We start from the raw sequence: 45,815 nt of genomic DNA, 5'->3' as shown, positions 1-45,815 counted from the left end.
ACTCTTCTTACATACGAGGATTTCTTGCGTACGCTCTTACTTTGACAATGACTACAACGGGCTAATCGGTTATAGCTTACATCTAATATTAATGGTTGATATCCGCTCACTTTTACTATGGAAAATCCAGGTAAATTTAGGATAAGATTGTACTTCGGCACTTTAATCTCCTTTTGATCGCTAAATCAAGGACTTAGTTTATACTAACTCGATTAAAGTGCCCCCTTAATTGGTGTAGAGCCTATTTATTTTCGTTTGGATTTGTTAATTCAGCTAGTTTTGGAATGAGTTCTGAGACCTCAACATTTAGCGCAAAAGCAATTTGTATTAAATTTTGAATTGAAATATTTTGCTCGCCACGCTCAACTCGCCCCATGTAGGTACGTCCCATACCAGCAGCATCCGCAATACCCTCTTGCGAATAACCTTTAGATATTCGTAGCTCTCTGATTTTAGAGCCAATTTTTATTAAATTAGGGTGCTTATCTTTCATTTAGAAAGTTAAAACGATCGCGCCCTATAAGTTCCACACCTAATAGGTGGCATTAATTATAACTTTACTGTATAATTGTTAACCTAATTAAGAACAAGGCAAAAAATAACAATCGAAAATGAATTTCTTATAAAAATCATGCCTTTAAAAACTAAGGAATATTATGAAGAAGTTACATTTTTTAATTTTTTGTCTTATTAGTTTTTCTATACCAGCAATTGCTAAAAAAACCTCAGAGGGACAGACTATTTTAAGCTGTCCTAAAGAAATACAGTGTATGATTAATGGAAAAGTTAATACATGTTATGTATCTGATGATCCATATAAAGTTTGGGCTACGGGATTGCTCACAAATTACGGTCGAATAGTCAAAGGAATCTATAAATTTAAAAAAAGTTTCTCACCATTTTATGAACATGGTCATATGGTAAAATTAGATAGCATCAAAAGTATGAGCACAGATATATATGACACATGCCAATACAGTAACACTGATACTCAAGGAGTAGAACGCTTAATAGGATTAAGTCCGGGATATAATTATCATTTTGAGCCATTTTTAAATACTCTTAATCAATGGAGTATTTTCGGTACTTATAATGATGGTGATGATAGCTATGAAAGTGACTGTTTGTCCGATAATCCTCTGCTATGCCCCTTAGTTGAAAATCCAGAAATTGGTTATTTATCAGAAAAAAACAAATATGGTTATTTTAAAATTTACCATAATGAAAATAATCCAAATTATTGGAGCTCACTAGTAACATACAACCAATTGTTATCAACCTGTGGTGCGACAACCAAATGCAAAATTGATGTTGCAACAAGTACAGAACAATGTGGTGGTTCATGTATGGATAAGATAAATATTGGAACTGTAACTGTTGATATATCTAAGCCTGATTTTGTAAAAATAGTTAATGTCAATACATTATCTTCATCTGATTGTACTCTCAAGAAAAAAGAACCATTTAATACTATTTATTGTGAACCCAAGAAAAAATAAATAACCAAGCTGTAATGTTGTATGTATCAAAAACTGAAATCTAGGGTCTGAGGAGCTATTAGTTACTATCACCAAATAATAGCTTCTCAATTACAGAAAAACTGGGGGAATTGTCATTTTTTGAGGTGCCATATACTTTTGGCACAAGTTTCGATGCCAACCATTTACGAGTGTCAATTCGCAGCCGCGAACGTGCTATTAACTCATTATTACAAATAACATTTCCTTGCTCATTTTTTATTCTATCTCGTGATGTATCATCAGCAATTTCTAATATTTCATCAATGAGGGTTTCAATCTGACACCGTTTAGCTTGCGCGTATTGGTCGGAAAATTCAGGATAATTTTTTAACCATGTAAAGATAGTATCTTTATTTGGCCAATGAGGATTTTCTTCACATAGCTTTTTTATTCCCTTACTAGAAGAAGCAACTGTATCGCAAATTTCTCTAGTTAGCTCCAGAGTATAAAATGATGGTCTCCCCTTCTGTTTACTTGTTTGATTTATTATTTTCGCGCTCATAGTTTTTCTCCAAAAAATAAAAAACCCGAAATCAGTACTGACATAACCGACAGAACTATGCGTGTCAGTTTTGTCGGTTCGATGTGTAATGGTCTTCTCTATTTTTAACTACAATTTCGCACTTAATTATTCCAATGATAAACAATTTTAGGTCGTCCATTGGTATCTGCTGAACTTATCGTTTCTATATGAAGATAACTGTAATCAAGTAGCCAAGTTAAAGATTCATTAACTACATCAACAGAATCCAGCCCTGACCAACCTTTTCGCTGTATGTCACGTATAGAAAATGGATTGGGTAACTTAGCCTTACGATCCAGAATCAATTTTGCTCCATCAAGACTGAAGTTGGTTGCAATGCTGTACAGTCTATTAGCATGGCTAAGTAAATATTTTGTCCAGTTTAAGGCTCGAATAGTTGCTGTAATTCCAACAATATCACGCCCTCCATCAATGATTTCAAAAAGCAATGCTAATCCAGCAATAGTTTGAGGCATTTTAAGCATATGGCTTTCAAGGGCTGGGTGAATCTCAGATCTGCGCGCAGCATCTTGAATTTCTTTCATCCAAGTAATGAATAATTGTTGTGCTTCATTGGTAAATCGGAAAAGGCACGGTTCGCCATCAATAGAGTTAAAATTGAGGTTGTATAGAGTTTGAAAAACGGCGTTATATTTTGCCTTTGCCTGTTGGTTTGGTGCGCGGTCGATCCATTCCCAACTACCTATATCATCTGGCCATACAGCTAGTTGAAAGCGTTGAATCAAGCCATCATCGGCCGTTCCCCTCATCGCATCACGAACAAGCGTTGCTATTTTACTCGGTTGAATTCCCCCAATAATTGAGAGAGTACAATTTTGTATTACAATTGTGCCTCGACCAATGCGGTCATATGAGTAGTACCCATTACCATCAAAACACTCAAGGTAAAACGCACGGTCGGTTTGATATTCTTCCTTATTTAATTTAGCTAGCCAGCCTGACAGTTCATCACGAACGAGTATCAAACCGTTTGGATTTTCTTTTAATAATTCACCTAATTTTTCTATTGTGGCATCGTTGACCACCAATCGTTTACGAAATGGCAAAATAACGTCTTCTGATATTTTCAACGCTTCTCGGGCTGCCTCTCTATCATCTCTTTTTAATGCAGTCTTCGCTTTGGTTTTTGCCGCAGCTTTTTCCAATTCGATTAATTGACATTCTTCTTCATAGGCTTTCATATCCTCTTCAAACTGTTTAGCAGCATCAATATCAAACTGCCTTAATGGGCGAAGAGCCTCTTTCATACTTGGACTCTTCATAGCAGAAGGACGACCGATTATTGCTCCCTACTGATTAGGCGTTACAGCCCAGTCATCAAGTTGTTTAGGACATATCAATGCTTTCCTGCCTAAAAGCCCTGACAGGCCAACAATCGCTGCCACTGCTACAAAATCTGGCAAGCTTTGCTGGCGATTTGCCACATCGTAAATATAATCTCTAATAGCGTCAGGGAGCATTTGAGCTTGGAATGGTAAAACAGATGGCCTTGCCTCTGGTAATGGCTTAGGTGGAATATTAACCGATTTCTGTTTTGCTGATGTTTTATTGTATTCATCTATTGTTCTGCCATCGGGTGCTGTCGTTACTTGCGCAGCTTTAATAAGGGCATCTTTTTGTGATAACCCTTCCCTAATACACATTAAATCAAAAGCATCATGCCAATAGCCATTGTTGAATTGATCGCTATGATGACTAAAAAACTTATTATCCCTAACTGTTATACCAGCAATACCAGAAGAAGAATCTGGCGACAGCCATTTTTCATGTGTGCTAGTAACAAGCTTTTGCTTATAGCCATATTGACTCAAAAGCTCTGTTAGTCGGTATTGCTCATTAAAAGCCTGTATCGGTGAAGTTTTGCCTCCTGTCCATTGCTGATTTCGTAATTGATTATGGCTGGTTGGCGGCAAGTTTTTTGGTTCAATAACTTGAATAGGAAAACCATCAAGATGCTCAAAATACAAAGGTGGCGCATAACAATCCATTGGTTTTCTTGGATAATACCAGCCCTGAGCAAACACATTATTTTCTTTGGCATAAGCTAATAAATGCCCGCTAATATTTTGATTTAGCAATAAAATCAATTGTTCAACGGTAGGTGCTAATTGCGCTCTGCTGTAGGATTTTCCAGTTGCAAGAATAATTCTGTATCGATTTCCCTTCCCGCCCGCATAATGAGAGTGTGAACCATAAAGGACATGCCCTATTTCCATGCTTTTTAATGTGTTATGAACGACTAATGGATCTGGAGCACCCTCAAATTCACAACCTTGCGCATCAATGTGTTTATCGCAATCAAGTATTATCAAATTAGCCAAGCTATGTGTGTTAGCGTCATTGCGTGGCATACATTTAGCATTTTCTGTATTCAGTGTTGTTCTTAAAAAATGGCTGCCGTCCTTATGTCCATTAGGTAATTGTTTAAGCTGCTCCAGAAATTCCTTCCCACCAATATTTTGAAATTGATCGGTAACAGCAATACCTGCCTGCGTTGACGCGACTTTAGTATTTTCTAAAATTGAGATAAAATTCTTCATGTTAAATCCTTAATAAACGGGGGCGCTCACCCCCTATAAATCCCGGTTTCATTGATTAACGCTTTCTTCTTGGTCGAGCAGAGCGTTAATCTCTGTTGAAACTTCACCTAACTTAAATGGCAATTCGCACCAAAAACTCCATAAAACTGGAAACTCAGCCAATCGAGTTAAAAAGCGAAGAAATTCATCAACCAGTTTTTCCTGCCGTTCACGTTCAACCGCCGCACGCATCTCATCTCTTTGTTGCGCTCTAAGGATGGGATCTTTATAGCGAGCAATTTCTTTACGCGATATAAAGTAATCACATGTTCCATCTGGGTTCTTCCTGCTTTGTACAGGTATAAATCGCTGATTACGCAGGTATGACGCATATGAATGCAATGAGTCATTGGTATCAGCAATGCCCATGTCACCCAGTTTCTTCCTATGAAGAACACCACCATTTAATAAAGCTTGTAGGCATTTTGTGGCTTTTGTTTTTGTATCATTCGTCATGATTTGTCTCCGGTACATTTTCATTAATCCATTGTTGTATGCTTGAGGCATTCCAAACCAAAACAGAGCTATGTAGTTTTGATGGCTTAGGGAATTTCCCTTTGTTCCACCAGCGTCTCAGCGTTAGGCGACTTCGGCCTGTAATCTGTTCAAGCTCATTGATGTAAATCAATTGCCGTTCTTGGGGATTAGTCATTACATCCCCCCGGTTGGCAGTTGGCTTCAATCCGACAATGGGCAAGGTAATTATCCAAATCGGATTTGAGGTATATGAATCTGCGCTTACTAATTCGATAGCAAGGCAAGGGGATTAGGGTACGGTTATGCCACTCCCATAGCATTTTAGGATTAACACCAAGATAGGCTGCGGCTTCATTTGTATCGAATCGTTTGTCCATTGTTTACCTCCGTTTGATCGTTTAAATCGGACAGAGGTAGAATAATGGCGCTCAAAACCTTTGTGTGATGGATTCCAAATGGAATCCACTAAGTGGTGAATCTTCTTGTGGTTTAAAGTATTTCTAAAAGCGTTTTTTATCTAAGGGCAATTCATAGCGGTATGCTAAAAACAGTTTTTTAAAAGTGTGCCTAAAAGTGTCATATGTTAGAGATATTTCCTCACCGTATTCATCAATAAACTTTATGTAAGCCTCGACTTTTTTTGCAACTACCGTTATACACTCTATTATTTCGCAACCATTAGCTTTCAAGGAATTTGATAGATCTTGAAAGCATGTCCATCCCAATGCTCTTTTTTCACTATCATTAAGGATTTTATTTTTATCCGGCAAATGCTTGGGCAATATGGTTTGAACCACTGCAACATTAACAGCAGTATCAATGTATTTTTTTGGTAAGTCCTCTGGTAATGTGGCCTGTTGATGTTGTGGGCTAGTTGTAGCATCAAGATATTTCTCTTCAATCCATAATCGGGCTTGCTCTGGTAGTAAACTGACAGACAATAGTTTAAAGGTCTGATCCCTACGCATATCTACATCATCGGTATATTTAAATTTATTTTCAGGACGATGTATTTCCTCATCCAATATATTCCACATTTCACTGTGAATACTGAGCACTTCCGAGCCAATAGTTAAATCTGAAAAATTTACTTTAATTCTTGCCTCGTATCCCTTTAAACATATCGCAATAACAAATGCCAAGTTATATGAGTTGATTGTCTCTAGCTTTATTAACTTATCAAGATCAATACGTAAGGGTTTTTCAACACATATATCTCGCAGCAATTGCATTATCTGCTCAGTTCTCACTACTTTGTTGTGTTGAATATTCCAAGGCATCATTGGTAATTGCATCTCTTCCCATATTTTTCTTTGTTCCGCAGATATTGATGAGGGCGTAGCCGGTAGCCCAATTGGAATATAGTTTTCTTCTGTATCTGCTTTCTTAGCACCAGATGCGGTAATTACACCAATGAGAGTCGTATTAAAATTGTCCTGTTCTGTGTCAAAATTCATTATGTAGGTTGGAATCGCTTTACTATTGTAGTCATAAGTTATTTCCCAAGTAACGCCCATAAATTGGTGGATCGCTGTTAACCTCACGTCATAAGGCAAAGATTTAAACTCATCTTTTTCAGCATGCTCTGCTGCGTCTCTTTCAATTTTTTTTAAGAAGCAGTTGTGAAGTACATCAACTCGTTTTCTTAGCAATGGGTCTGTCCAAGGAATTGCAACATATTGATAAGGTTTTTCTAAAATAGCGATCATCCATGCTAAATCTCTTATGCTAAGAGACTGCAGTTTTATTATTTCAGGAATATTCATTGTGCGCTGATCAGGTGCGCATTGTTGTAAGCAAGAACCTATTTTCTTGTGGTAATCTGTTTGGGATTCGTTGATTATAGTCATTACTACTCCATCAAAGTAATATCATCATAGAGGTGTGCCAAGCAAAGGGATGATGATGCCCTTGTTCTCCCCGTCGGGATAGCTTGGCCTGGAGAATTATACAGGAAGAATTTAAGATAACATCATGGTTTTCCCTTCTTTTTGCCAGTGCTTTTTTTAATTGATTCTATTTGCTTAAATTCTTTTTCAGCTTCAATAAAATCTTCTTCAACTTGGGTTGGTTTACTAAGTATTTTCTGGCGAAACTTCTCATATTCCGCGTGTACTTTTTTTAATGCTGCTTCATGGCTCACCTTACCCGCATGTGTAAGTAGTTCACGATCAGAGATTTTAAGAAAATCATCCAGCTTTTTAATCCAATCCTTCATTGTCATAGGTTTATGGCTCAAAGCTTGCATTTCTGCGAATTCTAAATACATCGTTACAATACGATTTAAAATATCCAGCTCTTGTTCGGTGAGGTAATTTTTTGCAATTTCTACTTCGTTTTTACGGATGGTTACACCTACCCAATTAGTCATGCCCATATTAGGTTTATCAGCATCAGCACGTTGATGAATGATTTCTGCCGCTGTGTGGCCATGTGCTGCCCAGTGCATTTTATTTTGTATGACTTTAAAAAATGATTTGGAGGTTTCGGCATTGCTGTCGTAATCAATGCTGGTCGCATAAATATCTAACACTTTGCGCCAGAATACTTTTTCAGACGAGCGTATGTCACGAATACGGGCAAGTAATTCATCAAAGTAATTACCTCCACCAGCGTTTTTCAGGCGTTCGTCATCCATAGTAAAGCCTTTAATGATATACTCTCGCAAACGTTGCGTTGCCCATATGCGAAATTGCGTGCCACGTAACGATTTCACTCGATAACCTACAGAAATAATGACGTCAAGATTGTAATAATTGGTGGGTTTAGTAGAAAATTCGGAATTTCCGAATTTTCTCATTACATCACTTTCTATTAGCTCGCCTTCAGAAAATATATTTTTAATATGCTCATTAATTGTCGATTTTGACTTATTAAAAAGCTCAGACATTTGCTCTTGAGTAAGCCATACACTTTCATCTTGCATTCTGGTTTCAATGCGAATAGTACCGTCAGTTGTTTGATAGAGTAAAAATTGCGTGTCGGCTGGTTGGATTGGTTGATTCATTTTCACCCTTATTATAATTTTTATTTTGTTGTTCAAAGGGTAGGGGCAATTTGCCCCCACCCTTTAATCATTCATTCTGTGACAATTTGTCACATATTAAGTTTTCGCACCTAAGAACACTTGCTTAATGTAATTGGTATTACATTGTCTTGTAATAAACTCTCAAGATATTCACTCCATCTGGTTAAAGCTTCTTTTCGTTGAGGCAACATTTCATTTCTATTATAAGTTGCCATGATTTTAGGCATTTTATGTCCTAGACATTTTTCAATAACTACGGGGTCAACATGAAGGGATTCGCCAAGCTGAGTACAAAAGCTCCGCCTTAAATCATGCGCAGTCCAATGAGGAATGCCTATTCTTTCCTGAATCCGATTGATAGCTCTTGATAAAGCTTTAGGACTAAGAGGTTCAACTTGATTAGCTGAAAGTATAAAGTCCGATTGTGAAGCTGATTTAAGAGCTTTAAACATTGCTTTTACTGGTTCAGTTAAATGAACACGCATGATTTCATTCTGTTTGGTATGTTCTTTGGGAATCGTCCAGAGGCTATTTTCAAAATCAATTTCTGACCAAGTTGCTATTCTAAGCTCACCAGATCTTATGCCTGTATGTAGGATGATCTTAATAGCTAATTTAGTTTGAAGAGACATGCGATTTTTACTGTTATTTAAAAATAGCAGTAACTCTCTTATCTCATTTATTGTTAGATAACGATCTCGTGGCTTTTCAATACCACCTATATCACGAGCTTGTAATAATACAGCAGGATTTTCTGCCATAGCTCCACGTCGCACACCATAGCTAAATGCTTGTTTAAGTGCTGCTAGAACTTTATTAGCATGTATTGGCGCACCTCGTTTTACTATTTTATCCAAGGCTTTTGTGACTATAGCAGGGGAGAGCTTGGTTAATTCGATATCCCCTAATAAAGGAATAATATCAGCATCGATAAGCTGTTTAATTTGTTGGGGTTGTTTACGTACTTTTTCAATATAACCTTTGTACCATGAAAGTACGAGCTTACTTACAGTATTCCTTTGTGTCTCTTTTTGATTGGCAATAATTTCCTTGGGATTTTTACCATCACGTCTTAATTGGCTTAATTCAATAAACTCTTTTTTAGCATTAGCCAAGCTCATTGCTGGATAATGCCCAAGAGTTATTTTGTCAGTTTTGTCAGCTATCTTATAACGGTAAATCCAACTTTTAATTCCATTGGGGGTGACACGAATACCAAAGCCACCACCTTCATACTCTTCATATCGTGTGGCACGTGGCTTCATTCCCTTAATGTATGTATCAGTAAAATTACCCATTAAAGCCTCTTTAATTTTCAGGTTACACTTTGGGGTACACTTAAAATTGTTCTCAGATGAGATCACTTGTGATCAGTTGAATGTGATGATATGGTTAAAACATAGATATATCAAGGAATAAAGGATTTTTTTGATCTAGGTTGAAATTACTTGATATAGTAAGTAGAAAGCATGGGGTGCTAGGGGTCGCAGGTTCAAATCCTGCCGTCCCGACCAATAAAACCCCTTTGAAATCAGTATGTTGCATCTCTTTAGTTAAACCCCTTAAAAATAAAAAATTCTGGGCTCTTTCCCATTTAAGGGGGCAGCCAAAATAGGAACAATTTATGGAGCCTAATCGTACTTTAAGCGATGAAATCATCCAACATCTCATAATACAAGAGCGTCGTCTTTTAGATAGAAATGAATCTCCTGAAATTTTGCAGAACCTCATTGATAGTGAGTTTCTAGAGATTGGCAGCAGTTCAAATTGCTATAACAAAGCTGATGTGGTTCAATGGAAGATCAATCTATACGTTCTGGGACCGATTTTTTAGCAAGGTTACTTGCAAATCATTTGGTTCTATTAACCTACACAAGCCACATACAAAACGCTCCTAGTGCACCTATCAAAAAAGCATTGCGCAGTTCTATTTGGCGCAAACAAGACGATATCTGGCAGATGGTTTTTCATCAAGGTACGCCAATAGCTGATAAATAGAGCGAGGATTAAACATGTTACCGAAAAATGCCTCTTTGTGCCATGTGGCTCTCGCTGTGCATAAGATGGATGAGTGCGAAGAATTTTATAACATGCTGGGTATGAAAACGGAATTTAAAACACAAGATTACGTTTATTTATCAGGGTATGGTGATAATATCTCTTTACATCGCGTTGAGGACTCGTTTTCAGGCGCTCAACGTCTAGAACATATTGGATTTGCGTTAGACTCCATCTCATCCGTCAATGTGCTTTATGCAAAAAATGAAATCTACAAAAATTACGGTTTCTTTATCCACCAAAAACTTTTGGAATGGGTGCTCATTTATTTAGTGTCAGCGATCCAGATGGAATCGAGGTAGAATTTACCTATCATCCACTGATGTGGGAAAGACATGACGACTAAAATTGTAACCGAGATAACTATTTATGAATCAATTTAACGCTAAAATTAAAACAAGCTATGACAACATCGCCGATACGTGGTTTGAGAAAAGAGAGTGGTATATAGAACAACCTTCAGTCGATGAGCTCATTGCACATTTGCATCCTGGTGCAACGATTCTTGATGTTGGTTGTGGTTCTGGCAAGCCCATTGCAGCGTATCTCATTGAAAAAGGCTTTGATGTTTATGGCGTTGATATTTCACCCAAACTTCTGAAATATGCCGAGCGAATTATTCCAAAAGATAAACTCTTTTTAGCGGACATTTGCAATTTTAAAACAGATACTCATTTTGATGCGATTGTTTGCTGGTTTGCACTTTTTCATATTCATGCCAGCAAGCATCTCGAGATGTTGAAAAGATTTCATTCATTTCTTAAACCCAAAGGCATTCTTCTTATAACGTTTGCAGACACCAGTCATGCTGTTGATATGACTCATACCGTCATTGATGAGTACACTATTGAATCAGATATGTTTGGTGAGCGGTTTTATCATAGCGGACATCCTACAAATATTAATTGTGACTTAGTCAAACAGGCCGAATTTGAAATCCTTATGGATAAAATTGATCAACCTGGTAATCAAGTGATTTTGGCAAAAAAGAAATAGGATAGAGACCATGTTAACGATAAGAAAAGCCGAACGCAGTGATTTTCATGGTTGGTCTCTGTTGTATAAAGAATACTTGGACTTTTACAAAACCATGCTCACCGTTGAGCAACTGATAATACTCTGGAACTGGTTTTTTGATGATGAAAAGAAAATGTATTGCTCTATTGCTTTTTCAAAGGACACCCCTGTTGGCTTAGTTCATTTTCGCGAATTTTTAAGGCCTATTAAAGCATCTGTTGGCATTTTTATAGATGATTTATTTGTTGAATCAACCCATCGAGGACAAGGTATTGCACAAAAGCTAATAAAATCCGTTGAAGAATTTGCGCTACAGAAAAATATTCCAGTTGTGCGGTGGATTACGGCCAATGACAATCATGAGGCTATGAAAGTTTATGACAAATTGGCTGTCAAAACAAAGTGGATTACTTACGATATGACTGCTTTATAGTGCCGTTTCTACTCATGAAGGCATGAAATATTTTTTGGAAAATAATGATGTGGAATGAAATACTCAAAAAACTTGATACAAAGCACACGCCCATTATTGCAGCACAAAAATGGGCGCAGTAAGTTCAGAACATTCAATTAGTTAAATGAATTCGCTGCGCTCATGGGTTCCTGGATTTCACGTTGTTTCATCCAGGCTACAATTATAAGTTCAGGCTATCAAATGTAGTCTGGATGGAATCTGGGAGGCTATGAGCGCAGCGAATTCTATTGCTAAAAATTGCTTGCTTGTCTCTGCCCTTTTAGCATTACATTCAAGGTGTTTCCATAGTGGAAATTTTTCCTTCATTTAATCGTTATTGCCGCAAATGTTCTGTTGGGAAAAGTGATTATTTGTCGAACAGTTTCCAAAATGGAGATAGTTGCTTGGATCAGTTGTTTCCATTTTGGAACTAACTGATATCTATCACTATATTTTTTGCTATCAGCTGCCGCTAATTTCAGTTGGTTATATTTTGTAACCAACTCATTTCCTGGTTTCTTTAAGTGGTTCTCGATTGGATTATTACTACATTATTCTGTTGCATATTTTCAATAAGCTCTGACCAGGCATTTAAAGTCTCTTTTCGTTGGGGCAGCATTTCGCCTCGGCTTACAGCGTAATTAAATGCTTGTTTTAGCGTGCTTAAGACTTTGTTGGCATGAACGGGGGGAGCCACGGCCTACAATTTTATCCAGGGCTTGGGTGATTCCCCTCGTTTTTAAGTGTTCCAATTTCTTATTGCCCAATAGGGGAATGATATCCACTTTGATGTGTTGCCAGATTTGCAGTGGTTGAGCGCGGTGTTTTTCAATGTAATTGGTGTACCAATGGAGTATCAGGTTTTTTACGGTGCTTTGGTCTTTCTGTTTTTGTTCTGCAATATGCTCTTTGGGATTTACTTCACCATGGCGTATGTCGCTTAAATCGATAAAACGTTTCTTGGCTTCCGATAAACTCATAGCAGGGTAGTGGCCTATGGTTATGAAATGCCTTTGGCCGTTGATTTTATAACGGTATAGAAATGTTTTTAGCCCTTTGGGGGTGATTCATGAATATTGACGAATGCAGGGAAAAATATGAAAAGGAAGCGAAGTATTGATAAATTTTTATACTATAATAATCAGATAAGTGCCTTAAGGATATCATTTTAAATGTCACAATAGGGGTATATATGAGTAAGAAAGCAAAGTTAAATAAAAACAAATTAAAACGAATAGCTGGCGGTATGGAACCTGGATCAGGTCTGACTCCGCGTGAACAATTTTGGAAAGATAACTCTATATTTAATAAGGATTTGAATTGCAGGGAGATACCATCTCACTTGATGAAACAATACAATGAATTACCTGGGAAATGATAATTTTTAAAGTTCCAATGGAAAATAAACTCGAACGATTAAGCTTGAGTCAGTTATATGCTAATTTTAGTCGGTTATTTTGTAAGCGACTGACTATTTTCTTTAAGCGGGGTTCAAGTCCTTCTGTCCAGACCATAAAAATTCCATTTTAAATCAGTAAGTTGAAAGTTCGTATTTAAACCCCTTAAAAATGGCTCTTTATTATATTAAGGCTACACTTTGATTTAAGATTTATCTTTCATCATTACATAAGCAGGGTGATAGGTAGTACTTTCGCTAATGGCTTGACTTAGTTTGGATGCAACGCAATTTTCTACTTTAAAGCCGATCTTCTCCAAATTTTTTTTTGATAAAAGAAGCATGGTAAGACCAGTAGCAATAACAGCGCCCTGAGCATGAATCATTCTGAAGAAATCTTGAGCATTTTGATGGGCTATTTGATAGGATACAACCTGAATGTTTAAGGGCCCACCTGAGGAAATGACAAGATCAGAATTCCCCACCACTTCATTAATATTGACGCCTATTTTACGAAGTGCTTTTTCTAATAGATCATATTGCTCAGACGTTATATCCTGTGTGGTAGCAATAAAATCTTGCAGCGTTCCTGCAAAAACTACCGCCTTTTCTCCCAGAGATGAGGCCGCTTCTCTGCATTGAGGCACATCAGGCTCAATCAAGATATATTTTAATTCAATATTGGCGCGCCTTGCTTCTTCTATTAACTTAAGAGCGACTCTCCCTTTTCCGCCACCAACATCCACTAAAATGAGATCGTCTCCAGTTCTGCAATGTTTATGAAGGTATTTATTGAATGTGTTCACCGTAATGCTATCAATTCCCTTAGGATCACTATATTGAGCCGTGTATTTACTTTCATTCCAATCCTTTGCCCAAAATGACTTATCATGAGGCCTCGCGCTTAAACGATAAAAGCGTTTTACTTTCTCTTCTACACATTCTAAGGGAAGATTTTTTTTAAGTTTGTCTAGGAGATGGTCAATTTCAGGCATTTTTTTAGAGATAAAATGCATTTTTTTGATTTGGTTGTTTTCGGAATACTCTATAGTAGTAATTGCAAATTGTTGATTTTTTATGAACTTAGTATGAGATTCTTTAATACTGAGGATTTGACGACCCTGGTTATCTCTTAATTGATATTGGCTGATATCCAATGTAATCGTGTGTTCTGCAATTTTATTTTCTCCAATCAATCCTTTAAATTTTTTAAAATTATCTGCATCCATTAGCATTACAAATTTCTCAGTATTAAGCGCATAGTCAATGGCCTGTTCTCTCATCTCAGGAGAAAGAAGAACAGGATTTGAGATAACTACTTCATTATTGAAAGTTAAGCAACCTAGATTATTTATCAACTCTATTAATTCTGATCGTTTCATGACATTGTCTTTGAACTAAGTACTTATGAGTAATTATAGGATATGGAGTTAAAGACAAGGCACCACTCGTTTTCCATCTTGAAGTTTCTAATTTTTAGTGCTCGAATGTAGTAGATTTGATCCTTATCGATCTTCAAAAAAGGGGAAATAATATATGTGTTATGCAGAACGAGGAGAGTGCGACTCTGGGGTATCATCAGATGCGGCTGCTTGAGGAGACAAATCCAATTTCGTCGTGAGATCTTTTTGTGTGCCAAAAACGCCAATCGAAGCGATACCAGCTGCTTTGGTTTCTTCTTCAAGCATCTTTTTGCCGTAGCTAGAAGCTGGAGAGCATGGGCGACTTGGGGCAAATATTCCAATTCCACTGGTACCGCACGCTGGAGAAAGATGGATTAGCTGCTGTAAAATATGTCTGACTCTATTGATTTTTTGTATTGAATAAGGCGGATGTATGCATTCAATAGCATGCGCAATCTCTATTTTATATGGTGTAGTTGCTGTGATGTGCGAATCTTGCTCGAGAGTAGTATATAAAAGTTCTAACGTTGATCTGGCTGCTTTCATTTTGGTTTTTGAATTATGAATCATTTATCTTATTTCGCTATGCGAAAGACGCCGAAGTGTAGCAAACACCAATTTAATTGACCACAATGTTGCCGACAATGAAGACCAACACCTATAGATCTTTCATGAGTCGACTAGGTTTTATACTTAAATGTAGCGGAGAGGAGTCTGCCATAGTTACTTTTTGCAGTGCTGTTGAAGAGAGGCATAAAGTATTCTGAATCATTAAGCCCAAGATTGTCTTCAACCAGTAATGGTTGTGAAGGTCCAGCAGGGGTTCTCAATAGTTGTGGATGATTTTTATACTATACTTTCAATATTGCAAAATGGTTGAATGGACAATTATCACGATGAGAACACAAGAAGCTGCTGCTTTGTTAAACCGCTTTTCTCCAGCTCATGCCAGTATACATGGTCGTCAATACGCTTCCCGCATTGATGCCTTAATGCCTAAACTAACCGATTTTTTTAAAGCCAATAAGGAACTGGTACCATCAGAATATCATCGGGAACTTGATGCTCTTACCGCCCAAGATATAGAGAATTGGCAGCGTGTGGCGATGCTGCGTGCTTCTGGCAGAAATACTGCGACAGGGTTCGTAGACAAAGGCAGTGGTTTTGGCTATAAAGAAGGGGGTAAAGCCAATTGTAAAGCATATCTGGAACAAATGGCGGTTTCCTCCCCTGCTTCGGCAGAAAGACTAGCTAATGCGATTGTAGAGGCAGATAGTGGGAAGCCTAAAAGTTTATTAGGCTGGGTTTTACAACATGCCACTACTCCTGAAACAATGCGCGATCAAAAAAATAAAGATGTGAACATTGGAGATTTACCTGCTTGGAAACAAGCAAAAAGTTCGCCAGTAGCAGGATGGGAAATTAGAGGATTAGCTGCTCCTGATGGAAGATATGCTATTGGAGGAGGAAAATCTGTGGGCTGGAGAGACCCTAAGAATGCGCAAATAATACGAATGCCAGATAGTACTTATGTGCAACAGGTTGAACAGCATTTACAAAGAGGTGAGGTGCCACTAGCTTCTGAGCAAAGTACAATGCTTGATATTTACCTGCGATCTGCTGATGAGATACAAAAGAATCATGTGGCTGATTTAGTATCTATTTATGCAGTGAAGCAGGTCATGCAGAATCTTGCAGTACCAGTTGAAATTCAGATGGTCGACAATAATCGAGCTGATACTCTTGGTCATGATCGCCATGCGATGCGCGTCCAGTTCGCTTCACAAAAAGAAGCAGAAGCGTTTGCTAAAAAGTTGTTTGAGGAACACGGGATTCACAGTCACACGTTTGGTCCGGGTGTAATGAAAACCCCCCAAAATGGGTGCATTTTTTTAACTAAAGATGATTTAGAAAAAATTACTCAGGCCTCTAAAATTTCATATCAACCTGGTTCAGGTGCGCTGGCTTACATGGCTAAAGCAGAAGGGTTTGAAAGAGGTAAAAGGGTAGATAGAGATATGGATAGAAGAGATAAGGATGACGAAGCTTCTTCTCTAATTGTGCGATGAGAAGCGTTTCTTTCAATTCCTAACTATCTAAGCCCCTTAAGAGGTTTGCCCCCATTATTGGATAGACTATGAAACTATTGTTTCGCAAATCTCTTATAATTTTTTTAATTATCCTAACTTTGGTATTGAGTGTCTGTTTCTTTTTCTATTATCGATACCTATCTCAATTTGATTACGATGTTATTAATCTTGAAAATCGTTCGGGTATCCATCTCGTTATGGGGCAACCAGCAATAAAGGTATTCTATGCTACTAATCGCTTGGCAAAAGTTGGGGAGGGCTCTGATCAATCAGCTAGTCAGCTAAGTTATGGAAGTACCTTCGTGAGAATCCCGAAACAGTATTATGTTGGTGGTCATTTTGAAAAAAAATTATTACAAGATAAAAATCTTGATGAAAGCAATTTTTTTCGTCAGCTAAGGCAATCAGTTGCAAACAGTCAATCAAAATTAGTGGTTTTGTGGATTCATGGCTATGCAAATAGCTTTAATAGTACTGCATCTGTACTGGCTCGTGGCGCTTATGATTTGAATACAGAAGCAACTTATCTTTTCTTTTCATGGCCTAGTAAAAACCGATGGTTTGCCTATGACGATGATGCAAATGCGGAAAAGCAAAGTGCACCTTTCTTAGCCAAATTTCTTAACCAATTAAAAAAAGAAGTTCCAAATGGCAAATTAGTGATTATTGCTCATAGTCTTGGCACTAGACTGGTTTGTGATGCTTTTGATAAATTGTACACGCAGGCAAACTGGCGAGACAGTGATGCCGAAATTCAGAATATTATTTTAATAGCGCCGGATATAAATGAAGATGATTTTAATCATCAATTCAAGAATCAAATGTTAGCAATGGTAAAAAAACTTACGGTTTATGTTGCTTCGGATGATGGGGCGCTACTCATTTCACATTTAAAATATGGTACAAAACCTTTAGGTTTACCCGTTCAATTTAACGAAGAAACGCAACTGGAAGAAACGCAGGCTTTGTTGGTATTAATGGATAAAGGCCTTGGAAATCTTGATATTATTGATGCAACTTATATTATTAAGCCTTCCTTTTTTAGCCACAGTTATTATCGCTCACGCGCCATTATTTCAGACATTTATTGGTTGCTTAATCACGAGGCACCTACTGAAAAAAGGCAATTATTTCGCAATAAGTTACGAAAAAACTTGAATTATTGGGTATTGCCTCCTTAGACTTCTGCTTATCACTATCCTGCCAAGTTTATCAGAAGTAAAAAACACTTTCTTGATTTAAAAGTGATACGTCATGGAGTTATCCGCCCTAATGTCAAATTATAGCAGCCAGGATTTTTTTCTGGTTATGTTTAAGCGAGTTTGAATTTTTTATCATCATGATGACTTAATATTTATTTAAGAAATATTTTTTATACTGAAAATTTAAATTGAAATTTTAGTGTATTAATTAAGGTTTATCATGGCTTATACCCTTACCTTGTTAGGTACTGATACGACGTTTTCTCCTGACTGTGCTGAGAATGCGTATGATAGAGCAGAAACTTTAAGTTATATCTCTACCCTCATTAATGATACATCGACCATGCCTACTGATGAGGTGACTCGTTTTAGGAATAAGGATGTCGCGGTAATTGATGGACCCACCACGCTAGGCCAAGAGGTAGGGGATAGAATTACTCGAGGTGTTTTAGCTGTTTTAGAAGCGGTAAGTCGGGGAGAAACAGATATCAGCATCATTGCTCATAGTCGTGGAGCAGTCGAAGCAATATTAGTCGCTCATGAATTAGAACGCATTCAAAATCTTTTAAAAGAGCAAGCTGATTTTAATCCGGAAGTGTGTAATAGCGTATGTAAATATACTAAAGCCGCCATGAATGGAACTCATAAAAGTGCTTTAGAAACATTGAACTGGAGTGAAATAAGTAAACATATTGGTGCTGTAAAATTGTCTATGCTAAACATAGATCCAGTTCCTGGGGGAAATTATGTAGGTGTTACTCATCTTTCGTCGCTGGCTTGGAGAGATCCTCGTTTTTATGAGGTGCCTAAAATTGTTAAAGAATATGAACAATTTGTTTATGAAAATGAGCGTTCTCGTTGTTTCAAGCCTATTGTTCCCAAATGCGTTTCCAAAGAAACTAAATTTAAGCTGCAGAGCTTACCAGGACATCATGGAACTGGCTCGGGAAATCTTTTGGATCAACAAAGAGGGGTAAATCCTACTGCTAAATCAACCGAACATGTACAAGAATTAATGGTGGTTAAGCTGATTGATTTTCTAATGCGTAATGGCGTAAAAATTACTCCAAGACCCCCGGAATCGGATCCTTTTGCTCATTTGATGTCTGATTTATTTAGTGAAGATCTTTCTCTCATGAGTAAGGATGAGCGATTTAAATCAATATATTTTGCGTTATACAATAAGATTATTGAAAATAGAGAAGCTTATCTACATTATAATAAGACCGCTTATCCCGTTCTTGGCCAAGAACAAGCGATTCTCAGATTGATATGGAAAATCATTGATCAACGAATTGTTCATTATCAAGCACACAACGATACTTTTCTAGAGACCATTGTTCCTCCTGTTCCTGGTGGACATTTTCTAAATTATGAGCACGCGCGTATTCATTTAAATCATGAATTAGGTTTAGCAGACAATATACCGCTTAGTGAAACCATTAATACTGCAGTGGCGAGATTGCTGCAAATTTGTAGACATACAAAGCAGTTGAGAGATTTAAAAAAAGTAGAGGATATCGTTTCCCCAGTAACTGAATCAATGATAGGAGATAGGATTGCTCCCACGTTAGAAACGGAAGAAGGATTTGATCTTCTCTTGCAAGGTGTAGGTACTCTGATTGAAGAGGTGAGACAATCTTATTTACAAAATAAACTTACGGACTCCAGTGAGCGAAAAGCTGTATACCATGCAATTCATACATCATTTATTGAGTTTGCAACATTCAATCAAGAGGATCCAACCAATGAATTGGCACAAACGATTTTTGCTACATTTAAATCGAATTTGGAATCCACTCTGACTATCAAGCGCAAGGCATTAAAAGAGCAATACCAAGATCTTGCAAATAACTTGAAAGCAAAACAGTTTCTTATCGATTTACAGGATAAAATTCAGAAAATTGTTGAACATTTAGAAACGAATAAAACCGAAGATAACTCTACGGAAACGGAATTACTAAAAAGCTTAAAAGAGTTCATTGTGAACGCTAAAGAGTATCAGGCGCAGAATTTGCTTCCTTGTCAAATTAAAATATTTTTAGAAGATGAATTTAAAATTCTAAGAGAGCTTGAGGTTTCTGGTGAGTTAGCTATGAATAGCCGGGAATGGGCTTGTTTATTAATGGTTGAAGCATTGGATAATAACTTTACCCATTCAGTACGGAATATTATTAAAGAGGTAATTGCATCTTGCAATGAGCTGGATAAATTTAGAAAAGCACTTCCTGATTTTAAAGCGCTTGATCCTTCGCTTGATTATGAACAATGGGAAAGTGAACTGGAAGAATATAGATCTCGAATCGTTTATTTAGCCGCTCAATACATTGTCCAATATGAAATACCTTTGGAGAGTATTCAACCTTTATTCGGAGAATATGAGGCTCTTTATAAACAAATCGAAGGGTTTGCTATAGGGTTAGGCGCAGTTAATCCTTTAACTCGAACGATTGAGAAGCAACTTGAATTGATTGGCGAGTTAACTTCTACCAGAGAAGAACAAGCAGAGTTAATCAGGCATTTAACGGCCGATAAAGAAAAACAAGCAGAGTTAATCAGGCAGTTAACGGCCGATAAAGAAGAACAAGCAGAGTTAATCAGGCAGTTAACGGCTGACAAAGAAGAACAAGCAGAGTTAATCAGGCAGTTAACGGCTGACAAAGAAGAACAAGCAGAGTTAATCAGGCATTTAACGGCCGATAAAGAAAAACAAGCAGAGTTAATCAGGCAGTTAACGGCTGACAAAGAAGAACAAGCAGAGTTAATCAGGCAGTTAACGGCCGATAAAGAAGAACAAGCAGAGTTAATCAGGCAGTTAACGGCTGACAAAGAAGAACAAGCAGAGTTAATCAGGCAGTTAACGGCTGACAAAGAAGAACAAGCAGAGTTAATCAGGCAGTTAACGGCCGATAAAGAAGAACAAGCAGAGTTAATCAGGCAGTTAACGGCTGACAAAGAAGAACAAGCAGCATTAATCAAACAATTAGCTTCTGAAAAATCAGAGCAGGTCGCCTTAGTTAAACAACTGGTTGGCGAAACAGACAAGCAAACCCAGTTAATTGAGAAATTATCCTCTACTAAGCAAGAACAAGTTGAATTGATCGGAGAGTTATCTCAAGTAAAAGAACGGCTTGCAGATGAAAATGATATGCTTCGTCAGCGAGTAGCTGTGCTCATGGAGCGATTAGAAGATTTACAAGCTCAACACAGTGCATCATCTACTGATTTTAATGATGACATTGAATATCAATTTCAAGTCATTGTTAAAGCCAAACTAACTCCTTTAACTAAAAATTATTTATTGCATTTAGCTAAAGAGATAAGAAAACAAGTGGCTCCAGAGCTGGATATAAAAGATTTTCCTAATCTTGTTAACCATGTGCAAAAAATTGTGGAGTGGCCTGAAGATCAATCCTCTCAACTTTTGAAACAAAAATTTGAAGCAGTAAGCGGGCTATATGACCTATTAGGCTCAAAAAACAAGCCAAGTGAAAAAGTTCAACAATTTTATCAACAATTAAATGAATCAGACCAACTAATCCAGGCTCATCGTGATCCAGCATGGAAAAGGTATATGACGAATGCATTAATTGTGCTAAGCATTTTAACTATTATTCCTGGCTTGGTAATTTTTGCTGTCTCTAGTCATTCACCTAAGTTTTGGCAGTCTTCTGGACAGACTTTCTTTCAAAATTGTGCTAAAGAACTTGAAAAAAATGCACCAGGTTCAGAAGAGTGCCTAAGATTCTGTAAATAAAAATTTAATCCATGGTTGTTCACCAACCAGCAAATTACTTTTCTGAAGCCCATTTGCAGATAAGTGTTCCCATAATGATTCTGTACTTTTGATAAAAATTTGGTGTTTCATAATCTACCGTTCATATGAGCCTAATTTAGACAAATTTATTCATTAAGGATAAAATGTTGTCGGTTTAATTACATAAATTATGATACACCTTGTGCTCAGAGGGATTTAAGTGTGAAACGTCGTTTTTTAATTACTTGTGCCACCGGTGATATTGGTTCGGCATTATGCCTGCGCCTGGCAAAAAAAGGGCATGATTTAATTATTACAGGTCGTGATTTAGAGAAACTAAGGAGACTCTCTGGAGAAATTACCGCGGTGTATCCAGACTGTAAAGTTGCCTTTTATCCTGCAGATCTGGGCAATCCAGAGACCATGAAGGATCTTATTGCGCACTCTCGAATGGGCATTGATGGCATTGTTTTGATGCCGCCTCGTCCACCTGAATTACCAGAAGATCCAACTGAACAATTTGATGTTCTTAATAAAGCAATGCGAGATTGTTTCACGGGACCTCGATTTTTACTGCAACAATTGTTACCCAGTATGGAAGCCAGTGATTTAAAATCCGTTGTCTTGATTTCAGGTGCTTCAAGCAAACAGCCTATCTCTGCTCTTAAGTGGGAAGCGTTTAATGATGTTCGTACTGCATGGACGGGATGCTTAAAAACGTTTGCTGATACTTATGGTCCCAAAGGCATTCGATTTAATGCAATTTCACCAGGACAAGTGGTGACGCCAACTTATAAGGAAAAATTAGAAAATGAAGCGAGAGATAGAGGCGTATTATATACTGAGGTACTACGCGAGAGGGCTTCAGCTGCGCCATTAGGAAGACTGGCGAGCATGGAAGGTCTTGTTAAGACCATTTATTTTTTTCTTAAATCAAAAGGCCCAAGTGAAGTTACGGCAGCCAATCTCCTCGTCGATGGAGGGTTTGCCCGTCCTTACTAATGCATTAAAGGAGGGGGCACTGTATCATAAGTACATTCAAGTCATTTATGTGACCAAATAAATAATCCCTGATCATGAGATTAAGACGGTTATTTTTCAAGGCTTTCAATAGTCTGCTCACAGGTTTATCCACAGATTTTGTGGATAAATATGAAAATCAGTGATGATTAAATCTTGCGATAAGCCTTATATTTATTGGGTTTATATAGTGTTGAGTGTATGCTTGGGGAGGGGTTTGCAGATTGATCGAAAAAGATATCCACAGCTTGATGCATAAGTATTTTTACATTGCTTGGCATTAAATCTTACCAGAGAAAATTAAAAAAAACAGTCTTGACGATTAACTATTTTTTAATAGGTGAATGGATGATTTTTAATTGTTCATATTGTTTGTACAATATATCTAAGGCATCCATATTAAATTAATTCAAGGAATTATGGTTTGTTGCTATTTTGATCCCCAAGCTCTTGAAATAAGGTAATGGGTTTAAAGCCTGGAGCGAAAAGATTCTCTAAGATTATAATTTACAAGTTCTATCTTCTATCTCAGCGGGTTCAGTGATATTGATTCGAGTACCTGGCTTAAGAGTTTGGTTAAATTGTGATTTTTCTCTGGTTTCTCGACCACAATAAATTGAAAATTTTATTAAAAGGCTCTCTTTCGCGACGTCACGTGCTGTCAAACTAGAGCCGGCCAACCCTAAATGGCAATCTTGATGAATCACTGCGGCAAGGTCTGGGGGTGCCTCAAAATCAAGTTTTAAAGTATGTTCATGATCATGTAGTACGGAACAACTTAGATAGGTTACTTGGCTTAAAGCCGATGGTTGTAACATCCATAATTGCTCATGCGATATATCTTTTTCTGCTAATATCCCTAACGTTAATTTACTGCCCGGACTGAGATTCTTGATGGATGTATCGTTTACCAATTCAAAAGTACTGCAAGCTTTAAAATATGAGCCATTGGTTTCAAGGATCTGAAAAAGTACGCCATCGAGTTGTATGTAATCGTCTTTAGACAATGAATGCTTGTCAAGATTATGGCAAGTCAAAATAACTGTCTTAGTCTCAAGATGTTCTTGATATTCATGCACCTCGATGTCTTGATGAGCAAAACCTGAGAAAAAACAGAATAAATCGTCATTACTTCTTGGCATAAAACGATAGTCTCGTTAGATTGCTAATATTTTATCATTTTTAGAGCGCAGTCAGTATCATATCTTTTGATGAGTATAAAAAACAGAATTAGAATAGCAATTCAATATTGAATTTATCCATGATCGGTGTGTAGTCGAAAAATGTCTGCGCAGCAATTTCAAAGACGAATGCAAGCAACCATGATTCAGTTACAAGAAGTGATATCTAATCAAATAGAGGGTGCTGATATACCTGATGTTATTGGGGCTGAGACGTCTGAATTTGCACTGTGATGCAACCATTTACAAGGGTACAAGATTAAGTTCTTCGATCTACTGATTTTCTGCATTTTCTTACCTTCTTGTTAATTGATTATTTCCCTGGATTTATAATGAATAAATGTATGGTTTTAAAAAGCTTGACTATGACGTTGCGTCATACATTAACCTTGGAAACAAGGAGGAAAAAACGATGAAACAATGGCAAGCAAAAGAGTTTGCAAATCTTGCGCAAGTGTCGGTACGTACACTGCATCATTATGACAAAATTGGTTTGCTCAAACCTAGTTTGCGCCAAAGTAACAATTATCGTTTGTACTCCGAAGAGGATTTATTAAAGTTACAACAGATTATTGCGCTTAAATTTTTTGGTTTTGAATTATCTCAAATCCAGGAATTTCTTACCAGGAATGATGATTTGCCTGATAACCTTCTTATGCAATCCAGGTTCTTACGGGAAAAAGCGGCATCATTAATGGAAGCAAGTGCCATATTAGCTCGAATATCTCAAGATTGTAACAATAATAAATCCATTCCTTGGAAAAAAGTTATCGAACTTATTGAGGTATATAAAATGACGCAACAACTTGAAGATGCCTGGGTTAAAGAAATCTTTACGCCTGATGAACTAAAGGAATATGCAAAATTCGAAACAGAATTGAAATCAAATTCAACACCAGAACAAAAGGAAAGGTTTGAAAAAGATTGGTTTAATCTTGTTGAAGAGTTTAAGAATAATCTGCATCGGGATCCGAATTCCGAAACGGGTATTTATTTAGGGAAAAAATTGATGGATTGGGTCAACCATCTATATGGTAAAAAATATGCTCATCTTCGAACTAAAAAATTCGAAAGAGGTTTTGGTGAAGGAAAAGGACTTGAGCAACATGGGTTGACGCCAGAAATTGTAGCTTGGATGGATAAAGCAATGGATGCTTACTTGAAACAGCGTGCTTATAGCATTTTGGATAATGTTGGAAAAATTTCTTCATCTAAATTATTGCAAAGCTGGAATCAATTAATGGATGAAATATGCGGTGAACAGATAGATAAAAAAGCGACTATCACGGCCATTGCCTTACAGGATGGAAAAATCAGTCCGGAAGCCAAAGAATGGTTAAAAACCGTATACAAGCTATAAGTGTTTAAGCCATGACCTTCTATAAAAAGAAGGCCATGGTATCAATAACAAATAAATTCATTAATACTCAATGAGCGGTCATTGTTTGATTAAGATAGGTTGTATTAGCTAGTCCTATAAGTACATTCAAGCTTCATTTATGGGATCAATGAATAATCTCTAGCCAATGAGATAAAGGCAATTATTTTTCAAGGGTTTTAATGGGCTGTTCACAGATTTATCCACAGATTTTGTGGATAAATCTGAAAATTAGCAATGATTAAACCCGCCTATAAGCCTTGTATTTATTGGAGTTATGTGATTTGAATGCTTGGTTGGGAAAGAATTTGCGGATTGAGTAAAAAAATATCCACAGGTTGCTGACGACACATTTTAAATTGCTTAGCATTAAATTTTACCAGAGAAAATTTAAAAAAACAGTCTTGACGATTAACTATTTTTTAATAGGTGAATGGATGATTTTTAATTGTTCATATTGTTTATGCGATACATCTGCAGGTTTCATCAAAATAACAAGTTTTACTTGACGACATCCGAAATGTATCAAGAGTAAATTTTCTTGAGTCACTTGCATAAAAAAGATGTTTGGTGAGAATCAATATGATAAAATTGTCCATATTATGACTTTATTGGTAATCTGGAGATAAATATGCTCTCAAAAGAACAAATTCGTAGAAAGGCTGGCGCCCCTGCTACTGATACGAGTCAGGATCAACGTATTGCTAACCAAGCTAAAATTAGTGCTGAGCTTGAGTATAATAAGTGGAGTTTTTTTTGGTAAATTGGTCCCTAAACTTGATTATCTGCAAGCATCCTATGTGACTGGTGTTGCTGCTACAACTGCAGCAGAGAAAGCAATCGAAGCAGATACCATGATGAAACCGTAAGCAACAAAGTGGATGTTACCCAAATTTCCTAGATGAGTATCTTGATATTTTAATAAGAGAAAGATATGCCAGTTATTAGTGAAAGGCAATTTACAGAAATTAAAAGCCAATTAAAAGAGAAGCTAGTAATTTGTGAGCAAACTGCTCAATGGAAACAACTCCCTCCCTGGCTAAGGCAAATCACATCTCAGCCAGAATTTCCTCCAAATTTTATCAATGAATTACGTGAAATTCGCTCTGCGATTCTATCGTTTAATAGTGATAAAAATACATTGGGTTTGGCTGTATTTTATAACGAACTTTGTAAACTTCTAGTTCTGCCATATCCACTATTAAAACCAATCGATACCGATATCATGAGAAAGCATATAGCATTGTTCCAGAGGATTCGCGACTATGCCCAAAGAGTAGATGAATACATCAGCAATTTATCTGAAGGTTACTCCAAGGGGTTGGACTATACTGAGTTTTGGCGGCTACTTGAAGATATATGTACTATTCCACAGGGAGAGATGCACAAACAGGCAAAGGAAAAATTTTCTCAAACTATCTTTTTACGTTTATGTCAGTTCAATCCAAAAATTTACTCAGATGTTACTGCTCGCTTAGAAGAGTCTCTGGATGAATCTAATGAAAATAAAAACGGTCCAATTTTTTAAATAAATAGTTGATCATAACCTCAGCTCGGTATAGGAATAAGGTTATCTCATTGAATTATTGAAAAGGATATCGGTGCCATATACATTTTGTTTTTTTAAAATTCACGCCTGAATTATGTAAGGAAACAAGATGTTAGCACCGATGGTAGAAATATTCTGTGATATTGATGATTTTTGCAAGGCATGGTTTAAAGAAATGTCTCCTTATTTACGTCCATCACCGAATCGCAAAAGACAACGCCCTTGTAGGCCGTCAGCCAGTGAAATCATGACGGTCATGATTTTATTTCACCTCAGCCATTATCGAACCTTTAAAGACTATTATCGTGAATGCGTAGAAGTTGATATGAAATCGTATTTTCCGAAACTTGTCAGTTATAATCGATTCGTAGAAGTCATGTCATCTGTAGTTACACCTTTATCAGCCTACTTGCTGTCCCATATGGGAAAGAAGACAGGGCTGTATTATGTTGATTCAACCACTCTGAAAGTATGTCATAACAAGCGCATTCATCGCCATAAAACATTTGCCGGTATAGCGGAACGTGGTAAATCTTCAATGGGATGGTTTTTGGGGTTTAAACTCCATCTTGTGATTAATCATCTTGGTGAGTTAATTGCATTTTGCGTAACAAAAGGTAATGTTGATGCTCGTTATCCACTAGAGCAACTTTTCAAAAACCTCAATGGTCTTGCCGCTGGGGATAAGGGCTATCTCTCAAAGAAAAAAGAGGAAAGTCTTTTCCAGGAAGGAATTAAGCGTATCACAAAAGTGCGCAGAAATATGAAAACCAAAATGTTCTCTCCTTTTGAAAAATATTTCCTCGGACAGCGCAGCATTATCGAAACAGTTATTGACCAATTAAAATCAATTTGCTAAATTGAACACACGAGGCATCGTAAGCCTGATAATTTTGTTATTAACCTCTTATCAGGGTTAGCCGATTATAGGCTCAAGCCGAAAAAGCCTTCTCTCAAAATTCATTCCCTTGAGCAAAATTTGGGATTGCTTATGTCGAGTTGAGGTTATTATAGGCCAGAAAATAGACCCTGGAGGAAGAAAACGCCTGGAAATGTAAGTTCGATGGTTATAAACTAAAGTACTTCAGTTAACTATACTCGATAGTTCCCAAGCTGTATATGTGATCGACATAAGTTATTGAAAGCATGTGTTATTCTTTTATAACGTGTTTTTCTTGTTTTCCCAGTCCTTCTATTTCTAACGTCACTTTATCGCCAATTTTAAGATATTGTTCTCCCCAGAATTTGGCATTGCCTGGAGCGGAACCCATGGCGATGATATCCCCGGGAAATAAAGTAAAAAATTGACTTAAATAACTCACCACCGATGCGGCATTATTGATGTAATCTTTGGTATTAAAATCTTGGCGGACTTCTCCATTGACCCAAAGTTTTACGTTTAAATTCGTTGAGTCAGGGACTTCGTCCAGAGAAACCAGATAAGGTCCGATGGATGCAAATCCATCCATTCCTTTGCCTTTGGTGTATTGTTTATCGGCAGTTTCAAATTGCCAATAACGATCAGAAAGGTCATTAACACAAAGAAAACCAAAGATGTGCTCTTCTGCTTGATCTGTTTCAAGGTATTTGCCTTTTTTACCAATAACCACACCTAATTCGGCTTCCCAATCCAGTTTTTTGGTATGACGAGTATATAAAATAGGATCATAGGGGCCTGAAATAGCGCAAGAAGGTTTTAAAAACACCATCATTTCTGATTCCGGAAGTGGGGAGGCTCCCATCTGTTGTGTATGCAATAACGAATTATAACCAATACACATGATTTTACCGGGTTGTTTAATCGGTGCGGCAATGGGAACATCCTTAGCCACGAGTGGCAACGTATGGATGTTAGTTAAAATGAGCCTTTCTTTAATAAAGGCTAATGATGACGTATCAATATCACCCAATAATTCGGAGAGATCACGAATATTTCCTTGATCATCAAGCAACCCGGCTTTCTCTTGACCTGATGCGCCATAGCGTAATAATTTCATAATGACCTTTGGAATAAATTTTTTTAATAGTTCTATGTAAATTTTAGCAGAAACATCGCTCATAATTAATGAGCTATATATGCCTGTAAGTCTTGATGGCAAATACAAATCAGGATCATCATTTGTGATCCTAATATACTGAAATATTTAATAGTGGATTGATTCAATGCAATTACCCAAAATATGCGTGGTTTCTTATGATCATCAATGGCCTGGTTTATTCAGGCAAGAAGCTTTGTGTATTCAAAATAGGTTAGGCTGGTTTCTTAAAGAAATCTATCATATTGGCAGCACCAGCATTCCTCATATGCCTGCCAAGCCTGTCATCGATATAATGTTATCCATAGAGAATTTGGATGAAATTAACTTAATAGCCGAACAGTTAATTGAATTAAATTATGAACCGGTCAGGCGGCAAATTATTCCTCATAAGAGCTTTTTTACAAAAAGGCAAGATAAAGTCATCGCATTTCATTTGCATTTGCATGAACGGGGAAGCCCGCAAATTGAACGTCATGTAAATTTCAGAGATTATGTTATTTATCACCCAGAGGTAGCCCATTCTTATGCCCAGCTTAAATTTAAGCTTGCAAAACAATGTGATGATATTCGCTCGTATGTTGCTGGCAAAGATGCATTGGTTCAGGAAATTGATGCTAAGGCAAAGCGATGGGAAGGAAAAAAAAGAGATTATCTTTCACCAAATACTGGCTCACTCGCTAAAGATTGGACAAAGGAAAAAATAATTAAAGCAATGGCAGCAAATCTGAATGTTTATATGACTCATTTTGCTCAGTATTTAACGCAAGTTGAGCTTATAAGGGTACCTGGGTATACGATTGTTAACTCAGGATTAACCGATGATACGTTTAATTATGTCATTGATGCTGATTTTTCTGCAGAAGAAGCAGATAAAAAAATTTCAGAAGTAACTGATTATTTCACTCATAAAAATCGTCCATTCTCCTGGTGGGTTAGTCCTGGCGATAAACCGGAGAATTTGCCGAAATATTTAGAGAGCAAAGGGTATGAAAATACGGAAAACAATTGCGCCATGTATTTTGACTTAGATGCGTGGGACGGCCAAACTGGTTCTATTCCTAAGCTGAATATTATTCGTGCAACGGATGAAAAAGCGTTGCAAGATTTTGCTCTGGTGCTGGCTAATGACAAGGATGAATTTAAGACATATTTTTCATGGGTGGCAGCGATTTTGACTGAGAGCGATCCCATTGAATATTATGTTGGATACGTGAATGGAAAGCCGGTGGTATGCGGTTTATCTTGCTATTTTGCGCAAGTGGCTGGGCTGCATTGGCTGTCAACAGCTCCGGAAGAACGCAAGAAAGGCTATGGGACAGCCATGCAACAATATCGATTAAAATGCGCCAAAGATCTCGGATATCATATTGCCGTTTTACAAGCATCTGGCGAAGGTTACTCTTTATATAGACAGTTAGGTTATCAAGAATGTGGAGGTTTTCGAGAATTTAAAAAATTAGAGCCTTAACGTTGATAAACAATAAAATGGAATTGTGCTTGGTGCTCATTTCTTATTTTTTCTCATTCTGGACACTGCATAGCCATAAAATCCTATGGATAAAACTACCATACTGAACATTAAAGATGCTGTTTTCGTGAGGGTTTCATGCCCATGAAAGGAGCTAATGAACGTTGCTAATGAGCTCATGAAAGCAATGCCAATTGCCATCGAAGATAAGGCAATGTTTTTACTGATATGCTCAAATTGCTCTATGATGTAAGTATTAAATTTAGCGTAAAAAAAGTTAGAGCCAAATATATACCACATAAGAGGAAGTACAAAAGCTAAAATGGATGGCGGAAAAAGAGCGGCACAAAGGAGTAGCAAAAAGCAACCCAAAAAAGATAGTCCAAAGCCAATACGCATGACATCCTGTTTAAACCTTGTTTTCTCTACCCGTAAGCTGATGGATGTCCCAGCGATGCCAATTACAGTGAAGATAGTACTAATTAAACCAATCACATGCGGTTGATAATGTAAAACGTGCACTAAGGTGTAGGTAACGGTAACATAAAACGGCGCAGAGATAGCACTCACGACACTATAGCTTAAAATAATGGGTATAAACCCTGGTTCTTTGAATAATGTCAAGTACGTTTTTAGATGTGTTTTTAAATGGGTTTTCGGCCGCAGTTTTGCAGTGTCTTCACCTACACCATATACACCAATTCCTAGAATGCATAAAGATAAAATAAGTAAAAAAATAAAACTGGCTTGCCATGAAAAAAAATACAAAATTAAACTCGTAGCTAGCATTGCTGTGGGAGGAGAGAAACTAACCAAAATGCGATAAATGACAAATAAAGTCGTGCGTTCAGAACTGGAGGCAAGCATACTTTTCGAGAGAATCTGCAAAATCCCTACCGCCAAGGCTTGCACAAATCGACCAGTCATCATTATGTAAACGTTTTCTGAAAACACACAAATAACAGTACCAATTAAAAAAACAAGCAATCCCAGCCAGAAACTTTTTAAAGTGCCTACTGTATCAATTAGGGGCCCTGAGAAAAATAAAGAAACCGATAAACCAAAAAAGAAAACGGCTACTGTCAATTTAATTAATTGCGGTTGTGCGCTCAAACTAACGACGAGAATCGGCATCAGGACATAATAAAAATACTGAGATGTTTGTGCCAAGAATCGCATGCTGATAGAAAAATACAGTGGTTTATAATGCGGATTCAATAAATTCATGTTTTAATTTGTTTTCCTTAATAAGGAGATGTGTCTAATTACTGTGCCAAATAGTCTAAGACTTGTGTTAAACTGGGCCAACCCGCATCGCTGCCAATAAACTCAGCACCCCATGGACGTACACGCTGTGGGTCGCTGACCCCAAAAATGCCTAATGTCTTAGCGCCTACCGCAGCAGCGAGATGCATTGGTCCGCTGTCGTTGGCCAGCACTTGTTCAGCAAGGGCAAGAATCCCCGCGTATTCACTTAAATTTAATCCTGATAAAACAGTAATTTCAGAAGGTAAATGAGCACATAAGGGCTCTTCGTTTTTTCCAGGACAAACCACCAGTGGACGCTTTCCTAAATGTTGGGCCAATTCGTGCCAGTGTGGCCATATTTTCGATTTGCCCTCTTTGCCCGTACCATGGGCAAAAGGACATAACACCCAAAATGGCTTGGTGATGTTAGTACGCTGTAACGCTTGTTCAGCAGCGGTTTGGGAGGCTTGACTACGTGGTAAAATAATTTTACTTGGAATTTGTTCTGGCCAGGACATTTGCGGAAACCAACATTCACTCGCAAATCGCGTAAGATTCCAGAAATATTCTACCTCATGCTGCATGTGGGGTTTGACAAGACCCGCTGTTAATAACCATCGACGACCATCGGTTTTATAACCTATCTGTGCTTTACCAGCCAAACGCCCCATCAGAGCACTGGAAAAACTGTTTGTTAATAGAAGGAGTTTGTCAAAATCGGCTGTCTTCGCGATTTTTTTTGTGGTTTGCCAAAATTTTTTTTCCAAGGCAATGAGAGGCATGTCTGTGGCTGCAAATAAATCATTTATCCACGGTTTGCCCAATAATTGTAATTCGATACCGCCTTGTTTCATCGCTTGCAAAGCGGGGAAAGCCATGATCACATCACCCACCCAGTTGGGTAAACGTACCATGAGCTTTAAATGAGAATGAATCACTTTAGATTTATCCAAAATTCCTGATTTTTGGTAACATAACCCAGTTTATCATGTTTTACGCCAAATCGTGCGGTGCAGGTTGGTGTTTGGCTTTATTTTTTCAAAAAAGCTGGTTATCATCAAGTGACAAAATTTTCAACAAATTGCGAAAGCGATAAAATTCATCGAAAGACGTCAATCGTGTGTGGCAACGCAAATGGAGTCGGTCATGTTAGCACTTTCTGTAAGTAGATGGCAGGAGAAGGGCTGGATGTCATTTTTTTTAGTGGCCATGCTTTTTGCTATTCCACTGAGCCCTACCTTCAAAAGTATTTTTTTAGTGTTATCTGTGCTTGGTGTTTTGGTGACTTCTACCCATACACGAGATTTTGCTTTCGTTTTTTCTCAATCTTGGTGTAAGGCGGTCATCCTATTATTTCTCGTTGCATTAGCTGCCTGTCTCTGGAGTGCTGCTGATTATCACACACGTTTTGTGTTGATGGAAAAATACAGCAAATTACTTTATTTACCCATTTTTGCCGTTGGTTTTTGCAATCGAAGAATTCGTATGATGGGCATATACGCATACTTAGCGGCAATGTTGCTTACCTGTGTTTTATCGGTGCTTAAAGGTAAAGGCTATTTAAATTTTCATTCTGACGATCCTGGCCATGTGTTTCATAATCATATTGTAACTGGGTTCATGATGGCGTTTGCTGCTTATTTGGCTGGCTGGTTAGTGGGGCGCGGGCAAGGACGCAGGCGCGTTTTGTTTTTGTTGCTGACTTTACTGTTTAGTTACGATGTATTATTTGTTAATACCGGGCGCATGAGCTATGTGATTTATTTTGTCTTGATGCTTGGCTTATTGATGCACTATTTACCGGTCAAATATTTGGTTGGTGGTGTAATAGGGTTTTGCGTTTTATTTGCGATGTTTGTCAACCAAAGCAACGTTATGCAACAAGGAGCTCATAGTATCCTGGAGGATTTGCGCCAATATCAGCAAGGAAATAAAGATTCTTCAGTAGGTTATCGTTTGCGATTTCACCAATATGCGGAATCATTATTTTTATCTAGTCCTTTCATTGGCCAAGGCACAGGTGGTTTTTCTCATGGCTTTAAGCAAGATGATCCTGTTCCATCCTGGTCGAATAAAAATTTACTCGATCCTCATAGCCAATATTGGTTGATGGCCGCCGAATTTGGTCTATTGGGCATTGCTGCTTTGTTTTACTTTTTTGCAACTCTCCTATTCGCCGCTTTTCGTTTGCAAGAGATGAAACCGGTCATGCTTGGTTTATTCTCCGCTTTTATGGTGGGTAATTTATCGGATTCACTGTTACTTTACTCTGCAGTTGGTTATTTATTTATTGTGTTTAGCGGACTTTGTCTGGGAGAGTCTGTTGCAAAACGGCATGAAAAATGACGTCACTATTGTCTGAGACGATGTTATTTCGATAAGCAACTTTCTTTTTTCCTTACCGAAGGGCACCTTTAAGTCGATAAATTTCTATTTAATATTGACAATTAATAAGCATGGTGGAATATATATAAATCACTTAATGGATAAAGATTACATAAAAGTATCAACCTGAAAAATGTGAATAAATAGTACGGCAAAGATGATTGAGGAGGATTGGATATGCCTACTCTTGCTGCAATAGAAACTGCTGTTCAGGAATGTCTTAAGAGGCGAACTTGGCTTGTATCCGCTGATGATGGTGTTGATGAAGCACAAATCACTAGGGAAATGGTCAAGCGCATTGTCTGTCAATTTGCCAATCGTTGGCAGCGTGAGGCACCAAAACAAGATTCCCATATACAATTTGTCACATTTCTTCAAAACATGATGGCTCGCGTTGCAAACTATGCAGGTGAGCATAAGAAAGCAATGAGCAGATATAGAAGACTTCAACGGGAGTTACAAATCTTGTCCAGTGCAGATTCTCCCGACGAAGAACAAATGATGCTGATACGTTTACGAATGGAAGTCATTCTTGAGGCAGGACACAAGACATGGTTTGAAGCTGAATTAACCAAGCTGATTTTTGCTCGATTGGAGTTTTTCTTAAATAAAACTACAGCATCTCCGCCAGCCTGGATGAAATTTTTACTCGAAATGCCGGCGAATGATATGGCTGCGTTAGTCAGCCATGTATGTCACGATCTGATCGTTCAGGAATGGCGTCCCTATGATGCACCACAAACCTTTTCTATTTACCAATGGATATGCGAAGAAGCAAGGATTATTAATTCGTTATCTTTTTCCATTGCTGAAAAGGAACGTTTGTTTACCATTGGTAACAGCCTATTTGACCCTGTTCTTTTATCGATTGCGGCTAATCCGCGTTTTTGCAGAAACAATGGAGGGCAATGGCGTTTATTAGATGCGGAAACTTTGGAAGGTATGCAGGCGACCGATGAGGATTATCGCGCCTTAATTGCCACCATTGATGGTAGTGGACCAACGGGTATTGGATATATTATGACCGCACTGCCGGCCGAAGAATCAGAAGTTACCCGGGTACTGGACAACATTTTGGAGGCTTGGCGTGCCCGTTTTCCGATGGTGCAATTTATGGCAGCAGCTACGGATTATGATAAGCAAGTAGTCTTGTATTTTCATGAGCGGTGGCTGGATAGTATTGACCGTTTTTTGGAAAAATGTGTCTGGCAAGCGCTTCCTGCAGAAGTACGTCAAATCCCTAACTGGGAGGAAACACTTGAGGAAAAAGAAGAAAGCCTCGGTGAATATCCTGATGATGCAGCCGAGTTACCCCAGCAAATTAGCGTTTTGCATGAGCAGTGTCATGCATTAATTGCTCAACGTGAGCAACTGGATATAGAGCGAGCTGGGGCAGAAGAGGGTGAAGAGCGTCTTGAGGAAATTGATACACAATTGGAGGAGTTGGCCGAACGATTGACGGCCCTTGAGCAGGAGCGAGATTCTTTGATCCAAACGGCCGAATCTTATGCGGCTCTTCGTGCTGAAATAGAAGAGCTGCAAGCACAACTTGATGCAGCTCGGACGCTACGTGATGAACTTGATGTCGATGTACTCAAGGCTCGAGCTCTTGAACAAACCCAGGTTGGTATTGTTATTGCGGCAACAGAGCATCATGCGAGATGGAGCGCGTTGTTAAAATATGATTCTGATGAGCCTGATCAGATACTAACCGAGGAACAACTAACCGCTCTTGTCCATCACGCTACGGATGTTTTCATTGTCCGAGGACACACTCGGCTCGCAGAGGAAGAATCTGGCATACTGAGCCAGCACTTGGTGGCTCGCAGAGAATTGCAAAATGAAAAACGCTCTAATGCTGAGGGGAATTTACGTACTCAGGCTACGGCTGACGGTGAACTCCGTTGGCTTGCCGCTAATGAAGTTCGTGATCCCTTTGTCCGGCAACTTTATATTGATGTGAGTGCCAGCACGGATGGCAGCCATTTCCGTGATATTCTCATCGGTGCTTGTTTATGGGCAATGGAAATACCCGTAGAAGCCGTCGGTGTTTCTTTTGTTTTGCCTGAAAGCATTCGTGATTTTGTTGTCAGTCAATTAGCAGAAGACCCCACATACCCAGATAGGGTAAAGCAAAGGTTGAAAGAATTTAAAGCAGGCCATCTTGAGTTGCCGCCTGAGCAAATGGCTGTTTTGGCACGTTATGGCTTGCAACCTGCTCCTCCTGTACCTGTATCCGATTTAAGTTATGTTTCAGGCTCTGTCAGTCGCTTTGGTTTTCTCGCCCGCGGAGGCAGCGGTGCGTTGTCTTTGGCAGGAAGAATGGATGAAACCGTTACTCATGGTGCGACAAGTGTCGGTCCTCCTTAGAACCCATATTTTGCCGTAGAGGATACTTTTTGTTCGGGAGGTAAACATGGATTCGAAGGGGAGGTATCCTTACCTCATGATTCTGGAGTTTATCACGTATTAATTAATACGATGGGATCTGGGCGGTTGAGGTTGATGCGGTTCAACGGATGGTTTGTCAGATAATGGGGGGGATGGGGTAAGGAAGCGTAATCGCTTGGTGCTAGTGAATGAAGGCCTATATTCGGCATGTTTACTGGGTGCAGGGCGTCTGCGACTTATTTCATTGGTGATTTCCTGCGCATGGGGTTTTGGTCGTTGCTCTTTAAGCAAACGCGCTTGTACTTTAGAATTAAGTGATGCTGGTGTCTCAACAACCGCCGTTGTTATTTTTTTATCTTTTGCCAGACGATATACCACAGCATCGTGGCAAAGTTGCTCTAGGCGTTCGATGAGTTTTTGGGTACGACGAAAGAAAAAGCCAGCAAATACTTGTTCTTTCACGGGTTGCAGATCTGCTAAAACTCGTTTAAATTGCGCAATATCAAAGGTTTTTTCCTCTGGAAGAAAACAGGTCAATACGTGTTGAAGTGCTCTGATTTTTGCTTCTCTTCTAGCGCGTCTGAAAAAACTAAAAAAACCTTGTGAATCTTGCTGAAGTTGTTTGATGTGTGCTTCAATGTCTTGCTTTATCACTGCTAAAGAAGAAGGTAGTTGTTCAGCTAAATTCTTTCGGTGATCTAGAAGCTTTTCTTGCCGACTTTTCTGTAAGTTCATGCCTTCTTCCAGCCAGGAAGAATCATTTAATTCACCGACATCAGCCCCAAGATATCTCAGCATCCCAAAGATGTTTTCATGCAAAGGAATAACATTTCTGGATAGAAAGGCGTGATGGAGGCCATAATGGCTAAATGTTAAGGGGCGAACTATGCTATTGACTTCCTCTGAGCTTAGGATATAGCCGTCATATAGGCTGTTTGCCACTTCGATGGGACCGGTCGTACAAATGACGATCGATTTTAAATAAAGCGAGCGTTCTTTTTTCATTAAAGAAGCGGTAAATTGGTCATCATTTTGTGACAGTACTTTCTTTATTTCGTTATATTCTTTCCTAAAAAATAACCATTTGATGATACCAAGTTGACTTCTAAGATCTCCTCTTAAGCGTTTGATGACTGATTCATGGGGCTCTTCGGGGGAAGTTTTATGAAAATCTAAATAGTTCTCTTTATTGGTCATTACTTCATTAATATAAGCTCGGAGCTTTCGTGAAGAAATTCCGGGTTCATGTGGAAATATTTCGGTTGATTTTTGAATGTAGGCTGATTCCGCGCGATTTTTCATATAGCCTAGCAATACTTTGCTGAGAAAGCCGTCTTTATTAAAAGATTCCTCAGTTTTCTCAATATAATCAGAATGGTATCTTGTTAATTTTTTTACCAGTCCTGCATGCACTTGTTCTATATAAGGCCTGGCTGCTTCCTCATCAACGACGGCAATGTATTCGTTAAGAGTAATCAGCGTTTCTTTTTTTCCAAGTCTTAAAGTACCAATATTTAATAATAAAGGCGCATCAATAGGAATGGTGTCTGGAAGCTTTACGGTATCCAGAGGCACGTCTAAATCCGTATATGTGCCTAGCCGATAGCAAGACGGTAACCATCGTAGAATATCACTGGCAACGCCTAAATTGCCGCCTTCTTTTAAATGGGAAATCTCATCTTTATAAAACTCATATAACTTAAGTTCATTGGCTGTTTGAAGTTGCTCTTTGAATGATTCGGCATTGGCATCTACAGGAGTGATGTTGTTTTCTCTACAAAATTCATCCAATTCAGTCAGTGCTTGAGCATTTAATAAGCTTGAATCGTAGACTAAGTGAATGACATCCCGCGGGTTTTTTTCGCGCATTTCAATGAGCCGGGTTTGATTCTCAAAATTCATGAAAACGTTTGGGTTGTTACTCAACCAAATTTTTACATGCGAATGGGGCTTATAACGGTAAGGCATAATCAGTTCCTATGATTGTTTCAGGATTTAGATTTGTAGGTGTTCGAAAAAATTTACTTTTAAAACTTGCAACCATATGTTGGTGCATATGTAATGGTCCATCGGTTTGAATCAGGTGTCGGCGAGCAATGACATGAGGGGTTTTATTTTTAAGTTCGACCCGAGGGTTTACCTTAAACTGGTGCGTTTCAGGTTGATCGGACAGTAACTGCTCTTCTTCTTCCGTGAGCGGTTGCTTCTGCCGTTTTTTTTCAATGATACCTGCTCGTTTTTCATCCATCAGGGAGGCTATGGATGCCCAGCTGTCTTCGATGATCCCGTCGTCTTTTGGGGCTTTCGGATCCACGTCCATGGTGTTACGGATGACGGAATAATCTTTATCTGCCAAAGGAATTTTGTCCCAGGCACTTGCGGCATCCAAACGCCATCCGGCAAGCCAAATAATTGGGGTGAGTACGACGTATACAAAGCCTACTATTAAATATCGTCCCCAGGTAATGGGGTTCCAGGGATTACTCTTTGCATTGGGTAAGACGGTGCCTGCAAGAAAGCGTGGAACGGAGCGAAAGGAGCGCTCATTATAGAGCTTCACTTTAAGCTCTTCTTCATGCAGCTTTGCGGCAGCAATAGTGGCAACAGCTCCTCCAACACACATGCCTTCCAAGCCAATATTTTCTGCTTTTGCACCGAGTGCCAGCAAGCGCTTAACCTGAGCTATGGCATCATCGATCATATTATTTTGCGTCCATATCATTCCCTGACTGTAATCAATCCCGCGATAATTAAAGCCGATGACCGTGCAGCCGATTTCTTTTGCCGAGAAGTTAAAATCTTTAAGCCAATCGATATAGCTTTGGCCATTGGCAAGGCAAACAATAACGAATTTTCGCTCAGCCATGGGCTTGTCTTGTTCGGATTCTGCTGATAAAGCAACAGAGTCAAGTACGGCGTCATCTGGTGTTTCCAGAGTAAAAAAGTCCATGTTTGCTGCAGGCGAAGTATCCACCTCAGAGCCATATTTGGTTCGGAGTTTTTTAAATAAATAGTTCCTCAGGTCGTCGCCAAGGTATTCCAGGCCTTTTAAGTGGATGTCTCCCCAATTGAATGTCTTGAGTTTGCATTTGTCTACCATGGATTGCCCGGCAAGCAGCAAATCAATTTCAGTGATGATATGGTCAATATGTGCTTTATCCTTGGCATTTTTTAAACTAAGTTGTCTTTTTTTAAGTTTGGCCAGAAAGGGAAGATGAAACACGCTGCTAAATTTCAATAAGTAATCACGCAGAGTTTTATAAGGGGATTTTGGAAGTAGATTAACAACTACCGTACCTTTTTCTGTTGGATCATCCGAAAAATGCACAAGGTGGATAGGTTTTTGTGTTTTCGCATAGGTAGGGCTTAAGATGATGTTTGTCATTGCCCGGGCCAACAAAAAAGAGACAATCCAGCTCGGAAGGGATATAGGAATTTTAATGATGCGAAGCAGCGATTGCCATAAAGAGGGTGGCGGGTTTTTCAAGACAAAGTAATTATTCTTGTATTTCAACATAAAGCTACAAGCTATGTGAAAAAAATTGTGCCATATTTTATCATGATGTCTATATGAAAACCAATAATATCTTAGCTTTTAAATGGTAACTTATAAGTAATTGATTGATTTATTGTGATTAATACATTAAAAAGATTGGTGGCAGCAGGTGGGATTTATATAAAAAAGGCCGGACTTGCTGCCAACTGCTTTTTATGAGTTAACCATTCTGGCATGAAGGTGCTCATCAGTTGGTAAAATCGCTTGTTGTGGCTTGCCTCCAGCAAATGAACCATTTCATGGACAAGCACGTACTCAAGGCATTCCAGTGGTTTTTGAATTAAAGTTGAATTTAACCAAATCCTTTTTACACGTATGTTACAAGAGCCCCAGCGTGTTCTCATGGTTTTAATTCCCCAGTCATTGATTTGTACGCCGATTAAGGGCTCCCATTTTTTGATAAGCGCTGGAAGTGTGGATTTCATTTGTTGTCTATACCAGGTTTTTAACAAAAGGCGTTTATCGATGATGGTTGCGCCAGATTTGATATGGCAATGAATAAATTGTTCGTCCTGAACAACGCTTTTTTTGTTTGAATCAGGATAAATCTGTAACTCATAGGCCTTACCTAGAAAGAAAAGTTGTTCACCTGATGTTAATTGAGGTATTTTATGAGTTTGAGAAGCATTCAGTCGTTTGCGGTGGCGGTCAATCCATTCATGCCTGTCTTGAAGAAAATGATAAACTTCTGCGTCAGAACACCGCATTGGTACACTGACTTTTACTTGCCCTTTCGTGTTAATGCGAAGATTAATATTTTTAATCCGTTTTCTTATCAGTTCGACGGAATACCCATCCATTTCAATCATCATGAAATAATGTTCACCTGTTTTAACAATATATAAGTCCTGATCATCTTTCAAAATATAAAAAAAATTCAAGTCAAGACTGTTTTTTTTATTTATATTTGTTACGACGATTAGCTTAGTATTCTATTGGTTTCCATATCTGTGGATAACGGTTAGTCCTGTTATTTCAGCGAGTCTTAATACTCATCGAGTTTTTTATATTTTGCAAGTCTGTATAATGTTTTTAGCGATTTTCTTTCGTTTAAACTTAAAGTTTGTTATCCACAAAACTTGTGGATAATTCTGTGTATGGGTAAGTTTTGATTGGGGCTTCACAACGATTCTTAATGCCCTAAATGCTTTCAGCAAATGGTTCAATCAGAATTTCATTCACTGCTACCTGAAAAGGTGTGGAGAGAGCATAGCTGACTGCATTTACAATGTCATTCGTTGATAAATATTGGCCGGCGTTCGTGGTGCCATACTGAGCAATGGCTTTAGTTTGAGTTGATTTGGTATGCAACGACGTTTGTACATTTCCAGGCTGAATGTTTGTGATTTTGATGTTGTGTTTGATGAGCTCTTGGCGCATGGCGCTTGCGCTAAATTCCACAAAGGCTTTCGTTCCGGAGTAAACAGCCAACCCGGGGAATGGGCGTTTTCCCGCATCCGAAGTGATATTGATCCAATGCCCTTGCGAGGTTTGCAAGAGGGCTGGCAGAGCTTCTTGTACGAGATTGATAAAACCAAAACAGTTGGTTTCAATCATGGTTTTCATCTGTTGGTAATCAGGTTGAGTGATGTCCATGTAATACATGGCCCCTGCATTATTGATAACAACGTCAATGGTTTTAAACTGCATTAGCGTCGATTGAATGCATCGTGCGACATCTTCTCTATTGCTTACATCACCTCGTGTTAATAAAAGGGAATCAGTATTCAATGCTTGTAATTCATGACATGGTGAACGACTAAAAGCACTCACACAAGCTTGTTCGGCGAGCGCTTTTTTTACCAATGCAAGTCCTATCCCACTGCTTGCACCAGTGATGAGAATGTTTTTATTTTGCCACTCACTCATAGACTTTCCTCATAGGTAGTTGATGGGGTTGGGATGCTGCCATCCAGAAGATACAAAGCACATTGCAATTCATCTTGCGTGAGTGTAAACCATTGCGTGAGTTCTTTTCTTTCAGGTGTTGGTACAAACGTATAATATTTAGCGGAAAATAAATTATCGAGTTGCCATAAAGTATATAGAGTGGGGTCATGGAGTTGCAATGCTTCGAGCCATTGTGCGGGACTTATCATGTGTAAAGAATATTCCGCTAATAGTGAGCGTATGTTTCTTGCATCTACGACGTTGAAGTCAGTGAGTGAGCAAACATGATTCGTTATCTTCGTGAGGCATCGTTTGGTTAAATAGTTTGCAATTTTATCAACGGGAGTCAATTCAAGTGACAATTGACTAGGAATGATTTTTAGTTTCTTAATGAAACGCATCAGCATGCAGTTGGCATCATTTTTATTGCCGACACCAGAAGTCAAGGATGATGAAAGATTTCCCAAACGGACAACAAGATAAGGTAATTGGCAATCAAGTGCTGCTTTTTTAACTAATTGTTCCTGTGCCCATTTTGCTTGTGCATAGCCGTAAGTTAAGTCATGAATGGATTCTTTTGAAAGAAAATTATGGCTGTCGTAGGTTTGCTGCTTGGCGAAGACTGCGTCCGAAGAAATCAGGACGAAAGGTTTTAATCGATGCGTCGTTGCAAGGCTCAACAGCGTTTTGGTGCCATCTATCATCGATGCTTTTAAGGTGGTATAAGGATAAAGTAGATTGACCGTGGCCGCAGCATGCAAAATTAAATCCATATGTTCTGTTAGAAACATCCAATCCTTATCGGGTAATCCTAACTTTGGTTGAGTTAATGAACCGTTAAGCACAACAACGCGCTTATTAAGCAATGAATCATCTAAATGATATTGCTTAAATGCTTGCTTAAGACGTTCCAAGCCAGTTTGTTTGTTATCTGCTCTCACCAGACAATAGTATGTGCAATTGGTGTTTGATAAGCATGAAGCCAGCCAATGCGCTCCCAAAAAACCAGTAGTGCCGGTAATGAGCACCTGTTGGGCAAGCGATAAATCATGGTATTGACAAGGCTTTGCTGGCTGTTTGAATGTTACTTGAATATCTTCTAGAATCGTCTCGGCGAGCGTTTCCTGCTGGACGGTATTGCCTGCAAGCCAGTGCAATTGTGCTGCGAAGCTTGATTGTTGATATACGGTTGCTGGTTCAACGTTTAAACCAAATTGTTGATTAAGGCGTTGTACGTATTGAATTGCTTGCAAAGAATTTGCGCCAAAAGCAAAGAAATCGCTCTCCTCATGGATCAGAATGACGGGTATAAGTAAAATTTCATGCCAAAGCTGCTTTAGCAATGCGGCATTAGAATTAGGGATTTCATTTAAGTGTGTAACAGGCATGGTTAATCCTGCTTTTATTGGTTCCGCATTTTTCTTTCCAGAAGTCACTGGTAATATATTTTTTCTATCCAGTTTCGCGGAATAACGGTTCCATTGAATGGTGTCTACCAGGAAAAATTTTGTGGGAATGGCATAATGTGGTAAAAAATCACTCAATATTGTCTGCAACTTACTGGACAATCCAGAAGCAACCTCCAATGCGTAAATATCAATAAATTTTATCGCATCTTGAGCTTGTATTGCTGCGACTATGATTTGATTAATGGGGTTGTTGCCTTCCACCGTAACGACGCATTGATGAACAGGCAATGCCCTTTTAATAACATCTTCAATAGCAAGCAGAGAAACGTTATAGCCTCGTAATTTAATGATGTGATCATTACGGCCTAATAGAAAAATCTCACCCGCTTCATTTTGGTAAGCCGTGTCTTTGGTTTTGAATAATCGCTGTCCATCTCCCAGATTATCCAAGGTGAGGAATGATTGCTGTTGCAGATCATCACGATTGAGGTAGCCTTCGGCTAAGAAAGGACTGCTGATATAAAGTTCTCCCACTTGATTGGATGAGCAAACCTGCTGATTGTTATCCAAAACCCAGGTTTTGACACCTGGAAGCGCATACCCAATACTTGCAAAACCATCCTGGGATATTTTTTGTTTGGCAAGTGGCATAGCAGAGACATCAAAGGTTTCAGAAATACTGTAAAGATTGAAAAAATGTACATGAGCGAGTTTATTTAATGCGTCTTCTGCTAATTGTCGACAGACCACTTCACCATTTAGCCATACCCGTTTAAGGGATGACAGTTGAACTAATTCATCTTCTGATAAACACTGAAATAACATTTGCGCAAAAGAAGGTGTCCATAAAGTTTCGGTGATGGCTTGTTGCCCAATAAAAAGAATATATTGTCTCACATTCAGCAATAAAGCGTCCGGCACGACATAGGCACAAGCACCACGAAATAAAGGCCGGAAGACTTCCCAAAAAAAATAAATGGAGCATGCTACTTTATCGTTTTGTTGATAGTCGCTGAATGTATAGCGGCTAAAAATAGACGATAATATGGCTTGATGGGAAATTGCGATTCCCTTTGGATTTCCAGTTGTTCCGGAAGAATAAACAATCCAAGCAATGGATGTGGCTGGCGGTAATTTTTTTGCTAGGAAATCCGCTTGACTTGGATGAGTTTGCTCGGGTGATGAAGTAAGTTGCGATAGTGTAAGTAGGGGTAATTTACTGTCAAAAGGAAATGATTGACTGCTGATTATCCAGCGAACGTTGGCATCAGTGAGTATGAAAGCAATCATGTTTGGAGGAAAGGCTGTATCCAATGTGAGCGTGGTGGCTCCAATACGGGCAATGGCAAGAAAGCACAAGATGGCTTCAATGTTTTTCTCGCAGTAAAGTGCAACGACTTGGCCTGCTTGTACGCCATTGGCATGCAAGTGCTGTGAAATGACCATGATTTTGGTGAGGGCTCCCTGATAGGTGAGTTGGACGTCACCATTACTCAAACAAGGAGAATTTGGCGTCTGCTTTGCCTGTTGTTCAAATTGAAGATAGAGATTCGTTTGCATAGTCAAGACCAAGAGCAGTGGTTAATAAAAATGATCTAGATTCAAAAAAATAGATGCCTGTAAGATGTTATTTGATTGTGCCGGAGAAGAGAATACATATTGATAGAGATAGCCTATTCCAAATTGTAATAATTTAGAGGTTTTATGTTCAAGGCCAAGATATGACCGGTTCTGATCCAGTGTTTTTGTTGTGACCCAAGACACCTGATTAAAATTAATAAAGAGTTCATCATAGCTTACTATATGCAACTGATGCGCAAGAGGAATATTGATTATCATTCGTTCACGCAGTCGGTTGGCGATTTCTGGATAATGGTATGCTTTTCGCTGTTCTAGCCGGGAATTAATTCTTAGGGCTCCAGGATTTTTAAAATATTGCCAATTTAATTGTTCCCAGAGGCGAATCTCCTGAATATTATTCACGGTATCCAGATCATTTAATAAGTAGGTTGCACCAACCCATGCTGTCCATTGTGAAGCAAGAGGATGACCTGCGCTGACGCTGGTTAAGAATTGATCGAGTGGTGCCCCGTGTTCATTAAAGCGCACTTGGGGGGCAATGTCATAGGAATAAGCGTTAAGTGTGCCATAGACTGACATAAGAGACCAGAAGCCATAGCGAGTTTGGGCTGCCCAGGTTGGAAACGTTAAAACGATTAAAATGCAGAGTCTTAAATAATGATTTATCATTAAGTTAGCATATAAAATAGATTTTTCATTTTGGGTGATTATGAATTAAACTCATAAAAATAAAAATATAAACATTCATGATCAAACCAATACTTTTTGTATTCATAATCGTGGTCAGCCTTCAAGGTTGTAGTCTGTACCATGAACGTTCTGTTCCATCGGTTCCGGTGCCTAAACGCTTTCCTTCTTCAATGTCTAATAGTGCGACAAAGGTGAATCATTTACCTTATGTGAGCTGGTGGCAACAGTTTAATGATGCGGAACTGAATCGTTTGATGGAATGCGGTTTGCAAAACAATATGGACATTCATATCGCTTTGGGCAACCTGCAGCAGGCTCAAGGGGAATTACGCCAGATAAAACTCAGCTGGATCCCAATGTTACAGCTTTTCGGTGGTTATTCCACAAACCCGGCGTTAGGTGTGCCGGGAGGGTTTTATGGCGTATGGCCTTATTATACACTCAATATTGCCAAGCAGATAACGCTACAGAAACAGGCCAAATGGAATGTCAATTATTACCATGC

At 38.5% G+C, this 45,815-nt stretch carries 41 protein-coding genes and 2 pseudogenes (1 of these 43 only partly in view); 19 read left to right on the top strand and 24 right to left on the bottom strand.

Translation table 11 applies throughout. The features are described 5' to 3' along the window. Positions 1-161, bottom strand: a pseudogene (locus E1O52_RS13485) (ISL3 family transposase); the annotation flags it as partial. A gap of 80 nt (positions 162-241) precedes the next feature. Next, a complete protein-coding gene (locus tag E1O52_RS09865; protein WP_133128540.1) occupies positions 242-493 on the bottom strand; it encodes a helix-turn-helix domain-containing protein in 252 nt (83 codons plus the stop codon). Between the two features lie 163 nt (positions 494-656). On the opposite strand from E1O52_RS09865, the gene E1O52_RS09860 reads away from it, so the two are divergent. Then, positions 657-1,499 (top strand): hypothetical protein, encoded by an 843-nt coding sequence (locus E1O52_RS09860; protein ID WP_133128539.1) that lies wholly within the window; start codon positions 657-659, stop codon positions 1,497-1,499. A gap of 58 nt (positions 1,500-1,557) precedes the next feature. On the opposite strand, the gene E1O52_RS09855 is transcribed toward E1O52_RS09860, so the two are convergent. The 9 genes from E1O52_RS09855 to E1O52_RS09815 all read right to left on the bottom strand — a co-directional run bounded on the left by E1O52_RS09855 (position 1,558) and on the right by E1O52_RS09815 (position 9,446). Further along, positions 1,558-2,022: a terminase small subunit-like protein gene (locus tag E1O52_RS09855; protein ID WP_133128538.1), complete on the bottom strand. Its 465-nt coding sequence runs from the start codon at positions 2,020-2,022 to the stop codon at positions 1,558-1,560. Between the two features lie 122 nt (positions 2,023-2,144). Then, the gene (locus E1O52_RS09850) at positions 2,145-3,344 is read right to left on the bottom strand and encodes a YfjI family protein (RefSeq protein WP_278043956.1); all 1,200 of its coding nucleotides are present in this window, start codon (positions 3,342-3,344) and stop codon (positions 2,145-2,147) included. A 9-nt stretch (positions 3,345-3,353) separates the two neighbouring features. Next, positions 3,354-4,604 (bottom strand): hypothetical protein, encoded by a 1,251-nt coding sequence (locus E1O52_RS09845; RefSeq protein ID WP_133128536.1) that lies wholly within the window; start codon positions 4,602-4,604, stop codon positions 3,354-3,356. Positions 4,605-4,652: 48 nt separating this feature from the next. Beyond that, the gene (locus E1O52_RS09840; protein ID WP_133128535.1) at positions 4,653-5,099 is read right to left on the bottom strand and encodes a hypothetical protein; all 447 of its coding nucleotides are present in this window, start codon (positions 5,097-5,099) and stop codon (positions 4,653-4,655) included. Further along, positions 5,089-5,295, bottom strand: coding sequence for a helix-turn-helix transcriptional regulator (locus E1O52_RS09835; RefSeq protein WP_133128534.1), 207 nt, complete (start codon positions 5,293-5,295; stop codon positions 5,089-5,091). Before E1O52_RS09835 ends, E1O52_RS09840 begins: the two co-directional genes overlap by 11 nt. Continuing rightward, entirely contained in the window at positions 5,288-5,497 is a 210-nt protein-coding gene (locus tag E1O52_RS09830) for a helix-turn-helix transcriptional regulator (RefSeq protein WP_133128533.1), read from the bottom strand. The genes E1O52_RS09835 and E1O52_RS09830 overlap by 8 nt, the downstream gene beginning before the upstream one ends. Before the next feature lie 123 nt (positions 5,498-5,620). Beyond that, positions 5,621-6,970, bottom strand: a complete 1,350-nt coding sequence (locus tag E1O52_RS09825; RefSeq protein WP_133128532.1) for a hypothetical protein — start codon at positions 6,968-6,970, stop codon at positions 5,621-5,623. A 122-nt stretch (positions 6,971-7,092) separates the two neighbouring features. Continuing rightward, positions 7,093-8,163 (bottom strand): virulence RhuM family protein, encoded by a 1,071-nt coding sequence (gene rhuM / locus E1O52_RS09820; protein ID WP_207384199.1) that lies wholly within the window; start codon positions 8,161-8,163, stop codon positions 7,093-7,095. 74 nt (positions 8,164-8,237) lie between these two features. Beyond that, positions 8,238-9,446 (bottom strand): tyrosine-type recombinase/integrase, encoded by a 1,209-nt coding sequence (locus tag E1O52_RS09815; protein ID WP_133128531.1) that lies wholly within the window; start codon positions 9,444-9,446, stop codon positions 8,238-8,240. Positions 9,447-9,772: 326 nt separating this feature from the next. Between E1O52_RS09815 and E1O52_RS09810 the strand changes: the two genes are divergently transcribed. The 4 genes from E1O52_RS09810 to E1O52_RS09795 all read left to right on the top strand — a co-directional run bounded on the left by E1O52_RS09810 (position 9,773) and on the right by E1O52_RS09795 (position 11,656). Then, on the top strand, positions 9,773-9,982 hold the full coding sequence (locus E1O52_RS09810; protein WP_133128530.1) for a hypothetical protein: 210 nt from the start codon (positions 9,773-9,775) through the stop codon (positions 9,980-9,982). 178 nt (positions 9,983-10,160) lie between these two features. After that, positions 10,161-10,508 (top strand): VOC family protein, encoded by a 348-nt coding sequence (locus E1O52_RS09805; RefSeq protein ID WP_133128529.1) that lies wholly within the window; start codon positions 10,161-10,163, stop codon positions 10,506-10,508. 67 nt (positions 10,509-10,575) lie between these two features. Then, positions 10,576-11,202 carry a class I SAM-dependent methyltransferase gene (locus tag E1O52_RS09800; protein WP_133128528.1) on the top strand — a complete coding sequence of 209 codons (627 nt, stop codon included), beginning with the start codon at positions 10,576-10,578 and terminating at the stop codon, positions 11,200-11,202. Positions 11,203-11,212: 10 nt separating this feature from the next. After that, positions 11,213-11,656: a GNAT family N-acetyltransferase gene (locus E1O52_RS09795; protein WP_133128527.1), complete on the top strand. Its 444-nt coding sequence runs from the start codon at positions 11,213-11,215 to the stop codon at positions 11,654-11,656. A 662-nt stretch (positions 11,657-12,318) separates the two neighbouring features. Here the strand turns inward: E1O52_RS09795 and E1O52_RS09790 are convergent. Continuing rightward, positions 12,319-12,681: an integrase gene (locus tag E1O52_RS09790; protein WP_242602223.1), complete on the bottom strand. Its 363-nt coding sequence runs from the start codon at positions 12,679-12,681 to the stop codon at positions 12,319-12,321. Positions 12,682-12,869: 188 nt separating this feature from the next. On the opposite strand from E1O52_RS09790, the gene E1O52_RS09785 reads away from it, so the two are divergent. Continuing rightward, positions 12,870-13,055: a hypothetical protein gene (locus tag E1O52_RS09785; protein WP_133128526.1), complete on the top strand. Its 186-nt coding sequence runs from the start codon at positions 12,870-12,872 to the stop codon at positions 13,053-13,055. A 224-nt stretch (positions 13,056-13,279) separates the two neighbouring features. On the opposite strand, the gene E1O52_RS09780 is transcribed toward E1O52_RS09785, so the two are convergent. After that, the gene (locus tag E1O52_RS09780; RefSeq protein ID WP_133128525.1) at positions 13,280-14,455 is read right to left on the bottom strand and encodes a hypothetical protein; all 1,176 of its coding nucleotides are present in this window, start codon (positions 14,453-14,455) and stop codon (positions 13,280-13,282) included. Between the two features lie 159 nt (positions 14,456-14,614). Continuing rightward, the gene (locus tag E1O52_RS09775; RefSeq protein WP_133128524.1) at positions 14,615-15,046 is read right to left on the bottom strand and encodes a hypothetical protein; all 432 of its coding nucleotides are present in this window, start codon (positions 15,044-15,046) and stop codon (positions 14,615-14,617) included. Between the two features lie 263 nt (positions 15,047-15,309). Here E1O52_RS09775 and E1O52_RS09770 point away from each other — a divergent pair, with 263 nt between their 5' ends. The 4 genes from E1O52_RS09770 (at position 15,310) to E1O52_RS09755 (ending at position 22,527) form a co-directional block, all read left to right on the top strand. Next, positions 15,310-16,545: a hypothetical protein gene (locus E1O52_RS09770; protein ID WP_133128523.1), complete on the top strand. Its 1,236-nt coding sequence runs from the start codon at positions 15,310-15,312 to the stop codon at positions 16,543-16,545. Positions 16,546-16,868: 323 nt separating this feature from the next. Beyond that, positions 16,869-17,747: an alpha/beta hydrolase gene (locus E1O52_RS09765; protein WP_165474775.1), complete on the top strand. Its 879-nt coding sequence runs from the start codon at positions 16,869-16,871 to the stop codon at positions 17,745-17,747. A 241-nt stretch (positions 17,748-17,988) separates the two neighbouring features. Continuing rightward, entirely contained in the window at positions 17,989-21,525 is a 3,537-nt protein-coding gene (locus E1O52_RS09760) for a CCDC158 family protein (RefSeq protein ID WP_133128521.1), read from the top strand. A 222-nt stretch (positions 21,526-21,747) separates the two neighbouring features. Beyond that, positions 21,748-22,527 carry an SDR family oxidoreductase gene (locus E1O52_RS09755; protein WP_165474774.1) on the top strand — a complete coding sequence of 260 codons (780 nt, stop codon included), beginning with the start codon at positions 21,748-21,750 and terminating at the stop codon, positions 22,525-22,527. 518 nt (positions 22,528-23,045) lie between these two features. Here the strand turns inward: E1O52_RS09755 and E1O52_RS09750 are convergent. Then, positions 23,046-23,687, bottom strand: a complete 642-nt coding sequence (locus tag E1O52_RS09750) for a hypothetical protein (RefSeq protein ID WP_133128519.1) — start codon at positions 23,685-23,687, stop codon at positions 23,046-23,048. Between the two features lie 141 nt (positions 23,688-23,828). Between E1O52_RS09750 and E1O52_RS13415 the strand changes: the two genes are divergently transcribed. The 5 genes and pseudogenes from E1O52_RS13415 to E1O52_RS09735 all read left to right on the top strand — a co-directional run bounded on the left by E1O52_RS13415 (position 23,829) and on the right by E1O52_RS09735 (position 27,656). Beyond that, entirely contained in the window at positions 23,829-23,960 is a 132-nt protein-coding gene (locus E1O52_RS13415) for a hypothetical protein (RefSeq protein ID WP_278043955.1), read from the top strand. A 178-nt stretch (positions 23,961-24,138) separates the two neighbouring features. Further along, positions 24,139-25,086, top strand: a complete 948-nt coding sequence (locus tag E1O52_RS09745) for a MerR family transcriptional regulator (RefSeq protein ID WP_133128518.1) — start codon at positions 24,139-24,141, stop codon at positions 25,084-25,086. Between the two features lie 649 nt (positions 25,087-25,735). Beyond that, positions 25,736-25,867 carry a hypothetical protein gene (locus E1O52_RS13410; RefSeq protein WP_278043954.1) on the top strand — a complete coding sequence of 44 codons (132 nt, stop codon included), beginning with the start codon at positions 25,736-25,738 and terminating at the stop codon, positions 25,865-25,867. 171 nt (positions 25,868-26,038) lie between these two features. Next, positions 26,039-26,632, top strand: coding sequence for a hypothetical protein (locus E1O52_RS09740; protein ID WP_133128517.1), 594 nt, complete (start codon positions 26,039-26,041; stop codon positions 26,630-26,632). A 130-nt stretch (positions 26,633-26,762) separates the two neighbouring features. Further along, a pseudogene (locus E1O52_RS09735) lies at positions 26,763-27,656 on the top strand (IS982 family transposase). A 148-nt stretch (positions 27,657-27,804) separates the two neighbouring features. Here E1O52_RS09735 and E1O52_RS09730 read toward each other — a convergent pair. Further along, complete coding sequence (locus E1O52_RS09730; protein WP_165474773.1) at positions 27,805-28,650, bottom strand: fumarylacetoacetate hydrolase family protein; 846 nt, start codon at positions 28,648-28,650, stop codon at positions 27,805-27,807. A gap of 166 nt (positions 28,651-28,816) precedes the next feature. Between E1O52_RS09730 and E1O52_RS09725 the strand changes: the two genes are divergently transcribed. Further along, complete coding sequence (locus tag E1O52_RS09725) at positions 28,817-30,160, top strand: bifunctional GrpB family protein/GNAT family N-acetyltransferase (RefSeq protein WP_133128515.1); 1,344 nt, start codon at positions 28,817-28,819, stop codon at positions 30,158-30,160. Between the two features lie 36 nt (positions 30,161-30,196). Here E1O52_RS09725 and E1O52_RS09720 read toward each other — a convergent pair whose 3' ends face one another. Both E1O52_RS09720 and E1O52_RS09715 read right to left on the bottom strand, forming a co-directional pair. Continuing rightward, positions 30,197-31,387, bottom strand: coding sequence for an MFS transporter (locus E1O52_RS09720; protein WP_133128514.1), 1,191 nt, complete (start codon positions 31,385-31,387; stop codon positions 30,197-30,199). 38 nt (positions 31,388-31,425) lie between these two features. Next, positions 31,426-32,361, bottom strand: coding sequence for a glycosyltransferase family 9 protein (locus tag E1O52_RS09715; RefSeq protein WP_133128513.1), 936 nt, complete (start codon positions 32,359-32,361; stop codon positions 31,426-31,428). A gap of 193 nt (positions 32,362-32,554) precedes the next feature. On the opposite strand from E1O52_RS09715, the gene E1O52_RS09710 reads away from it, so the two are divergent. Both E1O52_RS09710 and E1O52_RS09705 read left to right on the top strand, forming a co-directional pair. Then, complete coding sequence (locus E1O52_RS09710) at positions 32,555-33,754, top strand: O-antigen ligase family protein (protein ID WP_165474772.1); 1,200 nt, start codon at positions 32,555-32,557, stop codon at positions 33,752-33,754. A gap of 216 nt (positions 33,755-33,970) precedes the next feature. Continuing rightward, a complete protein-coding gene (locus E1O52_RS09705) occupies positions 33,971-36,163 on the top strand; it encodes a hypothetical protein (protein ID WP_133128511.1) in 2,193 nt (730 codons plus the stop codon). A gap of 99 nt (positions 36,164-36,262) precedes the next feature. Here the strand turns inward: E1O52_RS09705 and E1O52_RS09700 are convergent, their stop codons facing one another. From E1O52_RS09700 to E1O52_RS09675, 6 genes are all read right to left on the bottom strand, one after another. Beyond that, a complete protein-coding gene (locus E1O52_RS09700) occupies positions 36,263-38,152 on the bottom strand; it encodes a glycosyltransferase family 88 protein (protein ID WP_133128510.1) in 1,890 nt (629 codons plus the stop codon). Beyond that, the gene (locus E1O52_RS09695) at positions 38,136-39,569 is read right to left on the bottom strand and encodes an alpha/beta hydrolase family protein (RefSeq protein ID WP_133128509.1); all 1,434 of its coding nucleotides are present in this window, start codon (positions 39,567-39,569) and stop codon (positions 38,136-38,138) included. Before E1O52_RS09695 ends, E1O52_RS09700 begins: the two co-directional genes overlap by 17 nt. A gap of 287 nt (positions 39,570-39,856) precedes the next feature. Next, positions 39,857-40,552, bottom strand: a complete 696-nt coding sequence (locus tag E1O52_RS09690; protein ID WP_133128508.1) for a M48 family metallopeptidase — start codon at positions 40,550-40,552, stop codon at positions 39,857-39,859. Between the two features lie 328 nt (positions 40,553-40,880). Next, positions 40,881-41,609, bottom strand: coding sequence for an SDR family oxidoreductase (locus E1O52_RS09685; protein ID WP_133128507.1), 729 nt, complete (start codon positions 41,607-41,609; stop codon positions 40,881-40,883). Beyond that, the gene (locus E1O52_RS09680; protein WP_133128506.1) at positions 41,606-44,599 is read right to left on the bottom strand and encodes a non-ribosomal peptide synthetase; all 2,994 of its coding nucleotides are present in this window, start codon (positions 44,597-44,599) and stop codon (positions 41,606-41,608) included. The genes E1O52_RS09685 and E1O52_RS09680 overlap by 4 nt, the downstream gene beginning before the upstream one ends. A gap of 21 nt (positions 44,600-44,620) precedes the next feature. Beyond that, positions 44,621-45,289 carry a DUF2490 domain-containing protein gene (locus E1O52_RS09675; RefSeq protein ID WP_133128505.1) on the bottom strand — a complete coding sequence of 223 codons (669 nt, stop codon included), beginning with the start codon at positions 45,287-45,289 and terminating at the stop codon, positions 44,621-44,623. Between the two features lie 77 nt (positions 45,290-45,366). Between E1O52_RS09675 and E1O52_RS09670 the strand changes: the two genes are divergently transcribed. Beyond that, positions 45,367-45,815 carry the 5' portion of a TolC family protein gene (locus tag E1O52_RS09670; protein ID WP_133128504.1) on the top strand. Its footprint extends 892 nt past the window's final position, so the window shows 449 of its 1,341 coding nt (coding positions 1-449); the start codon lies at positions 45,367-45,369; its stop codon lies off the right edge, out of view.

The sequence above is a fragment of the Legionella nagasakiensis genome, from assembly GCF_900639915.1.
Lineage (GTDB): Bacteria > Pseudomonadota > Gammaproteobacteria > Legionellales > Legionellaceae > Legionella_A > Legionella_A nagasakiensis.
Note: the sequence above shows the minus strand (reverse complement) of the source record. Positions and strands in the feature narration are given on the sequence as shown.

What these genes read in the sequence shown, in the direction of transcription:
- E1O52_RS09865 (WP_133128540.1), bottom strand. Translation starts at nt 493, where the DNA reads ATGAAAGATAAGCACCCTAATTTAATAAAAATTGGCTCTAAAATCAGA.
- E1O52_RS09860 (WP_133128539.1), top strand. Translation starts at nt 657, where the DNA reads ATGAAGAAGTTACATTTTTTAATTTTTTGTCTTATTAGTTTTTCTATA.
- E1O52_RS09855 (WP_133128538.1), bottom strand. Translation starts at nt 2,022, where the DNA reads ATGAGCGCGAAAATAATAAATCAAACAAGTAAACAGAAGGGGAGACCA.
- E1O52_RS09845 (WP_133128536.1), bottom strand. Translation starts at nt 4,604, where the DNA reads ATGAAGAATTTTATCTCAATTTTAGAAAATACTAAAGTCGCGTCAACG.
- E1O52_RS09840 (WP_133128535.1), bottom strand. Translation starts at nt 5,099, where the DNA reads ATGACGAATGATACAAAAACAAAAGCCACAAAATGCCTACAAGCTTTA.
- E1O52_RS09835 (WP_133128534.1), bottom strand. Translation starts at nt 5,295, where the DNA reads ATGACTAATCCCCAAGAACGGCAATTGATTTACATCAATGAGCTTGAA.
- E1O52_RS09830 (WP_133128533.1), bottom strand. Translation starts at nt 5,497, where the DNA reads ATGGACAAACGATTCGATACAAATGAAGCCGCAGCCTATCTTGGTGTT.
- E1O52_RS09825 (WP_133128532.1), bottom strand. Translation starts at nt 6,970, where the DNA reads ATGACTATAATCAACGAATCCCAAACAGATTACCACAAGAAAATAGGT.
- E1O52_RS09815 (WP_133128531.1), bottom strand. Translation starts at nt 9,446, where the DNA reads ATGGGTAATTTTACTGATACATACATTAAGGGAATGAAGCCACGTGCC.
- E1O52_RS09810 (WP_133128530.1), top strand. Translation starts at nt 9,773, where the DNA reads ATGGAGCCTAATCGTACTTTAAGCGATGAAATCATCCAACATCTCATA.
- E1O52_RS09805 (WP_133128529.1), top strand. Translation starts at nt 10,161, where the DNA reads ATGTTACCGAAAAATGCCTCTTTGTGCCATGTGGCTCTCGCTGTGCAT.
- E1O52_RS09800 (WP_133128528.1), top strand. Translation starts at nt 10,576, where the DNA reads ATGAATCAATTTAACGCTAAAATTAAAACAAGCTATGACAACATCGCC.
- E1O52_RS09795 (WP_133128527.1), top strand. Translation starts at nt 11,213, where the DNA reads ATGTTAACGATAAGAAAAGCCGAACGCAGTGATTTTCATGGTTGGTCT.
- E1O52_RS09785 (WP_133128526.1), top strand. Translation starts at nt 12,870, where the DNA reads ATGAGTAAGAAAGCAAAGTTAAATAAAAACAAATTAAAACGAATAGCT.
- E1O52_RS09780 (WP_133128525.1), bottom strand. Translation starts at nt 14,455, where the DNA reads ATGAAACGATCAGAATTAATAGAGTTGATAAATAATCTAGGTTGCTTA.
- E1O52_RS09775 (WP_133128524.1), bottom strand. Translation starts at nt 15,046, where the DNA reads ATGATTCATAATTCAAAAACCAAAATGAAAGCAGCCAGATCAACGTTA.
- E1O52_RS09760 (WP_133128521.1), top strand. Translation starts at nt 17,989, where the DNA reads ATGGCTTATACCCTTACCTTGTTAGGTACTGATACGACGTTTTCTCCT.
- E1O52_RS09750 (WP_133128519.1), bottom strand. Translation starts at nt 23,687, where the DNA reads ATGCCAAGAAGTAATGACGATTTATTCTGTTTTTTCTCAGGTTTTGCT.
- E1O52_RS13415 (WP_278043955.1), top strand. Translation starts at nt 23,829, where the DNA reads ATGTCTGCGCAGCAATTTCAAAGACGAATGCAAGCAACCATGATTCAG.
- E1O52_RS09745 (WP_133128518.1), top strand. Translation starts at nt 24,139, where the DNA reads ATGAAACAATGGCAAGCAAAAGAGTTTGCAAATCTTGCGCAAGTGTCG.
- E1O52_RS13410 (WP_278043954.1), top strand. Translation starts at nt 25,736, where the DNA reads ATGCTCTCAAAAGAACAAATTCGTAGAAAGGCTGGCGCCCCTGCTACT.
- E1O52_RS09740 (WP_133128517.1), top strand. Translation starts at nt 26,039, where the DNA reads ATGCCAGTTATTAGTGAAAGGCAATTTACAGAAATTAAAAGCCAATTA.
- E1O52_RS09730 (WP_165474773.1), bottom strand. Translation starts at nt 28,650, where the DNA reads ATGAAATTATTACGCTATGGCGCATCAGGTCAAGAGAAAGCCGGGTTG.
- E1O52_RS09725 (WP_133128515.1), top strand. Translation starts at nt 28,817, where the DNA reads ATGCAATTACCCAAAATATGCGTGGTTTCTTATGATCATCAATGGCCT.
- E1O52_RS09720 (WP_133128514.1), bottom strand. Translation starts at nt 31,387, where the DNA reads ATGAATTTATTGAATCCGCATTATAAACCACTGTATTTTTCTATCAGC.
- E1O52_RS09710 (WP_165474772.1), top strand. Translation starts at nt 32,555, where the DNA reads ATGTTAGCACTTTCTGTAAGTAGATGGCAGGAGAAGGGCTGGATGTCA.
- E1O52_RS09705 (WP_133128511.1), top strand. Translation starts at nt 33,971, where the DNA reads ATGCCTACTCTTGCTGCAATAGAAACTGCTGTTCAGGAATGTCTTAAG.
- E1O52_RS09700 (WP_133128510.1), bottom strand. Translation starts at nt 38,152, where the DNA reads ATGCCTTACCGTTATAAGCCCCATTCGCATGTAAAAATTTGGTTGAGT.
- E1O52_RS09695 (WP_133128509.1), bottom strand. Translation starts at nt 39,569, where the DNA reads ATGACAAACATCATCTTAAGCCCTACCTATGCGAAAACACAAAAACCT.
- E1O52_RS09690 (WP_133128508.1), bottom strand. Translation starts at nt 40,552, where the DNA reads ATGATGATTGAAATGGATGGGTATTCCGTCGAACTGATAAGAAAACGG.
- E1O52_RS09685 (WP_133128507.1), bottom strand. Translation starts at nt 41,609, where the DNA reads ATGAGTGAGTGGCAAAATAAAAACATTCTCATCACTGGTGCAAGCAGT.
- E1O52_RS09680 (WP_133128506.1), bottom strand. Translation starts at nt 44,599, where the DNA reads ATGCAAACGAATCTCTATCTTCAATTTGAACAACAGGCAAAGCAGACG.
- E1O52_RS09675 (WP_133128505.1), bottom strand. Translation starts at nt 45,289, where the DNA reads ATGATAAATCATTATTTAAGACTCTGCATTTTAATCGTTTTAACGTTT.